General features: G+C 74.8%; 56 protein-coding genes and 1 pseudogene (2 of these 57 cut by a window edge). 32 read left to right on the plus strand and 25 right to left on the minus strand.

All coding sequences use genetic code 11. From position 1 onward, the window contains the following. Positions 1-397, minus strand: partial view of a TetR/AcrR family transcriptional regulator gene (locus NMK34_RS17365; protein ID WP_318334295.1) — the 5' portion only. The gene continues 263 nt to the left of window position 1, outside the view; 397 of the gene's 660 nt are visible here — the first part of the coding sequence; it begins with the start codon at positions 395-397; its stop codon lies beyond the left edge, outside the window. A gap of 107 nt (positions 398-504) precedes the next feature. Between NMK34_RS17365 and NMK34_RS17370 the strand changes: the two genes are divergently transcribed. The 4 genes from NMK34_RS17370 to NMK34_RS17385 all read left to right on the plus strand — a co-directional run bounded on the left by NMK34_RS17370 (position 505) and on the right by NMK34_RS17385 (position 2,586). Further along, complete coding sequence (locus tag NMK34_RS17370) at positions 505-633, plus strand: hypothetical protein (RefSeq protein WP_318334296.1); 129 nt, start codon at positions 505-507, stop codon at positions 631-633. A gap of 48 nt (positions 634-681) precedes the next feature. Further along, positions 682-1,632 (plus strand): RNA polymerase sigma factor RpoD/SigA, encoded by a 951-nt coding sequence (locus NMK34_RS17375; RefSeq protein ID WP_318334297.1) that lies wholly within the window; start codon positions 682-684, stop codon positions 1,630-1,632. A 47-nt stretch (positions 1,633-1,679) separates the two neighbouring features. Further along, positions 1,680-2,336, plus strand: coding sequence for a CatB-related O-acetyltransferase (locus tag NMK34_RS17380; protein WP_318334298.1), 657 nt, complete (start codon positions 1,680-1,682; stop codon positions 2,334-2,336). 121 nt (positions 2,337-2,457) lie between these two features. After that, on the plus strand, positions 2,458-2,586 hold the full coding sequence (locus NMK34_RS17385) for a hypothetical protein (protein WP_318334299.1): 129 nt from the start codon (positions 2,458-2,460) through the stop codon (positions 2,584-2,586). Between the two features lie 10 nt (positions 2,587-2,596). Here NMK34_RS17385 and NMK34_RS17390 read toward each other — a convergent pair whose 3' ends face one another. From NMK34_RS17390 to NMK34_RS17425, 8 genes and pseudogenes are all read right to left on the minus strand, one after another. Continuing rightward, on the minus strand, positions 2,597-3,844 hold the full coding sequence (locus NMK34_RS17390) for a beta-ketoacyl synthase N-terminal-like domain-containing protein (protein ID WP_318334300.1): 1,248 nt from the start codon (positions 3,842-3,844) through the stop codon (positions 2,597-2,599). Continuing rightward, positions 3,841-5,112, minus strand: a complete 1,272-nt coding sequence (locus NMK34_RS17395; RefSeq protein WP_318334301.1) for a beta-ketoacyl-[acyl-carrier-protein] synthase family protein — start codon at positions 5,110-5,112, stop codon at positions 3,841-3,843. The genes NMK34_RS17390 and NMK34_RS17395 overlap by 4 nt, the downstream gene beginning before the upstream one ends. Then, complete coding sequence (locus NMK34_RS17400) at positions 5,109-5,519, minus strand: cupin domain-containing protein (protein ID WP_013286648.1); 411 nt, start codon at positions 5,517-5,519, stop codon at positions 5,109-5,111. The genes NMK34_RS17395 and NMK34_RS17400 overlap by 4 nt, the downstream gene beginning before the upstream one ends. Further along, on the minus strand, positions 5,516-6,223 hold the full coding sequence (locus NMK34_RS17405) for an SRPBCC family protein (protein WP_318334302.1): 708 nt from the start codon (positions 6,221-6,223) through the stop codon (positions 5,516-5,518). The genes NMK34_RS17400 and NMK34_RS17405 overlap by 4 nt, the downstream gene beginning before the upstream one ends. Further along, positions 6,220-7,737: an acetyl-CoA carboxylase biotin carboxylase subunit gene (locus tag NMK34_RS17410; RefSeq protein WP_318334303.1), complete on the minus strand. Its 1,518-nt coding sequence runs from the start codon at positions 7,735-7,737 to the stop codon at positions 6,220-6,222. Before NMK34_RS17410 ends, NMK34_RS17405 begins: the two co-directional genes overlap by 4 nt. Further along, positions 7,737-8,228 (minus strand): annotated as a pseudogene (gene accB / locus NMK34_RS17415) (acetyl-CoA carboxylase biotin carboxyl carrier protein); the annotation flags it as partial. The pseudogene accB and the gene NMK34_RS17410, both read right to left, overlap by 1 nt. Further along, complete coding sequence (locus NMK34_RS17420; protein ID WP_318334304.1) at positions 8,222-9,943, minus strand: acetyl-CoA carboxylase carboxyltransferase subunit alpha; 1,722 nt, start codon at positions 9,941-9,943, stop codon at positions 8,222-8,224. The gene NMK34_RS17420 and the pseudogene accB, both read right to left, overlap by 7 nt. Then, positions 9,940-10,293 (minus strand): TcmI family type II polyketide cyclase, encoded by a 354-nt coding sequence (locus NMK34_RS17425; protein ID WP_318334305.1) that lies wholly within the window; start codon positions 10,291-10,293, stop codon positions 9,940-9,942. Before NMK34_RS17425 ends, NMK34_RS17420 begins: the two co-directional genes overlap by 4 nt. Before the next feature lie 429 nt (positions 10,294-10,722). Here NMK34_RS17425 and NMK34_RS17430 point away from each other — a divergent pair, with 429 nt between their 5' ends. The 6 genes from NMK34_RS17430 (at position 10,723) to NMK34_RS17455 (ending at position 16,143) form a co-directional block, all read left to right on the plus strand. Further along, entirely contained in the window at positions 10,723-11,547 is an 825-nt protein-coding gene (locus tag NMK34_RS17430) for a BTAD domain-containing putative transcriptional regulator (RefSeq protein WP_396882588.1), read from the plus strand. 62 nt (positions 11,548-11,609) lie between these two features. Beyond that, on the plus strand, positions 11,610-11,957 hold the full coding sequence (locus NMK34_RS17435; protein WP_318334307.1) for a TcmI family type II polyketide cyclase: 348 nt from the start codon (positions 11,610-11,612) through the stop codon (positions 11,955-11,957). A 251-nt stretch (positions 11,958-12,208) separates the two neighbouring features. After that, positions 12,209-13,306 (plus strand): helix-hairpin-helix domain-containing protein, encoded by a 1,098-nt coding sequence (locus NMK34_RS17440; protein ID WP_318334308.1) that lies wholly within the window; start codon positions 12,209-12,211, stop codon positions 13,304-13,306. A gap of 183 nt (positions 13,307-13,489) precedes the next feature. After that, the gene (locus NMK34_RS17445; protein WP_318334309.1) at positions 13,490-14,692 is read left to right on the plus strand and encodes a low temperature requirement protein A; all 1,203 of its coding nucleotides are present in this window, start codon (positions 13,490-13,492) and stop codon (positions 14,690-14,692) included. A gap of 108 nt (positions 14,693-14,800) precedes the next feature. Further along, positions 14,801-15,007 carry a hypothetical protein gene (locus NMK34_RS17450; RefSeq protein WP_013286658.1) on the plus strand — a complete coding sequence of 69 codons (207 nt, stop codon included), beginning with the start codon at positions 14,801-14,803 and terminating at the stop codon, positions 15,005-15,007. A 176-nt stretch (positions 15,008-15,183) separates the two neighbouring features. Beyond that, positions 15,184-16,143, plus strand: a complete 960-nt coding sequence (locus tag NMK34_RS17455; protein ID WP_318334310.1) for a TIGR03557 family F420-dependent LLM class oxidoreductase — start codon at positions 15,184-15,186, stop codon at positions 16,141-16,143. A 28-nt stretch (positions 16,144-16,171) separates the two neighbouring features. Here the strand turns inward: NMK34_RS17455 and NMK34_RS17460 are convergent, their stop codons facing one another. The 4 genes from NMK34_RS17460 to NMK34_RS17475 form a co-directional block, all read right to left on the minus strand. Continuing rightward, on the minus strand, positions 16,172-18,268 hold the full coding sequence (locus NMK34_RS17460; protein ID WP_318334311.1) for an amino acid transporter: 2,097 nt from the start codon (positions 18,266-18,268) through the stop codon (positions 16,172-16,174). Positions 18,269-18,331: 63 nt separating this feature from the next. Then, positions 18,332-18,769 (minus strand): hypothetical protein, encoded by a 438-nt coding sequence (locus NMK34_RS17465; RefSeq protein ID WP_318334312.1) that lies wholly within the window; start codon positions 18,767-18,769, stop codon positions 18,332-18,334. A 95-nt stretch (positions 18,770-18,864) separates the two neighbouring features. Then, positions 18,865-19,635: a DUF5995 family protein gene (locus tag NMK34_RS17470; protein ID WP_135240450.1), complete on the minus strand. Its 771-nt coding sequence runs from the start codon at positions 19,633-19,635 to the stop codon at positions 18,865-18,867. Positions 19,636-19,752: 117 nt separating this feature from the next. Next, positions 19,753-22,692 (minus strand): helix-turn-helix transcriptional regulator, encoded by a 2,940-nt coding sequence (locus tag NMK34_RS17475; protein ID WP_318334313.1) that lies wholly within the window; start codon positions 22,690-22,692, stop codon positions 19,753-19,755. Positions 22,693-22,960: 268 nt separating this feature from the next. Here NMK34_RS17475 and NMK34_RS17480 point away from each other — a divergent pair, with 268 nt between their 5' ends. Beyond that, a complete protein-coding gene (locus tag NMK34_RS17480; protein ID WP_318334314.1) occupies positions 22,961-25,042 on the plus strand; it encodes an AAA family ATPase in 2,082 nt (693 codons plus the stop codon). Positions 25,043-25,129: 87 nt separating this feature from the next. Here NMK34_RS17480 and paaI read toward each other — a convergent pair whose 3' ends face one another. Both paaI and paaK read right to left on the minus strand, forming a co-directional pair. Next, the gene (paaI, locus tag NMK34_RS17485; protein ID WP_318334315.1) at positions 25,130-25,573 is read right to left on the minus strand and encodes a hydroxyphenylacetyl-CoA thioesterase PaaI; all 444 of its coding nucleotides are present in this window, start codon (positions 25,571-25,573) and stop codon (positions 25,130-25,132) included. Then, the gene (paaK, locus tag NMK34_RS17490) at positions 25,563-26,882 is read right to left on the minus strand and encodes a phenylacetate--CoA ligase PaaK (RefSeq protein WP_318336367.1); all 1,320 of its coding nucleotides are present in this window, start codon (positions 26,880-26,882) and stop codon (positions 25,563-25,565) included. Before paaK ends, paaI begins: the two co-directional genes overlap by 11 nt. Positions 26,883-27,105: 223 nt before the next feature. Here paaK and NMK34_RS17495 point away from each other — a divergent pair, with 223 nt between their 5' ends. Both NMK34_RS17495 and NMK34_RS17500 read left to right on the plus strand, forming a co-directional pair. Then, positions 27,106-27,588 (plus strand): CrcB family protein, encoded by a 483-nt coding sequence (locus NMK34_RS17495; protein ID WP_318336368.1) that lies wholly within the window; start codon positions 27,106-27,108, stop codon positions 27,586-27,588. A gap of 22 nt (positions 27,589-27,610) precedes the next feature. After that, positions 27,611-27,973 (plus strand): CrcB family protein, encoded by a 363-nt coding sequence (locus NMK34_RS17500; protein WP_318334316.1) that lies wholly within the window; start codon positions 27,611-27,613, stop codon positions 27,971-27,973. A gap of 17 nt (positions 27,974-27,990) precedes the next feature. On the opposite strand, the gene NMK34_RS17505 is transcribed toward NMK34_RS17500, so the two are convergent. Next, a complete protein-coding gene (locus tag NMK34_RS17505; protein ID WP_318334317.1) occupies positions 27,991-28,323 on the minus strand; it encodes a hypothetical protein in 333 nt (110 codons plus the stop codon). 88 nt (positions 28,324-28,411) lie between these two features. Then, positions 28,412-29,671, minus strand: coding sequence for an MFS transporter (locus tag NMK34_RS17510; protein WP_318334318.1), 1,260 nt, complete (start codon positions 29,669-29,671; stop codon positions 28,412-28,414). Positions 29,672-29,789: 118 nt separating this feature from the next. On the opposite strand from NMK34_RS17510, the gene NMK34_RS17515 reads away from it, so the two are divergent. The 17 genes from NMK34_RS17515 to NMK34_RS17595 all read left to right on the plus strand — a co-directional run bounded on the left by NMK34_RS17515 (position 29,790) and on the right by NMK34_RS17595 (position 46,197). Beyond that, positions 29,790-30,779, plus strand: a complete 990-nt coding sequence (locus NMK34_RS17515; protein WP_318334319.1) for a LacI family DNA-binding transcriptional regulator — start codon at positions 29,790-29,792, stop codon at positions 30,777-30,779. A gap of 249 nt (positions 30,780-31,028) precedes the next feature. Continuing rightward, a complete protein-coding gene (locus NMK34_RS17520; protein ID WP_262011768.1) occupies positions 31,029-31,493 on the plus strand; it encodes a nitroreductase family deazaflavin-dependent oxidoreductase in 465 nt (154 codons plus the stop codon). A gap of 145 nt (positions 31,494-31,638) precedes the next feature. Beyond that, complete coding sequence (locus tag NMK34_RS17525; RefSeq protein WP_318334320.1) at positions 31,639-32,466, plus strand: LppM family (lipo)protein; 828 nt, start codon at positions 31,639-31,641, stop codon at positions 32,464-32,466. A gap of 138 nt (positions 32,467-32,604) precedes the next feature. Beyond that, complete coding sequence (locus NMK34_RS17530) at positions 32,605-32,949, plus strand: hypothetical protein (protein WP_013286675.1); 345 nt, start codon at positions 32,605-32,607, stop codon at positions 32,947-32,949. 13 nt (positions 32,950-32,962) lie between these two features. Further along, complete coding sequence (locus NMK34_RS17535; RefSeq protein WP_318334321.1) at positions 32,963-33,571, plus strand: glycine zipper family protein; 609 nt, start codon at positions 32,963-32,965, stop codon at positions 33,569-33,571. Continuing rightward, positions 33,568-34,248 carry a carboxypeptidase-like regulatory domain-containing protein gene (locus tag NMK34_RS17540; RefSeq protein WP_318334322.1) on the plus strand — a complete coding sequence of 227 codons (681 nt, stop codon included), beginning with the start codon at positions 33,568-33,570 and terminating at the stop codon, positions 34,246-34,248. Before NMK34_RS17535 ends, NMK34_RS17540 begins: the two co-directional genes overlap by 4 nt. Before the next feature lie 16 nt (positions 34,249-34,264). After that, positions 34,265-35,512, plus strand: a complete 1,248-nt coding sequence (locus NMK34_RS17545) for a phage tail sheath family protein (protein WP_318334323.1) — start codon at positions 34,265-34,267, stop codon at positions 35,510-35,512. Position 35,513: 1 nt separating this feature from the next. Further along, positions 35,514-35,996 (plus strand): phage tail protein, encoded by a 483-nt coding sequence (locus tag NMK34_RS17550; RefSeq protein WP_013286679.1) that lies wholly within the window; start codon positions 35,514-35,516, stop codon positions 35,994-35,996. Between the two features lie 1,623 nt (positions 35,997-37,619). After that, positions 37,620-38,378, plus strand: a complete 759-nt coding sequence (locus tag NMK34_RS17555; RefSeq protein WP_030499327.1) for a hypothetical protein — start codon at positions 37,620-37,622, stop codon at positions 38,376-38,378. Next, positions 38,375-39,946 carry a phage baseplate assembly protein V gene (locus tag NMK34_RS17560; protein ID WP_318334324.1) on the plus strand — a complete coding sequence of 524 codons (1,572 nt, stop codon included), beginning with the start codon at positions 38,375-38,377 and terminating at the stop codon, positions 39,944-39,946. Before NMK34_RS17555 ends, NMK34_RS17560 begins: the two co-directional genes overlap by 4 nt. Continuing rightward, complete coding sequence (locus NMK34_RS17565) at positions 39,946-40,284, plus strand: hypothetical protein (RefSeq protein WP_318334325.1); 339 nt, start codon at positions 39,946-39,948, stop codon at positions 40,282-40,284. Before NMK34_RS17560 ends, NMK34_RS17565 begins: the two co-directional genes overlap by 1 nt. Then, on the plus strand, positions 40,281-40,745 hold the full coding sequence (locus tag NMK34_RS17570) for a GPW/gp25 family protein (RefSeq protein ID WP_318334326.1): 465 nt from the start codon (positions 40,281-40,283) through the stop codon (positions 40,743-40,745). Before NMK34_RS17565 ends, NMK34_RS17570 begins: the two co-directional genes overlap by 4 nt. Further along, positions 40,742-43,366 carry a putative baseplate assembly protein gene (locus tag NMK34_RS17575; RefSeq protein ID WP_318334327.1) on the plus strand — a complete coding sequence of 875 codons (2,625 nt, stop codon included), beginning with the start codon at positions 40,742-40,744 and terminating at the stop codon, positions 43,364-43,366. The genes NMK34_RS17570 and NMK34_RS17575 overlap by 4 nt, the downstream gene beginning before the upstream one ends. After that, positions 43,347-44,024, plus strand: coding sequence for a phage tail protein (locus NMK34_RS17580; protein WP_318334328.1), 678 nt, complete (start codon positions 43,347-43,349; stop codon positions 44,022-44,024). Before NMK34_RS17575 ends, NMK34_RS17580 begins: the two co-directional genes overlap by 20 nt. Continuing rightward, positions 44,021-44,941: a hypothetical protein gene (locus NMK34_RS17585; RefSeq protein ID WP_318334329.1), complete on the plus strand. Its 921-nt coding sequence runs from the start codon at positions 44,021-44,023 to the stop codon at positions 44,939-44,941. Before NMK34_RS17580 ends, NMK34_RS17585 begins: the two co-directional genes overlap by 4 nt. Next, complete coding sequence (locus NMK34_RS17590) at positions 44,938-45,414, plus strand: hypothetical protein (RefSeq protein ID WP_318334330.1); 477 nt, start codon at positions 44,938-44,940, stop codon at positions 45,412-45,414. Before NMK34_RS17585 ends, NMK34_RS17590 begins: the two co-directional genes overlap by 4 nt. Before the next feature lie 18 nt (positions 45,415-45,432). Further along, on the plus strand, positions 45,433-46,197 hold the full coding sequence (locus tag NMK34_RS17595) for a hypothetical protein (RefSeq protein ID WP_318334331.1): 765 nt from the start codon (positions 45,433-45,435) through the stop codon (positions 46,195-46,197). On the opposite strand, the gene NMK34_RS17600 is transcribed toward NMK34_RS17595, so the two are convergent. The 8 genes from NMK34_RS17600 to NMK34_RS17635 form a co-directional block, all read right to left on the minus strand. Continuing rightward, positions 46,190-46,804, minus strand: coding sequence for a bifunctional 4-hydroxy-2-oxoglutarate aldolase/2-dehydro-3-deoxy-phosphogluconate aldolase (locus NMK34_RS17600; RefSeq protein ID WP_318334332.1), 615 nt, complete (start codon positions 46,802-46,804; stop codon positions 46,190-46,192). The genes NMK34_RS17595 and NMK34_RS17600 overlap by 8 nt on opposite strands. Continuing rightward, entirely contained in the window at positions 46,801-47,763 is a 963-nt protein-coding gene (locus NMK34_RS17605; RefSeq protein WP_318334333.1) for a sugar kinase, read from the minus strand. The genes NMK34_RS17600 and NMK34_RS17605 overlap by 4 nt, the downstream gene beginning before the upstream one ends. A gap of 65 nt (positions 47,764-47,828) precedes the next feature. Continuing rightward, the gene (locus NMK34_RS17610) at positions 47,829-48,725 is read right to left on the minus strand and encodes a PmoA family protein (protein WP_318334334.1); all 897 of its coding nucleotides are present in this window, start codon (positions 48,723-48,725) and stop codon (positions 47,829-47,831) included. After that, positions 48,722-49,360: a hypothetical protein gene (locus NMK34_RS17615; protein WP_318334335.1), complete on the minus strand. Its 639-nt coding sequence runs from the start codon at positions 49,358-49,360 to the stop codon at positions 48,722-48,724. The genes NMK34_RS17610 and NMK34_RS17615 overlap by 4 nt, the downstream gene beginning before the upstream one ends. A gap of 5 nt (positions 49,361-49,365) precedes the next feature. Continuing rightward, entirely contained in the window at positions 49,366-50,235 is an 870-nt protein-coding gene (locus tag NMK34_RS17620; RefSeq protein ID WP_318334336.1) for a carbohydrate ABC transporter permease, read from the minus strand. Continuing rightward, entirely contained in the window at positions 50,232-51,212 is a 981-nt protein-coding gene (locus NMK34_RS17625; protein ID WP_318334337.1) for a sugar ABC transporter permease, read from the minus strand. The genes NMK34_RS17620 and NMK34_RS17625 overlap by 4 nt, the downstream gene beginning before the upstream one ends. 21 nt (positions 51,213-51,233) lie before the next feature. After that, positions 51,234-52,577, minus strand: a complete 1,344-nt coding sequence (locus NMK34_RS17630; RefSeq protein WP_318334338.1) for an ABC transporter substrate-binding protein — start codon at positions 52,575-52,577, stop codon at positions 51,234-51,236. Positions 52,578-52,674: 97 nt separating this feature from the next. Then, positions 52,675-53,721, minus strand: coding sequence for a LacI family DNA-binding transcriptional regulator (locus NMK34_RS17635; protein ID WP_318334339.1), 1,047 nt, complete (start codon positions 53,719-53,721; stop codon positions 52,675-52,677). Positions 53,722-53,962: 241 nt separating this feature from the next. Between NMK34_RS17635 and NMK34_RS17640 the strand changes: the two genes are divergently transcribed. Together NMK34_RS17640 and uxaC are read left to right on the plus strand one after the other, a co-directional pair. Next, positions 53,963-55,291, plus strand: a complete 1,329-nt coding sequence (locus NMK34_RS17640; RefSeq protein ID WP_318334340.1) for a Gfo/Idh/MocA family oxidoreductase — start codon at positions 53,963-53,965, stop codon at positions 55,289-55,291. Positions 55,292-55,307: 16 nt separating this feature from the next. Continuing rightward, positions 55,308-56,038, plus strand: the 5' portion of a protein-coding gene (gene uxaC, locus NMK34_RS17645; RefSeq protein WP_318334341.1) for a glucuronate isomerase. 703 nt of this gene lie beyond the right edge of the window; the window shows 731 of its 1,434 coding nt (coding positions 1-731); it begins with the start codon at positions 55,308-55,310; its stop codon lies beyond the right edge, outside the window.

The raw sequence follows: 56,038 nt of genomic DNA on the forward strand, positions 1-56,038 counted from the left end.
CGTCGTGGAACTCGCGGAGGCGGGCCACCAGCGCCGGGCTGGCGGCGATCATCCGGGCGAACGTAGGACCGGAGAACCCGATGACCGGGTCGTGCGCGGCCACCGCAGCGAGGTAGGCGCGGCGCAGCGCCGCCAGCGCCGACTCGCCGGGCTCGCGCTCCCGGACGACGGTGGCCAACTGCCGCACGAACTCGTCGTGCATGTCCAGCGCCAGATCCTCCTTCCGAGGGAAGTAGTTGGTGACGGTCATCTTGGACACCTGCGCGGCGGCGGCCACCTCGGCGATCGTCACGTTGTCGAAGCCGCGCTCGAGGAACAGGCGGGTGGCCTGGCTCGAGATGTTCTCCCTGGTCTGGCGCTTCTTCAAGGCCCTGAGGCCGGTGCTCTGCGCGGTCATGCATCCACCATACCTGGTACCGACCGAGAATTATCCTTGACATATTCTTAGGTCGGTTCTAATTTTATGTCGTGCCGGCGAGACGCCGACACGGAAGGGAGCCTGACATGCCCGCCCACACCCGCGACATCGCCGCCGGCACGCCCCGCCGCCCGCACCTCGCTCCGGCGCGCCGGCCGCACGTCCCCGTGGTCGCCCCCCGGCGTCAGCCCCGCCGGATCCCCGGCCGCCGCTGACCCGCCACCCGTCCCGAGCCCCGCACCGTCCCGGAAGGAGCACGTTTCTTGCTCACCACCACCCACCCCGCAGCCACCGGCCTCACCACGGACGCGGTGGCCGACTACCTCCGGACGGTCGGACGCACGCCGCTGCTCACGGCCGAGCAGGAGACGTGCCTCGGCGCCCGCGTCGAGGCCGGCGGCCTGGCGCAGCGGCGCTTGGACGACGACGGCGGCGACCGGGTCGGCGCGGCCGAGCGGGACCGGCTGCGGCGGCTCGTCGCCGACGGGCGGCGCGCCCGGCACCACATGATCGAAGCCAACCTGCGGCTGGTCGTCTCAGTCGCGAAACGGTACGCGCTCGCCGGCCGGCTGCCACTGCTCGACCTGATCCAGGAGGGCACCATCGGCCTGATGAGGGCGGTCGAGAAGTTCGACCACCGGCGTGGACTGAAGTTCTCGACGTACGCGACCTGGTGGATCAAGCAGGCGATCGGCCGGGCCCTCACCGACCAGAGCCGCACGATCCGCCTGCCGGCGCACCTGGTCGAGGTGCTCAACCGGGTGAACCGGACCCGCCGCACGCTGGCGGGCGAACTCGACCGGGAGCCGACGCCCGCCGAGGTCGCCGCCCGGCTCGAGGTGCCCGTCGAAAAGGTGGAACTGCTGCTGCGGCACGACCGCGAGTCGGTCTCCCTGCACACGCCGGTCGCCGGGGCTGCCGGCACGACCGAGCTGGGCGACCTCGTCCCCGACGAGGCGCCCGACCCGGCCGGCGTCGTGGTGTCGTCCTGGCGGCGCCGCTACCTGGACGAGGTGCTCGGCACCCTGTCGGAGCGCGAGGCGGCCGTCATCTGCCAGCGGTACGGCCTCGACGACGACCGGCCGAGCACGCTCGACGAGATCGGCACGAGGATCGGGCTGACCCGGGAGCGGGTCCGCCAGATCGAGAGCCAGGCGCTGCGGAAGCTGCGCCACCCCACCCGCGCCCGGGTCCTGGCCGACCTGCACGCCTGAGCCAGCGCCAGAACCGCACACCGACCGTCCCACCAGGAGGCCGACCGATGACACCCGACCCCCGCACCGTCCACCCGCTGCCCGCCTTCGACCGCGTGGTGTTCCTCAAGCCACTGGTGACGTCACCGAAGATCGTCGTGGGTGACTACACCTACTACGACGATCCTGACGACGCGACCGGCTTCGAGCACCGCAACGTCCTGTACGCCTACGGACCGGAACGGCTGGTCATCGGGAAGTACTGCGCGATCGCCTCCGGCACCCGGTTCCTGATGGCCGGGGCGGCCCATCCCAGCATGGGCGTGTCCACGTACCCGTTCACCATGTTCGGCGGCGAGTGGGCCGAACGGACCCTCGACATCGTCACCGCCATGCCGAGCCGCGGCGACACCGTCGTCGGGAACGACGTCTGGTTCGGCTTCGGATCCGTGGTCATGGCGGGCGTGCGGATCGGCGACGGCGCCGTCATCGCAACCGGCGCGGTGGTCACCGCCGACGTGCCGCCCTACACGATCGTCGGCGGCAATCCCGCCCGGCCGATCCGGCAACGCTTCGACGACGCCGACATCGTGCGGCTCCGCCGCGCCGCCTGGTGGGACTGGCCCATCGACCTCGTCACCGCGCACGCCCGCACGATCATGGCCGGCACGCCCGCCGAGATTGCCCGGATCGCCGCCGAGCACGGCGTGGAACAGCCCGGGTGAGACCGCCGGGCGACGACGCGCACCCTCGGACGGCCGGGCCGCAGGGAACGATTCGCCGGCGCCGGCACCGGACACAGAGATGCCAGCGGACACCGGTCCGCCCCGAACGAGCGGAGGCGTCATGCGCTGGCTCTACCTGGTCCTGCTCCTCGTGCTGATCCTGGTCCTCGTCGGGTTGCGGGTGTGGCTCCCCCGGCGCGCCCTCCGGGCCGGCCGCTCCCTCCGGCAGCGCGTCGACCGACGCGACTGACCGGGCTTCGTCAGCCCTCCCCGGCCGGCGGGGGTGCGGCGCCGCGCAGCACCAGCGCGCTGTTGAACCCGTCGAAGCCGCGCGCGCCGACCAGCGCGATGCGGCTGCGCGGCGGGCGGGGCTGCCGCAGGAACGTCAGCTCGCAGCCGGGCGCCGGCTCGTCCGGGCCGGCGGAGGCGGGCAGCATCCCGCGGCGGAACGCCAGCAGCGCGGTTGCCGCGTCCAGCGCGGACCCGCCCTGGTGCGCCCGGCCGGTCAGCGGCTTCTGCGTGGTCACCGGCGGGGTCCGGTCGCCGAACACGGCACGCAGCGCCGCCGCCTCGGCCCGGTCGTACGCGGGCACGCCGAGCGCGTCCGGCCAGATCACGTCCACGTCGTGCGGGCGTACCCCGGCGCGCTCCAGCGCCAGCCGCAGCGCCCGGGCGTAGTGGGCCGGGTCGGGGCCGGTGGCCGGGTCGGTGGGCGCGGCGTCGTGGGTGGCGGCCCAGCCGGTGACCTCCCCGTAGACGCGGGCGCCCCGGGCCAGCGCGTGGCCGAGTTCCTCCACCACGAAGACCGCACCGCCCTCGGCCGGCACGTACCCGGAGGCCGCGACGTCGAACGGCCGGTACGCCCGCTCCGGGTCGGACACGTCGCTGAGCAGGCCGGAGCGGAGCTGGCAGGCCAGCGCGTACGGGCTCAGCGGGCACTCGGTCGCCCCGGCGATCACCACGGGGGTGCCCCGGCGGATGGTGCGCACCGCGTGTGCCAGGCTGTCCAGCCCGCCGGCCGACTCGGACACGGTCACCCCGGACGGCCCCTTGAACTGGTGGCGGATCGACAGCTGCCCGACGCTCGCGGCGTAGAACCAGGCGATCGACTGGTACGCCCCGACGGTGCGGCTCGGCCCGCCCCAGAGCCGTTGCAGTTCCCGCTGCCCGAACAGGTTGCCGCCCGACGAGCTGGCGAGCGTGACCGCCCACTGGTACGGGTCGGGCGACACCTCGGGCAGCGCGGCGTCGGCGAGCGCCAGCTTGGTGGCGGCGAAGCCCAGGTGTGTCCACCTGTCGGTCTGCACCCGCTGCCGGGTGTCGCTGAACCCGGCCGGGTCGAAGCCGGCCACCTCCCCGGCGACCCGGGTCGGGTAGCGCTCCGGGTCGAACAGCGTGATCGGCCCGGTGCGCCGGGTGCCGGCGAGCACGGTGTTCCAGTGCGCCTCGGCGCCGACGCCGCTGGGCGCGACCACGCCGATGCCGGTCACCACGGCCCGCGCGGTCATGTCGGCACCGCCGCCAGCCGGCGGAACACCATCGCCGACTGGAAGCCGCCGAACCCGCTGCCCACCGACAACGCCACGTCCACCGGCACCTCCCGGGCCTCGTTCGGCACGTAGTCCAGATCGCACTCCGGGTCGCGGGTGGTCCAGTTCGCCGTGGGTGGCACCACGCCGTACTCGATGGCGAGCGCGCAGGCGGCCATCTCGATCGAGCCGATGGCGCCGAGCGAATGGCCGACCATCGACTTGATCGAGCTGATCGGCACCCGGTACGCCGTCTCCCCCAGCGCCCGCTTGAACGCCGCCGTCTCGTGCCTGTCGTTCTGCCGGGTGCCGGAGCCGTGCGCGCTGACGTACGACACGGCCGTCGGGGCGAGCCGGGCCTGCCGCAACGCGTCGCTGATCGCCACCGCCATCTCCGCGCCGTCGGGGCGCAGCCCGGTCATGTGGAAGCCGTTGCTGCGGCTGGCGTACCCGGCCACCTCGCAGTAGACGTGCGCGCCCCGGCGGCGGGCGTGCTCGGCCTCCTCCAGCACCAGCACCGCGGCGCCCTCGGCGAGGACGAACCCGTGCCGGTCGGCGTCGAACGGCCGCGAGGCGTGCTCCGGGTCGTCGTTGTCCGGGCTGGTCGCGCCGATCGCGTCGAACGAGGCGACGGTGACCGGGGAGATCGGCGAGTCGGCGGCGCCGGCCAGCACCACGTCGGCCTCGCCGTCGGCGACGAGCTGGTGGGCGTACCCGATGGCGTCGATGCCGGAGGTGCAGCCGGTGGAGATCACCTGCGCCGGGCCGTGCAGGCCGTGCCGGCAGGCCACGTCGGCGGCCAGGCTGCTGGGCACCAGCGCCTGGTAGAGGTACGGCCCGCCGAGTGCGTGGTCGACCAGCCAGTGCCGGCCGGAGTCGCTGACCCGCACGTACTCCTGCTCCAGCGCCATGGTCCCGCCGACGGCGGTGCCGAGCACCACCCCGGCGCGTTCCCGCTGCGCGTCGGTGAGGGTGAGGCCGCTGTCCGCGAGCGCCTCGGCGGAGCAGGCGAGCGCGAACTGCACGTACCTGTCGGCGCGCTGCCGTTCGGCGAGCGTGATCCCGGCGGCGTCCGGGTCGAAGTCGCACTCGGCGGCGATCTGCGACCGGAACGGCGACGGGTCGAAGAAGCTGATCCGCCGCGTCGCGGTGCGCCCCTCGGTGATCATCTTCCAGAACCGGTCCCGGGTGGCGCCGCCGGGTGCGACGACGCCGATGCCGGTGACCACGGTACGGCGGCCGGTCACGACGGCTCCCGTGGCGGCGGTGCCGCGCTCTCGGTGTCGACGTGGCCGAGTTCCGGGCGCGGGGCGAGCGGTCCGAGGTGGAACACCACCTCGGCGGGCTCGTCGCCGGTGTTGCGCAGCCGGTGCCGCACGTCCTTCGGCACGTAGAGCGCCTCCCCGGCGGCCACCGGCACCGGCGTGTCGTCCAGGTCGACGGTGATCGCGCCGCGGGCGACGTAGAGGAACTCCTCGCTGTACGGGTGGTAGTGCTCGGCGATCCGCTCCCCCGGTGCGAGCGTGGCGACGCCCATGAATCCGGAGGTGCTGCCGACCGTCTTCGGGCCGAGCAGCACCCGCAGTTCCCCGCCGCGGCGGCGGTCGGCCGGTACGTCGTGGACGGAGACCCGGGCGGTGGTGGTGTCGGTCATCGCGTGCCTCCCGCGTGCGCCCGCTCGATCTTCTCCTTGATCACGGCGAGCTGGATCGCGCTGTTGGTGTTGATCCGGTCGGTCATGCCGGCGTTGTCGACCGGCGCGTCGGGCTTCATCGCGAAGTCCTGCGTCCAGGTCATCCGGGTGCCGCCGGGCGTCTCGTCGTAGCGCCAGTGGATGCGCATGTACTCGAACGGGCCGGTCTCGACGCGCCGGGCGTGCACCTCGCGGGTGGCCGGGTCGGCGGTGCGTTCGCTGACCCAGCTCCACGCCACGCCGTTCTCGTCCGGGTGCATGGTGAGCCGGAAGCGCACGGTGTCGCCGTCGCGGTGCAGGATCTCCGCGGTCGCGTACTCGGTGAACAGGTCCGGCCACCGGGCCACGTCGTTGGTGATCTCCCAGACCAGCGGCAGCGGCGCGGCGATCTCCACCGCGTTCTCGGTGTGCCCGGGCGGGTCCGCCTTGCGGGCCACCAGATCGGCGACGCCGGCGATACTGAGCTGCCCGGCCTGTTCGGGGATCTTCACCCGCCACCTGTCGGCCACCACCGCCGACAGTTCGAGCAGCGCCAGCGAATCCATGCCCAGTTCCTCCAGGCTCGCGGCGGGCGCGCCGGCGGCGGCGTCCGGGTCCAGGCCGCAGTGCGTGACCAGGATGTCGGTGATCTCGCGGGCGAGCGGGCGGTCGGGGGCGACGGTCATCGGTTCCTCCAGGTGGTCGGGCCGGCGGCGGGCACGGCGCTGACGGGGGTACGGCCGCCCGGCTCGGCTGCGCCGCGCGGGTCGGGCACGACTGCCCGCGCCGCCTCGGCCGGTGGGCCGTCCCCGGCGGGCAGGGCGTCGCCGGTCGGCGGGGTGTCGCCGGCCGGTGGGGCGAGCAGGCGTTCCACCAGGGCGGTGGTGTGCCGGGCGGCGCGGAAGGCGGGATCGCGCAGCACCCGCCGGGCGAACGGGATGGTGGTACGCACACCGGGACCGGCCACGTCGAACTCGGCCAGCGCCCGGTCGAGCCGGTCCAGCGCGGCGTCCCGGTCCGGTGCCCACACCGCCACCTTCGCCAGCAGCGAGTCGTAGTGCGGGCTGACCAGGTAGCCGACGTGCCCGTGGGTGTCGACCCGGGTGAACGGGCCCCCCGGCGGCCGGAACCGGTCCAGCCGGCCGGGTGCGGGCGCGAAGTCGCGGTCCGGGTCCTCCACGTTGACCCGGCACTCGATCGCCACGCCGTCCAGGCGTACGTCGGACTGGCGCAGCCGCAGCGGCGTGCCGTACGCCACGTGCAGCTGTTCCCGCACCAGGTCGATGCCGCTGACCATCTCGGTGACCGGGTGTTCCACCTGGATCCGGCAGTTGATCTCCAGGAAGTGGCAGCGTTCGGCCTCGTCGACCAGGAACTCCACGGTGCCGGCGCCGGTGAAGCCGACCGACAGCGCGCCGCGCAGCGCCACCTCGGCGACGGTGTCCAGGGTGGCCTGCCGCAGCGCGGGCGCGGGCGCCTCCTCGATCAGCTTCTGGTGGCGGCGCTGCACCGAGCAGTCGCGGGTGCCCAGGTGCACGCCGTTGCCGTGGCCGTCGCAGAGCACCTGCACCTCGACGTGGCGGGCGTCGGCGAGGTACCGCTCGACGTACACCCGGTCGTCGCCGAACGCGACCTGCGCGGCGGCGCGGGTGCGGGCGTACGCGCGGGGCAGCTCGGCCGCCGAGCGCACCACAGTCATGCCGCGCCCGCCCCCGCCCGCCGCGGCCTTCACGATCACCGGGTAGCCCACCTCGGCGGCCACCTCCTGCGCCTCGCCGACGGTGGGCAGCGTCCGGACGCTTCCCGGCGGCAACGGCAGCCCGGCGTTGCTCATCAGCGCGCGGGCCGTCGACTTGTCCGCGAGCGCGGCCATCACCTGCGGCGGCGGGCCGACGAAGACCAGGCCGTTCTCGGCGCAGATCTCGGCGAAGTCGGCGTCCTCGGACAGGAAGCCGTAGCCGGGGTGTACCGCCTGCGCGCCGGTCTGCCGGGCCGCCTCCACGATCGCGGCGGCGTTGAGGTAGCTGCGGCGGCTGGCCGCCGGGCCGATCCGTACCGCCTCGTCGGCGAGCCGCACCGGCAGCGAGTCGGCGTCGGCGCTGGAGTGCACCACCACCGTACGCACGCCGAGTTCCCGGCAGGCGCGCAGCACCCGCAGCGCGATCTCGCCCCGGTTGGCGATCAGCACCTTGTCGAACATCAGGAGTCCTGTCCGGTGACCGGTTCCAGGGCGATCAGCGGCTGGTCGTACTCGACGGGCTTGCCGTCGTCGACCAGCACCTCGACCACCCGTCCGGCCTGGCCGGCGGTCACCTCGTTCATCAGCTTCATGGCCTCGACGATGCCGACCACCTGGCCCGGGCGGACCATGTCGCCGACCGCGACGAACGGCATCGCGCCGGGTTCGGGGGCGCGGTAGAACGTGCCGACCACCGGTGAGCGCACGGCCGGCCGGTCGGTCGCCGGCGCCGCTCGCGCGGCGGGTTCGGCGGCCCGCGCCGGCAGCGCCTCGGCCGGGTCGGCGGTGCGCTGCGCCGGCGCCGCCGGGTCGTGCCACTCGACCTCCAGCACCGACTCGCCGCTGCGCAGCCGCACCCGGCGCACCGGCCCGGCCAGGTCCGCGACGAGCTTGCGGGCCTGCCGGCGCAGCCCGTCGAGCACCTGCTCGGACTCGGCGTCGGCCATCACGCCACCTCCGCCCGGTCACCCGGCGGCGAGGCCGGGGACGGGCCGGCGGCCGAGCGGGCCGCGCCGAAGCGGCGGAACCGCTGCCGGCGGCGGCGGACCAGCGTGGCCGGAGGGACGGTGAGCAGCGGCGCGAGGTTCGCCGCGACCGCCCGGCGCAGCAGCTCGGCCGCACCGCCCGGGTCGGCGTGCGCGGCCGGGCGCGGCTCCGGCACCAGCTCGTCGACCACGCCGAGGCGGCACAGGTCGGCGCCGGTGAGCCGCAGCGCGCGGGCCGCCTGCGGGGCGGCCGAGCTGTCCGGCCAGAGGATCGCCGCGCAGCCCTCCGGGCTGATCACCGAGTAGACGGCGTGTTCCAGCATGAGCACCCGGTCGGCGACCGCGAGCGCGAGCGCGCCGCCGCTGCCGCCCTCCCCGGTGACCACCGCCACCACCGGCGTGGGCAGCACGGTGAGCGCGAGGATGTTCTCCGCGATCGCCGCCGCCTGACCCTGCTGCTCGGCGCTCACCCCCGGGTCCGCGCCGGGCGTGTCCACGAGCGTCACCACCGGCAGCCGCAGCCGCGCCGCGAGACGCATCAGCCGCAGCGCCTTGCGGTGCCCGGCCGGGCTGGCCATGCCGAAGTTGCGGGTCACCAGTTCGGCGGTGGTGTGCCCCTTCTGGTGACCGATCACCATCACCGGGCGGCCGTCGAGGCGGGCGATGCCGCCGACGACAGCCGGGCAGTCCGCGCCGAGCCGGTCGCCGTGCAGCTCGACGAAGCCGTCGAACGCCGTCTCGAGGTAGTCCAGTGTGGTCGGGCGGCCCGGGTGCCGCGCCGTGCGTACCGTCTCCCAGGGGTCGCGGTCCGGCCGCGCGGGCGCGGTCGGCGCGGTGGCCGGCGGGCGCGGGGCGGGCGTGGTCTCCGGCGGGCGGCGGCCCGCCTCGGCGGCGGCGAGCAGCGCGGCGAGCCGGCCCCGCAAGGCGTGCCGGGGCACCACCATGTCCACCTGGCCGTGCCGCAGCAGGTACTCCGCGGTCTGGAAGCCCTCCGGCAGCTTCGCACCGGTGACCTGACGGATCACCCGGGGCCCGGCGAAGCCCAGCCGGGCGCCGCTCTCGGCCAGCACCAGGTCGGTGTTCGTGGCGAAGGAGGCGGCGACACCGCCGTACGTGGGATCGGTGACCACGCTCACCGTCAGCAGGCCCGCCTCCCGCATCCCCGCGAGCGCCTGGCTGACGGTGGCCATCTGCATCAGCGACAGCGCGCCCTCCTGCATCCGCGCCCCGCCGGACGCGGTCACCAGCACCAGCGGGATGCCGTCGGCGAGTGCCCGCTCGGCGGTCCGGGTGATCAGCTCACCGACCGCGCAGCCGAGGCTGCCGCCGAGGAAGCGGAAGTCCATCACCGCCAGCGCGACCGGGTGCCCGCCCAGCCGGGCGGTGCCGCACAGCACCGCCTCGTCCAGGCCGGTCGCCGCGCGGGCCGCGCCGAGCCGGTGCGGGTACGGCAGCTCGTCGACGAACTCGATCGGGTCGACGCGTACCGCCCGGTCCGGCAGCGGGACGAACGAGTCCGGGTCGGCCAGCTGCGCCACCCGGTCCGGCGCGTCCAGCCGTGCGTGTGAGCCGCACTCCGGGCAGACGTCCAGGTTGCGGCGCAGCCGCTTGCGGTAGAGCAGCGACGCGCATCCGTCGCACCTCGACCAGAGCTGCTCGTCGCGCGGGGCGGTCGTGGTCACTGTGGCCGCCCCGCGGTGTCGTACCGGTGGGCCGGCGCGTCGTAGCGGTAGAAGCAGTGTGCCATCGCGTCGCGCGGCGACCGCCAGGTCGGCAGGTACGGCGAGATGTACGGCCGCAGCCGCTCACTGATCCGGATGAACTCCGGATGCCCGCGGTTGTCCTCCACCGCGCCCTGCGCGGGCGTCTCCGTCTCGATCAGATGGACGTAGAGGTCGTGCAGCCGGTACAGCGAGCGGTGCCGGACCCCGACCAGGCCGGGCAGCTCGGTCGCGTCGGACTCGGCGAAGATCTCAGCCACCCGGTCCTCGGCCGTCGGCACCACCTTGGCGACGATGAGCGAACGGTCCATTCGCGCCTCCTGCACGTCCCGGTGCGCGGCGAACCGGTCGCGCCGCACGGATTGCCACACGGTCGCGCCGGCGGCGTCTACCGGGCGTCAACCGGGCCCCATCACGGCACAAACATGGTGACGCTGCGTTGACGCAAGCTGTGCACGAGCTATGGGAAGATCGCTTTCCGGTTTCCGGGTGACGACACTTCTTCGCAGATCACAGGCGTATTACCGAGCCCACTACGGACAGTCAGGTGACCGACCGGCCGTTGACTGAGAGTAACAGGCGTTGATATTCTTCGTCTCGGTCAGCCCGGCCACGGTGGAGCTTCCGGCCGTGGCGGAGGCGTTCCGACACCGGCGTCGCGGGCGGCGGTCCGGGCAACGCGAAACGGTCGGGACGAGGGTTCCGGTGCTGGGGGGTGCGCCGTGTCGGGTGGATCGAGAATGCCGACGGCGGGCGAACCCGCCCCACGGGTGTCACTGCACCTGCTGGGCGGCTTCCAGCTGCTGCACGACGACACGCCGGTGGTCGTACCCCGGGGGTTGCAGCGCGTCATCGCCCTGATCGGCCTGCGCCCGGCCGCGACCCGCAGCCACCTCGCCGGGCTGCTGTGGCCCGAGACGCCGGAGGAGCGGGCGCTGTCGTCGCTGCGGACCGCGCTGTGGCGGCTGCGGCAGGATCCGTGCTGCCCGCTGCGCACCGACGGCGACACCGTCCGCCTCGGACCGACGGTCCGCCTCGACGTGGACGACCTGGTGGAGACCGCGGCGCTGGTCCGCGAGGGCGCCGTCCCGCGCGGCGCCGCCGGCGCCGGACGTCACGACCTGCTCCCCGGCTGGTACGACGACTGGGTGCTGCTGGAACGCGAACGGCTGCGCCAGCTGCGCCTGCACATGCTGGAGGAGCTCGCCGGCAACCACCTCACCGCCGGGCGGCACGGCGAGGCGCTGGAGGCGGCGCTGGAGGCGATGGCCGCCGAACCGCTGCGGGAGACCCCGCACCGCCTGGTGGTCCGCATCCACCTGGCCGAGGGCAACGCGTTCGAGGCGGTCCACTCCTTCTACGTCTACCGCGATCTGCTGCTGCGCGAACTGCGCCTGGAACCGTCCCCGGCGATGACCGCGCTGCTCGACGACACCCTCGCGCCGATCCGCCGGGCCAGCCGCCCGGAGCCGCCACCGCGCCGCACGGACCGGACCGCCAAACCGGCGCCGCGCGCCCCCACCTCACCGTCCCCACCACCATCAATGCCCCGGGGTACGCGGTGACGGCGAGGTGACAGCGCGACCGGCACCGTGAAGCCAGCACCGCGGCGGCGAGAGGGGTCACGATGAGTCGACTGTTGGTGGTCAGCCGGATCGTGCCGGGCGCACAGGGACGGGTGGCGCAGATCTTCGCCGAGGCCGACGCCACCGAACTCCCCCACCTCACCGGCGTCCGGCACCGGTCGCTGTACTACCTGCACGACCTGTGCGTCCATCTGATGGAGACCGTCGACGTCGCCCCCGGCCTCACCGCGGAACTGCGCGACAACCCGCTCTACGAACAGGTGAACAAGCGGCTGTCCGCGCACACCTCCCCGTACCTGCCGACCTGGCACTCGCCCCGCGACGCCGTGGCCGGCTGCTTCTACAGCTGGGACTGTGCCGGCACCCCTGCGCCCGACCGGATCCACTGACCGGCCACGGGCGACGGACGGGACGCCCCGGAACCACGCACGGCACCCAGGTTCCGGGGCGTCTCCCTGCTCAGGGAGCGGCTCGGCCCGGGCTTCCGGCACACGCTCGGTCATCCTCCGGCCACCGGCCGACACCGCCGGTCCCACCGTCGTGCCCCGGCCCCGGGCTGCCTGTCGTGCGCCGCGCGCGTGTGCGAAGCTGCCCCGAGTCTTTCGCCACCGTCGTGCACGTACATAGAAGGAGGTTGGCCATGCCGTCGAGCTTCGGGCAGTGGCTGTTCGTGATACTGGCCCTGCTCATCGGATTCGGCGTCGGCTGGTTCTTCGTCGGCCGCCGCCGGTCCGGCACTCCGGCGACGCCCACGGTGGAGACCACCCCCGCGGTGACCGCCACCGTCGACGAGCCGCGCCCGGTCGCTGTGGTCGACGAGCCCCCGGCCGCAGCCACGGTGTCCGAGCAGCCCGCGCCCACCGAGACGGCGGCCGCCGAGCCGGCCGTCGCCACCGCCGCCCGCGCCGCCGACGAGTCGGAGACGTCGCCGGTCGTCGCCGAGCCGGTGTCCTCGCCGGCCGCGTCCGAGCCGGCCGCCGCCGAGCCGGTGTCGTCCCCCGCCGAGCCGGTCGCGGCGCCGGTGGCCGAGGTCGAGCCGGCCGCCGTGGACCGTCCGGTGGCCGAGCCGGTGCCGGCCTCCACGTCCGCCGGTACGGACGAGCCCGCCGGCACCCCGGCCTCCACCGATGTGGACGAGCCGGCCGCCTCTCCGGCGCTCGTCGCCGAGTCGGAGCCCTTCGCGGCGGAGCCGGAGCGCGCCCCCGTCGCCGTCCCGGCGCAGCCGACGCCCACCGACGAGCCGCAGGTGCCGGCGACGGCGTCGTCTGCTGATTCGGCCGCCGCGGAGGCGGCGCCCTCGCCGGTCGAGGCCGCCGAGCCGGTCGAGTCGTCCGAGCCCGCCAAGACGGTCGAGCCGGTCGCGGCCGCTACGACGGCCCCGACCGCAGAGACGGTGGAGACCACCGAGCCGGTCGAGGCCGTCGCCGCCGCGCCGGCCGTGGTGCCCGCGCCGCGGGCCTCGGTCGAGAACGACGTGGCTGCGGACGCGCCCGGGGACGCGGCGGACGACTTCCGGCGGATCCAGGGCATCGGGCCGAAGCTGGCCGCCGCCCTCCAGGACGCCGGGATCCGCACCTACCGGCAGCTCGCCGAGCTGGACGAGGCCGCGCTGCGGCAGACCGTGAAGGCCGCCGGCCTGCGCGCCGCACCCGGGCTGGCCACCTGGCCGCAGCAGGCCAAGGTGCTGGCGGGTGCCCCCGCCGACGCCGACCGGGTGCTGCCGGCGAGCGCCGAGTAGTCCGCATCCACATTCCGGGCCGGTGGTGACGATGGTCGCCACCGGCCCGGTGCCTTTCCCCACCCCGTCACCCCCGCCCGGGCCGGTATGCCGGAAAAGTGACCGCGGGCGGGCGGGCATGACTACGGTCGGTGAAGGGCCGGGACGGCCCGCCGCGCGTACCGCCACCCGCAGGAGCATCTCGTGCCCACCGCAGCGCCGGAGCCCGCCGGCCGGCGACCGCCGGTCCGCGATCCGGAGGCGCCGCGCCGGGTCACGCTGCTCGAACTCTTCTTCGACCTGGTCTACGTGGTCGCGCTCGCGTTGATCTCGCGCAACCTGATCAGCTCCTTGTCCTGGGAACGGGCCGCCGAGTCCCTGGTCATGCTGATGGCGCTCTGGTGGACCTGGGCGATCACCACGCTGGTCACCGACCTCTACGACCCGCAGCGCACCGAGATCAAGCTGCTGATCGTGGCGGTGATGTTCGGCGCGCTGCTGATGACCACCGCCATCCCGGAGGCGTTCGGCACCCGGGGGCTGGTGTTCGCCGGCACGTACGTGGCGATCCATCTCGGACGCGGCCTGTTCCTCATGCCCGCCGTACGGCGGCACCCGCAGAGCAACCGCCGGGCCCTGCGCATCTTCGCCTGGTTCGCCGTGTCGGCGGTGCCCTGGCTGGTCGGCGCGCTGGCCGCGCACGGCACCGCCCGGTTGTGGTTCTGGGCCGGCGCCCTGGCCATCGACTATCTGGGGTTCCGGCTGGCGTACCCGGTGCCCGGGCTGGGCGCGGTGCCCGACGCCCAGCGCAACGTGACCGCCGAGCACCTGTCCGAGCGGTACCAGCAGTTCTTCATCATCGCGCTCGGCGACGCCGTGCTGGTCGCGGGCACCGTGTTCAGCACGCACCACTCCGAGGCGGAGAACCTGGCCGCCTTCGCCACCGCGTTCGCCACCACGCTGCTGCTCTGGCGCATCTACGTGCACAAGTCCGGTGAGCTGCTGCCGCACGCCATCGCCCGGGCGGCCCAGCCGAGCCGGTTCCTCAACACCGCGCCGTACACCCATCTGCTGATGGTGGCCGGCGTGGTGACCACCGCGGCGGGCTTCGACCTGGTCCTGCTCGAACCGACCGGCCACACGCCGCCGGCCTGGCTGGCGGTGATCCTCGGCGGGCCGACGCTGTTCCTGATCGGCCGGGGCGCGTTCGAGTACGAGGTGTTCAGCCGGGTGTCGGCGTCCCGGCCCGGCGGGATACTGGCGCTGCTCACGATCGCCCCGGCCGGGTTGTTCCTCGCGCCGGTCTACGCCTTGGCCGGAGCGATGCTGGTGCTGGTCGGGGTGGCGTGCGCCGACTACCGCCGCAGCCGGGGCCGGCCGCCCGAGGAGCCGATGCCACCGCACTGAGGTAATCGGAATCGGCCGTGCCGGCACCGGTGCGCCGTTTGGCGGATCACCCGCACGGGGTACAAGGCCTCCACCTCGAATCCACCACAACCCCAGTGGAGGCAACTGATGCGCGGCACCTCGATAGTCGGCGTCCTGGTCGTCATCTGGCTCATCATCGGCGCCATCGCCGCCGGTCAGCGCGGCTACTACGGCAACGACGAAACCAACTGTGCGGAGGCGGGCACGATCCTGGTCACCATCGTGGCCGGCCCGCTGAACTACATCGGCGCCAACCCGAAGGTGGACTGCAAGCTTCCCGAGCCGTCGAAGTAGGCCACCACCCCGTACTCCCGGCCCGCGCCCGCTCGGCGAGCGCGGGCCGTTCCGTGTCCGCAGCGTGGACCGTCACCATCCCTACGGCGTCCTAGGAGGCTGGGTTTCGCCTGGTTTGCCGCCGGAACCGGTGGGAACGGCAGCGGTTCCGGCGACGACGGAACGGAGAACCGGGCATGCGCATCGGCTACAAGCTCGCCTCGGAGGCGTTCGGGCCCCAGGAACTCATCCGGCAGGCGGTCCGTGCGGAGGAGGCCGGCTTCGACTTCGTCGAGATGAGCGACCACTACCACCCCTGGCTGGAGGTGCAGGGGCACTCCTGCTTCACGTGGAGCGCGCTCGGTGCGATCGCCGCCCGCACCACCACCCTCGGCCTCGCCACCGGCGTCACCTGTCCGTCGGTCCGCTACCACCCGGCGATCGTCGCGCAGGCCGCCGCCACCATGGCGCTGATCTCCGACGGGCGGTTCACGCTCGGCGTGGGCGCCGGCGAACGGCTCAACGAACACGTCGTCGGGCAGGGGTTCCCCAGCGTCCGGGGGCGGCACGAGCGGCTGCGCGAGGCGCTGGAGATCATCCGGCTGCTCTGGCAGGGCGGCTACCGCTCGTACGGCGGCCGGCACCTGCAACTGGAGGACGCCCGCATCTGGGACCTGCCCGAGCAGCCGCCGGTGATCGCCGTGGCGGCGAGCGGCCGGGAGTCGGCAGGTCTCGCGGCCGAACTGGGCACCGGCCTGTTCGCCACCGAGCCGAAGTCGTCGATCGTCGACCAGTACCGCAACGCCGGTGGCCAGGGCCCCCGCTACGCCGAGGTGCCGATGGCCTGGGCCACCGACGAGGAGACGGCGGTCCGCGCGGCCCGGGAGACCAGCCGCTGGGCGATCACCGGCTGGAAGGTGATGAGCGAGCTGCCCAACCCGGTGAACTTCGACGCCGCCACCGCCTGGGTCGAGGACCACCACATCCGGCAGCAGTTCTCCGTCGGCCCGGACGCGGCGCCACATGTGGAGAAGGCGCGGACGTACGTCGAGGCCGGCTTCGACCACATCGTGCTGCAGAACGCCGGACCGGACCCGGACGGCTTCCTGGACTTCTGCGCCCGCGACCTGCTCGCCCGGGTCCGCGCGCTCGGCTAGTCCCGCTGCTCGGCCGGTCACTCGCGCGTCAGCCGCCGACGTGGATGCCGGGGCGGCGGGCCGGGTCCGGCTCGGACTTGCGGATGATCTCCCGCACCACCGGCGGGGTGTCGCCCCGGCCGAGGATGAGGTAGCGCAGCAGGTGCGCGATCGGGTTCCCCTCCGACCACTCGAAGTGGCAGTGCGGGCGCACCCCCGTCGCGTCCCGCAACGCCAGCAGGATCGCGGCTATCGCGTTCGGCGCGGCCGGGCTGCTCGCGCGCAGGATCCGGTAGCCACCGGACTCCACCCCGTGCACCCGCAGCACCTGGCTGAACTGGGACGGGTCGCTCACGTCGATCTCCAGGAACAGCACGTCGGCGGCGCCCGGGACCGGGTTCATCGACCGCTGCGCCCGTTCCTTGACCCGGTACTCCTTGACCGACCCGCGCTGCCGTTTGTTGGCGATCAGGTGCAGCCGCCCGTCCCGGGCCACCGACTCGTCGACGAAACGCCGGGCCGCCTCGTCGAACTCGATCCGCTCGGCGCGCAGCTCGGTGGTCCGGGTGACCCGGGAGATCAGCGACACCGCGACGATCCCGGCGATGAAGAACCCGGAGATGGTGATGCCGTCGGGCTTCGCCACCACATTCTCCACCAGCGCGTACAGCAGCACGGCGGTGAGCAGCGCGAAGCCGGCCGCGGCGGCGCGGCTGCGGGCGCGCACCGCCGCGATGGTCACCGCTATCGCGCCGGAGACCATCATCGCGAGGATGCCGGTGGCGTACGCGCCGGCCTGGGCGTTCACGTCGGCGGAGAAGGCGATCGTGATGGCGATGCTGATCGCGGTGTAGACCAGCACCACCGGGCGCACCGCCCGCCCCCACTCCGGCGCCATGCCGTACGACGGCAGGTAGCGGGGCACGATGTTGATCAGCCCGGCCATGGCGGAGGCACCGGCGAACCAGAGGATGAGCACGCTGCTGATGTCGTAGACGGTGCCGAACGCCTCGCCGAGGTGCTCGTGGGCGAGGAACGCCAGCGCCCGGCCGTTCGCCGGCCCGCCGGGGTCGAACGCCTCGGGCGGGATCAGCACGGTGGTCACGAACGTGGTGGCGATCAGGTAGACCGACATGATCAGCGCGGCGGCGGTGAGCAGGCGGCGGGTGTTGCGGATCCGGGCGTCCAGCCGCCGCTGTGCGTCCTCGCCCTCGCCGCGCACCAGCGGCATCATGCTCACCCCGGTCTCGAACCCGGACAGGCCGAGCACCAGCAGCGGGAACGCGAGCACGCTGGTGACCAGGACGTCGCCGGGCCCGCCGGCGTCGGTCAGCCGGCCGGTCCAGTCACCGAGCAGGCTCGGATCGGCGACGACCTCGGCCACCCCGGCGACCACCACCACCGCGTTCAACGCCAGGAACACCGCGACCAGCGGGATGGCGACCTGCACGGCCTCGCTGAACCCGAGCAGGAACACACCGCCGAGCACGAGCAGCAGCGCCACGGTGACCAGCACCGCCGCGGTGCCGCCGTGCGGGAACGACCCGGGCAGCACCGGGTTCTCCAGCAGGTGCACGCTGGCGTCGGCGGCGGACAGCGTGATCGTGATGATCCACGAGGTGGCGACGAAGCCGAGCAGCACCAGCACGAAGATCTTGCCGCGCCAGAACGGCAGCAGCCGCTCCAGCATCGCCACCGAACCCTGCCCGTGCGGGCTCTCCCGGGCCACCCGGCGGTACATCGGCAGCATCCCGAGCAGCGTCAGCGCCACGATCAGCAGCGTGGCCAGCGGGCTGAGCGCGCCGGCCGCCACGGCGGCGATGCCGGGCAGGTAGGACAGCGTGGAGAAGTAGTCGACGCCGGTCAGGCACATCACCTGCCACCACGGGTGGGACCGGGTCTGGTGCTCGCGGATCTCCGGGCCGACCGGCTCGACCCGGTGCGCGAACAACCACCGGTGCAGGCGGCCCGCCGGTGCCGCCGGCCGCGTCGGGGCCGCCACCCGTTCCGGCAACTCCGGCACGGTACGGCCGGCCCGCTCGGCGTGGTCGCCGTGCCGCCCGGCCCGGGCTGCCGCGGCCGCGTGCGCCTCCCGGCGCCGCTCCCGCGTACGCCGGGGCTGTTCCGGCTCCCCCGCCTGCCCCATCTGCTCCCCTTCGTCCCTATGAAGACGGTAGGGGTTGTCCCGGGCGCGGCCCGGCCGAACCGGTCAAAGATCCGGTCCTCGGGTCAGCGCGTCGCGCACCGCCGCCGGGTCGGCCACCGTCACGGTGACCGCCGGGTGCCGCAGCCAGGGGCCGGGGGCCAGCGCCGGCACCGGCTCGGCGAAGCGCAGGCAGAGCCCGCCGGCCACACTGGCGCCGAAGGTCACCCCGCCGTCGGCCGCCGACAGGTGCGGGCCGATCGCCCGCCACCAGCGGTACGGCCCGCTCACCTCGGCCCCGGTCACGTTGCCCGGTGTGGTGCGCAGCAGCCACGGGCCGAACCGGACGACGAGCGCGTCCGGGCCCCAGTCGAGCCAGGCCGTGGCGGGCCGGACGCCGAGCAGCGCCAGCGGCAGCCGGAACGCCGGGTCGAAGCGGAACGGGAAGCGGCGGACCGGGCCCGGCGGGAACGCCCCGGGGCCGGCCGGTTCGTCTGGTGGCACGGCGGCCACGTACCCGGTGCGGCGGGCCCGACACCCGCGGGCGGCGTTCCCGCGTCCCGCGCCCGGACGGCGGGACGCGGGAACCCCCGTCCCGGCTACTGCAGGAACGCCCCGAGGGGCGACAGCAGCAGCCGGCCGAGCAGCGCGGCGTTGTCGTCCAGCCGCGTCCGCTCACACTCGCGGGCGTCCGGGTCGTGCCGGCAGCGCCAGATCTTCTGCGCGTTGCGCCAGGCCACGTTCCGGGTGTACTCCACCAGTTCGCCCTGGTACCAGTCGTCGATCTCGCCGTTCACCATGTCGATCATGAGCTGCCAGTTGTCCAGGTAGCCACGGCGCAGGTCCGGGATCCGCTCGGCGAAGATCTTGTTGATCTCCAGGTAGTCGCGGTGCTGGTCACTGCCGTCGATCGGCTCGGACTCCAGGCTGTCGAACGTGGTCACCAGCGCGAACGGCAGGTCGTAGTTGATGTGCGCGTTGACGCCCGCGGCGGCCGACGGAAGCGGCCGGGCGTCCGGCCCGCGCATCCGCTTGAACAGGCACGACCACGCCTTCGGGGTGCTCGGGCTGGAGTCGGTCCAGAACCGCAGCGCCTCGAAGTAGCGGGCCGCGAACTCGACGTCCAGCCGCGCCAGGAACACCGGGTCGCAGAACCGGTCGTCGTACAGGCCGTCGAGGACGGTGCTGGTGATGACCAGGTAGAGCTTGTTGAAGTCGGCGAGCGGGCAGCTCTCCTCCAGCGGCGGCAGCCGGACCAGCAGATCCTGCAGCTTGGTCAGATGGTCCACGACCGCCGGCACGTCGGCGGGGTGGTCGGCGAGCAACCCGACGATGTCCTGGTGCACAGGACCCCAGACCGGTTCGGTCATCTCTCCTCCACCGCGCCCCCGGCGCCCCCACGACGCCACCACCCCTGTTCCGCGGGACAGCCTGCCAGGCGCCGTCCACCCGGCGGATCCGTCGAACGACGTATTGGCGACGTACGCCTACTCCGCGCCGTTGCGCAGGAAGATGGCGCTGGCCTGCACCCGCGTGCGTACCTGGAGCTTGTCGAAGATGTGCGAGACGTGGACGCCGATGGTCCGCTCGCTGATGAACAGCCGCTGGCCGATCTCCCGGTTGGTCAGCCCCTCGGCCACCGCGGCGAGCACCTCCCGCTCCCGCGCGGTGAGCGTCGCCAGCTCGTCCACCGCCGGTCCGGCGGGCGCCGCCGCCCGCTGCCGGGGCACCGGTGCGGGATCCGGCGCGGCGTCCAGGGGCACCCGGGCCCGCGAGGCGATGGTACGGATCTCCGCGGTCAGCGGCACCGCGCCGAGCGACTGGGCCATCGCGTACGCCCGGTGCAGCAGCTTGCCGGCGGTGGCCACCCGGCTGCGGCGGGCCAGCAGCGCCTCGGCCTGCCGCAACCGCGAGTACGCCGCCGGGTAGGGGTGGTTGCGCCGGTCCCACTCGAGCGCGGAACGCTCCCACAGCGCCGGGTCGCCACGGCCGTCGTCGAGCCGGCTCAGCTCGGCGTCGCAGAGCGCGAGGAACCCCTCGGCGACGTACCGCACCGGCGCGCCCGCCTTGGCGCTCTTGCCGGTCACCCGGTCGACCACCTCGCGCAGCCGGCGTACCGCGTTGGGGTCCACCTCGATCGTCCGGCCGGCCGCCGCCTCGGCCTCCGCGCGCAGCCCGTGCCAGGCCAGCGTGGCCAGCACGATCACGTCGTCGGAGCGGCTCTCGGTCAGACCCCGCTGCACCGCCTGCCGGGCCAGGTCGTGCCGGCCCTGCCACATGGCCAGGCCGGCGCGCAGGATGAGCATCGGCAGTACGTGCCGGGCTCCGCCGCCGGCCAGCACCGTCGCCACCGCCTCCAGGTCGCGGTCGGACGCCTCGACGTCGCCGTACCCGACGGAGAGCCGGCACCGGGCCAGCAGCAACTCGACCGCGTCGGCCCCGGAGGGACGGTGCCGCAGCGCGGCGGCGACCACCTTCTCCGCCTCGGCCCACTGCCCCACCCGGAACAGCCCGTTCGTCGCCACCGCCAGCAGCCGGGTCTCCCAGGTGCGGCCGAGCCCCAGCTCGGCGACCCGGTCGGCGCCCCGGCGGGCCACCACCACCCCCTCCTCGAGGATGTTCAGCGGCCCGGTGAGCAGCTCGGCCAGGTGCAGGTACGCGCAGGCCACGTCCTCCGGCCGGCCGGACCGTTCGGCGGTGTCCAGCGCCCGGCGCATCACCGCCAGCCCGGCGGCCGGATCCTCCAGGAACGCCTCGCTGAACCCGAGCGCGGCGCTGGCCATCACCACCTCGGAGGTGGTGCCGGGCACCTCGGCGGCGAGCGCGAGGGCCTCCCGGGCCTGGTCACCGGCCTCGGCGTAGCGGCCCAGGTGCAGCAGCAGCTCGGCCAGCCGGGCGGCGGCCGTGCACCGCTCCCGCGGCGTGCAGTCGGGCGAGTCCAGCACCTGCCGGTACTCCTGCTCGGCGGGGGCGGACCGGCCGGCCGCGGCCAGATAACGGGCCCGGCGGATGCGCAGCGCGCAGACCGGCGGGCCGGACGGGTCGTCGGCCAGCTCCTCCAGCAGCGTCAGGGCGCGGGCGTGCTCACCGCTGTGGTGCGCGGCCTCGGCGGCGTGGCTGAGCAGCTCGGCCCGGTCCACCTCGACCGGCTCGGGCCGTGCCCCGTCGGGCGGGACGGCGGCCGGCTCGGTGGCCAGGGTCAGCGCCGCGGACCAGTGGCGGTGCGCCTCGGCGTACCCGTGCAGCCGTTCCGCCTCGCGGGCCGCGGCCATCGCGGCGGGCAGCGCCCGGCCCGGCTCCCCGGCGTGCCGCCAGTGGTGGGCCAGCCGGGCCTGGTGCAGCTCGGCCGGTACGGCGGTGAGCGCCTCGGCGTAGCGGCGGTGCAGCGCGGCCCGCTCAGCGGGCAGCAGTTCGTGGGCCAGGACCTCGGCGACCAGCCGGTGCCGCAGCCGGTAGCCGTCGTCGGCGCCGACCAGCAGCCGGTGCGCGACCGCCTCCCGGACCGCGTCCAGCAGCTCGTCCTCGGGCAGCCGCACCACCTGGGCCAGCAGCCAGTGCTCGACCGGTTCGACGCCGACCGCCACCGCGTGCACCACCGCGTGCGCCGGCTGCGGCAGCGCGTCGACCCGGTCGAGGAACACCTCGCGCAGCGTGTCGGAGAGACCGTCGCGGCCGTCGCGCCGGTCGCGGGCCAGTTCCTCCACCACGAACGGGTTGCCCCCGCTGCGCTGCCAGAGCTGGTCGGCGGCCTCCGGCGGAAGCGGCGCACCGACCACGGCGGCGGCCAGCTCGTCGGTGGCGGACCGGTCCAGCGGCAGCAGGTCGATCACCCGTACCGAGCGCAGCCGGCGCAGCTCGGTGAGCACCCGGCGCAGCGGGTGCGCGCCGCGCAGCGACTCGGCCCGGATCGCCGCCAGCACGGAGAGCTGGAGGTCGCCGAGACCGGCCAGCAGGTAGAGCAGGAGCTGGCGGGTGCTGCGGTCGACCCACTGCAGATCGTCGAGGACGAGCACCAGCGGCCGTCCGCCGGCCACCACGTGCAGGCCCTGGGCGACGCGTTCCAGCAGCGCGCCGGCGCCGTCCGGGCCGGGGGTCTCCTCGTCGAAGACCTGCAACACACCGCGGATCGCCGAGGTGGTGCGCGCCTCGGACTGCTCGGCCTCGAGCCGGCGCAGCGCCTGCCGTACCGGGTGCAACGGCGAGGCGTCTCCGATGTCGAGGCAGGTGCCGGTGAGCACCAGCGCGCCGGTCTGCCGCAGCTGCTCGCCGACCTCGGTCAGCAGGCGGGTCTTGCCCACTCCGCTCTCTCCGGTGAGGAACACCGCGCCGGTCTGCCCGGGCCGAAGGTCGTCGTAGAGCGCCGACCGCAGCGTCGCCATGGTCCCGGTACGGCCGACGAGCGGTGCAGTGTCCACGTCGCTGGCCATGGAACGCAGCCTAGTCACAGGTTCCCGCACCGTTCTACGGCCTCCGGGCCGGACTCGTACCTCTCGCGTCGACTACACGACTAATGGTTGCGGGTGCCCGACATACGTCGTCCTACAGATCCCCCGAGAACCCGGTGGTGAAAGTCTGCGGAGGTCGTCGGGCACCGCTATCGGGGAAAGGGTGGGTGCGATGTTGATCACCACGCCCGTGGGGAGTCGGGAAGCCGTCATCGCGGCGTGCCGGCCGGTGCCCGAGGAACGACGGATCGTGACCGTCCTCTTCGTCGACATCGTCGGCTCGACCCGGCTGGTCGAGCGGCTCGACCCGGAGGACGTCCGCGCCCTGCAGCGCGCCTACTTCGGCACCGTCGCCTCGGTGCTGCGCCGCTGGCGGGGGGTGGTGGAGAAGTACGTCGGCGACGCGGTGATGGCGCTGTTCGGCGCGTCCGGTTCGGACGGTCTCGACGCGTACCGGGCGGTGCGGGCCGGGCTGGACATCCAGGCCGCGCTGGCGCGGCGGCGCCCGGCCGGCGTCCGGCTGAGCGTGCGGGTCGGCGTGGCGACCGGCGAGGTGCTGCTGGACCTGGCCGGGGTCCGCGACGGCGGCCACGGCGCGGCGAGCGGCGCGGTGATCACCACGGCGGCCCGTCTCCAGGAGCACGCGCCGCCCGGCGGGGTCGTGGTCTGCCCGGTCACCCGGGACGCGGTGGCCGGCCTGGTCGAGCAGCGTCCACTCGCCACCCTGACGCTCGCCGGCAAGACGCTTCCGCTGGACGTGTGGCGGGTGACCGGGCCCGCCGGGAGCCGGCCGGCCCGGCACCGCGTCCCGCTCGTGGGCCGCCGCCGGGAGCTGGCGAGCGCAGCCGACGAGGTGACCCGGGCGCTGCGTGAGCGGCGTCCCCGCTGGATCTCGCTGGTCGGCCCGCCGGGCAGTGGCCGCAGCCGGCTGCTGCACGAGGTGACCCGCGCCGTGTCGAGCGTGGACGGCGTGCCGGTGCGCCGGCGGGTGACGGCCTGCCCGCCGTACCCGTGCGGGGAGCTGGCGCCCCTGGCCGACCTGGTACGGCCCCGGCCGGACGCGGCGGGTGTGGACGGCCCGGGTGGCGTGCTGGCGGCGTTCCTCGCCGCGCCGGACGACGACACGCTGGCGGCCCGCGCCGTGGTCGCCTGCCGCGAGGCGCTGCTCAGCCTGGCCGCCGAGGCGCCGGTGGTGGTCGCGGTGGACGACCTGGACCGGGCCGCCCCGGCGCTGCGCCGGTTCCTGCACCAGCTCCACGTGGCGGCGGGTGAGCGGGGACTGCCGCTGGCGGTGGTCACCACCTGCGGATCCGGCTCGGCCGACCCGCTACCCGCGCCGGCGCGACGGATCCCGCTGGAACCGCTCGGCCCGCTGGACACCGGGCGGCTGCTGCGGCACCTGCTCGACCGGGCCGGGCGGCCGGCCGCGCTCGCCGCGCGGCTGGTGGCGCTCGTCGGCGGCAACCCGGCGGTCGCGACGGCGTACGCGGGCGCGGAACCGTCCGGCGTACCCGCCGCCGCGCGCCGCCTGGTGGACGCCCGGCTGGACCGGCTCGACGGTACGCACCGGGCGGCGCTGCTGGCCGCTGCCGCCTCCGGCGGTCCGGCCGGGGCCGCCGAGGTGGAGACGATGCTCGGCTGGCCCGCCGGCCGGGCCGAGCCGGTGCTGCGGGCGCTGGGCGCGGCGGGGCTGGTGTGCCCGGTCGCGGCGGGCGGCTGGGCGGTCGACGCGCTGGTGGCGCGGGTGGCCGCGCTGCGGCTGTCCCGTGCGGTACGGGCGGACTTCGCCCGCCGCCTGCGCGCCGCGAAGGACACCGCTGCCGGCCGTGTGCCGGGAGCGGAGACCGGCGTCCCGTCCCGGGGCGCCGGCGAGCGGGAGGTCTGCCCGCTCGGGGCGGGACGGTCGCGCCGGTCGGGTGGAGGGGCCCGACCGGCGCCCGTCCCGCCGGACCGGACCGATCCCCGCGACACGGTGCCCGGGCAGCCCGGCGCGCTTCGGGCGGTGCCCGGGCGGCCGGGGCAGCCGGTGCGTGCCGGACCGGCGCCCGCCGCGACACGGATCGTCCCGGGTGTCACGGCGTGGCCCGAGCAGCCGGGCGGCAGGTCGTCCGTCGTCGCGGCCTGGCCCCGGCAGCGGACCGGCGGCTCGTCGTCCGCAGACGCGGCATGGGCCGGAGAGCGGAGCGGTCCGTCGTCCGCAGTCGCGGCGTGGACCGATCCGTCACCAGTGGTCACGGGGTGGCAGGAACGGCGGACCGGTCCGCCCGGGCGGGTGGGCCGGAACCGGCGAAGAACCGAGCCCGGCGGACACGCGCTCGGGCTGGCGGCATGACGTCCGGGTCGGAGCGGGCACGGGGCCACTCCGGCCCGGACGTCACCGGACGCGCGTGTCAGCGGGCCGGCCGGCTGGTCGCGCTCGTCAGCGGCCCGGCTCGCCGGCCTGCGTGCCCGCCGGCTGGTCACGGACGATGGTGCGGCTGCGGCCCCGAAACTCGGCCACCACCTCGTCGCCGCGCCGCACCGTCACGTCGTAGATGCCGCTGCGGCCCTGCCGGACCCGTTCGGTGGCGTACGCCTCCAGCAGGTCGCCCTCGCGTACCGGGCGCAGGAAGCTGATCTCGCCGCCGGCCGCCACCGTCGCCGGGCCGTGGCTGTTGCACGCCAGCGCGAACGCGGTGTCGGCGAGCAGGAACACGAAGCCGCCGTGCCCGATCGCGTGCCCGTTGAGCATCGACGGGGTGACCCGCATCCGGGCCACCGCCGCGCCGTCACGGGCCGACACCAGCTCGATGCCCAGCCCTTTGGACGCCACGTCGGCGTCGAACATGTCGTGCGCCGCGGTGCGGCCGCCGTCACCACTCATCTCGGGACTCCCGCCGCTGGTCGACGATGCGGCGCATCTTGCCCATCGAGCGTTCCACCCCGTCCGGCTCGATGACCCGTACCGCCACCGAGACGCCGATGGTGTTCTTGACCTGCTCGACCAGCGTGGCGCCGGCCCGCTCGGCCTCGTCGGCGGCGGCGCCCGCGCGCCGCTCCACGTGCACGGTGAGCGTGTCGAGCCGGCCCCGCCGGTCGAGCACGCACTGGAAGTGCGGCGACAGGGCCGGGGTACGCAGGATCAGCTCCTCGATCTGCGTCGGGAAGACGTTCACCCCCCGCACGATCATCATGTCGTCGGTCCGCCCGGTGATCTTCTCGATCCGCCGCATCGGGCGGGCGGTACCGGGCAGCAGCCGGGTCAGGTCGCGGGTGCGGTAGCGGACCACCGGCATGGCCTCCTTGGTCAGCGAGGTCAGCACCAGCTCGCCCCGCTCCCCGTCGGGCAGCACCTCCTCGGTGACCGGATCGATGATCTCCGGGTAGAAGTGGTCCTCCCACAGGTGCAGGCCGTCCTTGGTCTCCACGCACTCGACCGCCACCCCCGGACCCATCACCTCGGACAGGCCGTAGATGTCCAGCGCGTGCATGTCGAGGCGCTGCTCCAGCTCGCGGCGCATGTCCTCGGTCCACGGCTCGGCGCCGAAGACGCCGACCCGCAGCGAGGTGGCACGCGGGTCGACGCCCTGGCGTTCCATCTCGTCCACGATGGCGAGCATGTAGCTCGGGGTCACCATGACGACCTCCGGTTCGAGGTCGCGGATCAGCATGACCTGACGCTCGGTCATGCCGCCGGAGACCGGGACGACGGTGCAGCCCAACTCCTCGGCGCCGTAGTGCGCGCCGAGCCCGCCGGTGAACAGCCCGTAGCCGTACGCGACGTGCACCCGGTCGCCGCGGCGGCCCCCGGCGGCGCGGATCGAGCGGGCCATGAGCTTCGCCCAGGTGTCGAGGTCGGCGCGGGTGTAGCCGACCACTGTGGGACGGCCGGTGGTGCCGGAGGAGGCGTGCAGCCGGGCGACCCGCTCGCGGGGCACCGCGAACATGCCGAACGGGTAGTTCTCCCGCAGCTCCGCCTTCGTGGTGAACGGGAAGCGCGCCAGGTCGGCCGGCTCACGCAGGTCGTCGGGGTGCGCGCCGAGGGCGTCGAACGCGTGCCGGTAGTGGGGCACGTCGTCGTACGCGTGCCGCAGCGAGTGCCGCAGCCGGTCCAGTTGCAGCGCGCGCAGCTCGTCGACGCCGATCCGCTCGACGGGATCCAGCTCGTCCGGACGGGGCGTGCGCTCCTCCACGGTGACCTCCTGGCACGACGGGCCCCGGACGCCGCGCGCCGGGCGCTGCGCCCACCGTACGCCCGCCACCCCCTCTCCCTTCCCCACCCCCCGCCCCCGCCCCCTCCCCCGCGATCTTGCACTTGCCGCCCCTCGGGTGTCCGCTTCGCGCGCTGTGCCGGGGCCGAAACCGCAAGATCGCCGAGAGCGGGGGGTGGGGGTGGGGTTATGCTCTCGGGTGCTGGTGGGAGGTGTCGTGTCGGATCCCCGGGTCGATCCGGATGTCGACCTGCGCGTACCGGCGGACCGGTCGGAACTGTCCGCGCACCCGGCGGCCGTGCTCGGCGTGATCGCCGCCGGTGGCGTGCTCGGCGCGCTGGCCCGGGCCGGCGCCCAGGCGGCGGTGCCGCACCAGCCCGGCGCGTTCCCGTGGGCCACGTTCGCCGTCAACGTCGTCGGGTGCCTGCTCATCGGCGTGCTGATGGCGGTGCTCGCCGTCCGCCCGGCCCACCCGCTGGCCCGCCCGTTCCTCGGGGTCGGCGTGCTCGGCGGGTTCACCACGTTCTCCGCGTACGCGGTCGACGCGCAGCGGCTGCTGACCGACGGCGCGGCCGGTACGGCGGGCGTCTACCTGGCCGCGACGGTGCTCGGCGCGCTGGCGGCGGTCGCCACCGGGGACACGGTGACCGCCCGGCTGCTGCCCGCCCGGGACGGGAGCCGACGGTGACCGCCCGGGACGGGAGGCGACGGTGACCGTTCTGCTGATCGCGCTCGGCGCCGCGATCGGCGCGCCGCTGCGCTACCTGACCGACCGGGCGGTCCAGGCCCGGCACGGCTCGCCGTTCCCCTGGGGGACGCTGACCGTCAACGTGGCCGGGTCGCTGCTGCTCGGCGGCCTGCTCGCGGCACCCGTCGACCCGGGCGTGACAGCGCTGGCCGGCACCGGCTTCTGCGGCGCGCTGACCACCTGGTCCACGCTGAGCTACGAGACGCTGCGCCTGGCCCGCACCGGGAAGCGTCGCCTCGCGTACGCGAATGCGGCGCTCAGTGTCGTAGCGGGCCTGGGCGCGGCGTTCCTGGGCTACGCCTGCGTCACCGCGCTGACCGCCTGACCGCGCCGGTCAGACGGTCAGCGGGCCCGGCGTTCCGGGTGGGCCCGGTTCCACGCGCGCATCCGCTCCGGGTAGCCGGTGCGGGCCGCCTCGTACAGCGGCACCGCGTGCTTCTGGGCGATCCGCCCGGCGACGCGGGGCGAGCCGGTACGGCGGCGGATCCACTCGCCGTCGTGCGCGATGGCGACGACTGTGGTGTCGGTGGCTGTGGTCTCCGGTTCCAGGTAGAACTCGACCCCGCGCCGGCTGGTGACGAACGCCTCCAGCTGCGCCAGGTCCTCCTTGGTCGCCTCGCGGTCGAGTTTCGTGGGCGTCGTCGGGTCGGCGGCCCGGCGGCTGAACCAGTCCATGCCCGCCTCCTCTCCTCGGCGTTCGCTCCAGTGCAGCACGCCCGCCTGGCAGGCGGCTGGGAGCGCGGTGGGAGTCGGCTGGACCTGCTCAGCCGACCTTCGCCGCCGGGGCGCCGGCCTGCGCGTCGGGCGCGGCGGGACGCTCCCGCAGCACCGGCACCAGCGCGAGCGTGGGCAGCAGGAGCAGCGGCACCACGCCGAGCGCGGACAGCACGCCGAAGTGGTCGCCGAGGAAGCCGAGCAGCGGCGGCCCGGCCAGGAAGGCGGTGTAGCCGATCACGGCGACCACGCTCACCCGGGCCGGGGCCTTGTCCTCGTCGTCGGCGGCGGCGCTCATCCCGACCGGGAAGCCGAGTGAGGCGCCGAGTCCCCACAGCGCGACGCCGGCCACGGCGAGCGGGCCGGAACCGGCCAGCACGGCGACTGCGGCGCCGGCGGACGCCGTCGCGATGGTCGCGTACAGCACCGGCACCCGCCCCCACCTGTCGATGGCGACGGTGCCGACGGTGCGGCCGAGCGTCATGCCCACCACGAACACGCCGAACACGGCGGCGCCCACGGCCTCGTCGACCCCGTACCCGTCCACGAACGCCACCGCGAGCCAGTCGTTGGCGCTGCCCTCGGTGAGCGCCATGACCAGCACGAGCAGCCCGACCAGCAGCGTGCGGGGCTCACGCCAGGCGGCCAGCAGCGCCCGCCGCCGGGCCGCCGGCTCCCCGTCGCCGGCCGCCTCGGCCGGCGCGGCGAGGAACGCCCGGGCGCCGAGCAGCGTGCCGGCCAGGACCAGCACGGACAGGACCGGCAGGTGCACCCCGACGGGTACGCCGAGCCGGGCGGCGCCGGCGCCCAGCCCGGCCCCGGCCACCGAGCCGAGACTCCAGGCGGCGTGGAACCGGGGCAGGATGGTGTAGCCGAGGCGCTTCTCCACCGCGGCGCCCTCGACGTTCATCGCCACGTCGCACATGCCGGAGCCGAAACCGAACGCGGCGAGCCCGAACCCGACGCCGACCACCGATCCGGCCAGGCCGGCGGCGAGACCGGCCCCGGTCAGGCCGAGCGTGACGAGCACCACCGACACGGCGACCGTGCGCGCGGGCCCGAGGCGCTGGGTGACCAGGCCGGCGGTCGGCATGGCCAGCAGCGAGCCAGCCGACACGCAGAGCAGCAGCAGCCCGAGCCGGCTCGGGCTGAGGTCGAGCGCCTCGCGGGCGGCCGGAACCCGGGAGAACCAGCTCGCCACCGCGAGCCCGTTGAGGGCGAAGACGACGGCGACGCCGTTGCGGGCGGTCAGCACCGCCCGGGGCGCCGGTGGCCGCTTCCCGGCCGGTGCGTCGATGGTCCTGCTCACGGTGCGGTGGTCCCTTCCCCGGTCTGGTTCCCGACGACAATCGCACACCTGAGAGCGCTACCACCACAAGCGCCGCCACCCCTTACCCCATCCCGGGCCGGAGGGGCATGATGCGGACATGGGAACGCCGACCGCACGCCCCGCCACGCTCGACGACGTGGCCCGCGACGCCGGGGTGTCCCGGGCCACCGCCTCCCGGGTGCTCGGCGGCTACGGGTTCACCTCGGCGGACGCCCGCGCCCGGGTGCACGCCGCCGCCGAGCGCCTCGGCTACGTACCGGACCTGGCGGCCCGGTCGCTGGTGCGCGGAGCAGGCGTACGCCTGGTGGTGGCGGTGGTGGGCCGCGACGACACGGTGCTGGACGACCCGTACGTGCACCGGGTGGTGGGCGCGTCGTCGCGGGTGGGCGCGCCGCACGGCATCGGGGTGGCGCTGGAGTGGCTGCCGCTGGCCGACCCGTCGGGGCTGACCCGGCTCGGCGCGGACCGGGGCGTGTGCGGGGTCATCCTGGTCAACACGACCCAGGCCGCGCTGGACGCGGTGCCGCCGAGGCTGCGCGGCCGCGTCGTCTCGATCGGTCAGGGCTCGCCGGCGGTGCCCTCGTTCGACGTCGACAACGCCGGCGGCGCGGGCGAGGTGCTGCGCCACCTGTACGCCACCGGCCGCCGCCGCATCGTCATGGTCACCGGGCCACGCTGGCTGAGCTGCGCCGAGCGCTCGGTGACCACGTACCGGGAGCTGATGCGGGAGTCGGGGTCGCCGGAGCGCCTGGTCACCGGCGACTTCACCGCCGCGCGGGGCGGCCGGGCGGCGCTGGAGGCGCTGCGCCGGTGGCCGGACGCCGACGCGGTCTACGCGGCCAGCGACGCCACCGCGTTCGGGGTGATCGCCGCGCTGCGCGGGCGCGGTGTGCGGGTGCCGCACGACGTGGCGGTGGCCGGGTTCGACGACCTGCCGTACGCCGCGATCAGCAGCCCGCCGCTGACCACCGCCACCCACCCGGTGGACCGGATCGCGGCCGCCGCGGCCACTGCCGTGCTGACGCGCGCGCCGGTCGCCCCGAGCACCGCGTTCCCGTCGACGCTTGTCGCCCGGGAGAGCGCCTGAGCGCCCGTCAGTGCCCGGCGGCGGCGAGCGCGTCGCCCGCCGCCGCCTGCCGGAGCGCCGTCGCGGCCCGGCTCGCGGTGGCTGTCATCGCTTCCCTTCCGGTCTGCGTACCTCATCCTGCGGCCCGCCGGGCCGCTCGGTGGCCGGGCACGCGGCGGTTCACGCTGCGATGGTCGCGTTCGGGCCGGTCGGCCCTGGCCGCCGCCGGGCGGACGTCCGTCAATGGGTACCGGGAGAGGGAGGGGTCCGATGGGCGGGGTCATGACGTGGATGTACCGGGGCGGCCGGCCGAACCGGCTGGCCCGGATGATGAACGCGCTGTCGGCGTGGCAGTACGGTGCCGGCCTGGCGCCGCGGCACTGGGTGACGATGGAGGTGCCGGGCCGTCGTACCGGCCGGACCGTTTCGGTGCCGATAGTGGTCGCCGACCTCGACGGCGAGCGGTACGTGGTGTCGATGCTGGGCGCGGGTGCCAACTGGGTGGCGAACGTGCGCGCCGCGGACGGCAGGGTGGTGCTGCGGCGCCGCCGCCGCGAGCCGGTGCGGCTGGTCGAGGTGCCGGTGGCGCAGCGGCCGGCGATCCTGCGGCGGCACCTGGCGCTCGCCCCCGGTGCCCGGGCGCACGTGCCGGTGGACCGGCACGCCCCGCTCGCCGAGTTCGCCCGGGTCGCCGCGGGCATCCCGGTGTTCCGGGTCGTGGCGGGCACCGGATGAGAACACTCGGACACAAAATTCCAGAATATCGAGCGCGACGGTTTCCCGGGGTCGGCCGAATGGGAGAGACGGCCGGTAAGATCGGCGACACGAAGGCGGCTGATCGCTGACTGTCGCGCCCGCGGCGGGCGCTCACACTTGCCGCATGAATACGAGACTCCGCCGCAGCCGGGCATTCGGACTCGCGGTGTGTCTCGCCCTCGTGGCGATATTGAGCGGCTGCATGCAGCTCAACCTCGGGCTGACCGTGAACGACGACGACACGGTCTCCGGTCAGCTCCTGCTCACCGCGCCGAAGTCCGTGCTCAAGCAGCGGAACCCGGACCCGGCGGTGGCGTTCGCCGAACTGCGGCCGAACATTCCCTCACTTCCGCCCGGGGCGGAGACCCGGTACGAGGACGCCACCTCGTACGGCATTCAGATCACGTACCGGAAAACGCCGCTGGCGCAATTCACGAGCGAAAGCGTGAATCTTGTCCGGGACGAGGATCTCATTCGCTTCTCGCTCCCGCTGGACCCGAAGAAATACGGCGGCAAGTTCGGGCAGCAGGATCCACGCCAGCAACAGGCGTTCATGACCTTGATGGAGTTCGAGATCTCGGTGACGTTCCCCGGCCGGGTGCTCGACACCAACGGCACCATCACCGGACGCTCGGTGAGCTGGAAGGTGGTCGCCAACCAGCCCAAGCCGGCCGAGTTGCGCGCCGTCGCCCAGGCGCCCCCGCCGCCCGCCACCAGCCCGGCGGCAGTGGTGACCGGTGACGGTTCCTTCCCCTGGCTGCCGGTCGTCGCCGGCGCGGTCGTCCTGTTGCTCGTCGTCGCCGTGGTGGTGGTGCTCCTGCTGCGGCGCCGACGCTCCCGCGGCGGCCCGGACGCGACGGCCACCACCGACCCGGGCGTCACCGCCGGCCCGGCACCTGCCGCCACCACAGGCCCGGCCGCACCGGCGCCACCCGCAGGTCCGCCCGCCTGAGACCCGCCGACCACCGACGGCGCCCGCGCCGGCGGCCCACCAGCACACCGGGCGGAATCCGGGTCCAGTGAACCCGGACGCCGCCGCACCACTCCACCCCGACCGCACCACCGCACCATCGAAAAGAGGGGGATCGCCGTGAACGATCTCTTCACCTGGGCCGCCCTGGGCAGCCTCACCGGTGCCAGCGCCGCCACCCTGCTCGCCACGAACGTCATCGGCGGGCTGATCGGACCGAGCGGCGACAAGGCGCGCAAGTGGATCGCGCTGGGCGTCGCGCTCCTGCTGTCCTACCTGACCGCCGCGTTCGCCGACGACGCCGGCCCGGAAAAGTGGATCATCGCGTTCTTCAACGGCCTGGTGATCTTCTCGGCCGCGCTCGGCGTCAACCAGCTCCCCCCTGGCAACCGGCAGGCGACGCAGGCGTCGCCGACCCAGCTCGCACAGGGGCAGGAGCCCCGCTTCGTCCGCTCCTGGGTCTGAGAGAGGTGACCCCATGATCTTCGGCATCCTCAGCGCGGCCGTCCAGGTCGTCTTCGGCGCCCTGCTCGGGCAGCTCGCCGCCGGCACCGTCGGCCTGCTCGTCGGCGCGGTCGTCGGCCTGCTCGTCGGCGCACCGTTCGGCTGGGCGTCCGCGTCCGCCGGCACGTACGGCGCCGGCCCGAAGGGGATCTTCCTCTTCGTGGTCGACCACACCTGGAGCCTGCTCAACACCTTCGCCGGGGCGCTCTACCTGGCGCTGCACCTGGTCTTCGGCCACCAGCTCGACCGGGTCGTCTCGGCCGGCAGCGGCCGGGTCAACGTCGTCGAAGGCGTCTCCCCCCGGTACGCCACCACGATCGGCACGGTCTGCGCCGGGTCCAGCCCGGGCATCCAGCGGCACGAGGACGTGCACGTGTTCCAGGCCCGGCTGCTCGGCCCGTTCTACCTGCCGCTGGTGGCGCTCAACTACGTGCTGTTCACCGTCGCGCCGGTGTGGCTGCTCTGGCACGACCACACAAACGCGCCGATCAACCGGTTCACCCGCTACTTCGAGATCGGCGTCTACCCGCACGTGTGGAACGAGGCCATCGCGTACCGCATCCAGGGGACGCCACCGCGATGACCGGCGCGATCGAGGCGGCCGTCGCGGACGTCGCGAGCTGGCTGGCCGGGGCTGCGGGGGAGCCCGTACCGGTCGGTCCGCCGCGCGACGACCCCGACGGCGGTCTCACGGTCTGGCCGCTGGAGCTGCGGCCGGCCCGGCAGACCGCGACCGGCGGCGCGACGCGCGAGCCGTACCGGTTCGTGGTCCGCCTGCTGGTCTCCGGCGGCGGGCCGGCGGCGCTGCCCGCGCTGGACCGGGTGCTCGCCGCCGCCACCACGGCGGGCCGGCCGGAGCTGGTCCTGGACGCCGGCGACCCGGCGCTGTGGCGGGCGCTCGGCGTGGTGCCCCGGCCCGCGCTGCTGCTGGACGCGCCGGCCCGGGTGGAGCGGCCGGTCCCGGTCGCGCCGCCGGTACGGCAGCCGCTGCGGCTGCGGCAGCTCGGCATGCGCACCCTGCACGGGCGGGTGGTCGGGCCGCAGGACCAGCCGCTGGCAGCCGTCCGGGTGGAGCTGGTGGGCGCCGCCCAGGCCACCGAGACCGACGCCGCCGGCCGGTTCCGGCTGGCCGGCGTGCCGCACGACCCCGACGCGCCGGACGCCCCGGTGCGGATCCGGCTCACCGGCGCGGGCCGCGTCCACACCGCCGAGCTCGACCCGGCCGGCGACGGCCTGATCGTCGTCCGCGCCCCCGACTGACGTCCGAGGAGGACCGATGCCCACCTACTTCTCCCCCGGCATCTACGTCGAGGAGGTGCCCAGCGGGGCCCGCCCGATCGGGCCGGTCGGCATGAGCACCGCCGCGTTCGTCGGGGTCGCGCCCGACCGCGGCGCCCACGTCGGCGAGGCGCTGGCGGTGAACAGCTGGACCGAGTTCCTGCGGCTGTACGCCGACGGCGAGCAGCTGGAGAGCACGCCGCTGGCCCGCGCCGTGTTCGGCTTCCTGGACAACGGCGGCACCCGCTGCTGGGTCGTCAACGTCGGCGAGGGCGGCCGGCTCACCGGCACCGGCGGGCGGCGCGGCGGCCTGGAACTGCTGGAGGCGATCGACGAGATCTCCATAGTGGCCGCGCCCGGCTACCACGACCCGGTTTCGCACGAGGCACTGATCAGCATGGCCGAGCGGCTGCGCACCATGGTCGCGATCTGCGACCCGCCGCCGGAGGTCACCGACGTCTCGCGGCTCACCCGCGTCGCCACGCCGGGCAAGCCGCCCAAGCCCGCGGCGGCCGGGTCGGCCGACAAACCCGCCGAGGGTACGCCGGGCGGCGCCGACGACGAACCGCCCGGCACCGGCGGCGACCGGCCCCGGCAGTCGGACTACGCCACCTTCTACTTCCCGTGGATCCGGGTCCGCGACCCGCTCAGCGGCGACCTCGTGCTCACCCCGCCGAGCGGGCACGTCGCCGGCATCTGGGCCCGCACCGACGCGCTGCGCGGCGTGCACAAGGCGCCGGCCAACGAGCCGGTACGCGGGGCCGTCGACCTCGCGTACCGGGTGACCCGGCCGGAGCACGACGTGCTCAACCCCAAGGGCGTCAACGTGATCCGCTTCTTCGCCGGGGAGGGCATCCGGCTGTGGGGCGCCCGTACGCTCGCCGCCGAGGCGAGCGAGTGGCGCTACCTGAACGTACGGCGGCTGTCGATCTCCATCGAGCAGGCCATCGCGGGCGGCACCCGGTGGATGGTGTTCGAGCCGAACGACTTCACGCTGTGGCGCTCGATCCGCCGCGACATCGGGGCGTTCCTCACCCGGGTGTGGCGCGACGGCGCGCTGCTCGGCCGTACGCCCGAGGAGGCGTTCTTCGTCAAGTGCGACGAGGAGACCAACCCGGCCGACGTCCGCGACGCCGGGATGGTGGTGGCCCACATCGGCATCGCTGTGGTCAAGCCCGCGGAGTTCGTGGTGTTCAAGCTGAGCCAGTGGGCCGGCGGCACCGAGACCGAGACGATCGGAGGCTGACATGCCCACCACTGCGACGCCGCAGCCGGGCGCACCCGTCGACCCGTACCGGGCGTACCACTTCAAGCTGCTGATCAACGGCATCACCAACGGGCACTTCACCGAGGTCAGCGGCTTCGAGGTGGCGATTCCGGCGCTGTCGTACCGGGAGGCGGGCAACGAGCGCATCCGGGCCGTGCCGGGTCAGGTCGAGTACGCCCCGGTCACTCTCCACTTCGGCCTGACCAGCTCGCGGGAGCTGTGGGACTGGGTGAACGCGGCGGCGAAGGGCACCGTCAACCGGCGCAACGTGTCGGTGGTGCTGCTGGACCCGGCCGGCACCGCCGAGGTGCTGCGCTGGAACATGATCAACGCGTGGCCGACGCGATGGCGGGGCGCGCACCTGAACACGCTGTCGCAGGAGATCGCCATCGAGGCGCTGACCCTGGCGTACGAGGGCCTGGAGCTGGAGGCCGGCGGTGCCGCCGCCCCGGCGACCGCGTGACCGGCTGGCCCGCGCCCTGCGGGCCACCGCCGACCGCCTCTCCGGACCGGCTTCACCGGACGCACCGTCCTCACCGGGCTTCCCGGGCTCCCCGGACTCACCGGGCTCCGAGGGTTCCCCGGGCTCGCCCCACGTCCCGGGCGCACCGGACGATGTGCGGCGACCGACCGGCCAGCCGCCGGAGCACTGGCGACGGCTGGTGGCGGCGCATGCCCCCGGCCTCCTGCGCGACCTTCCCCCGCCCCCGTCCCCCGTCGAGCACGGACCTCTCACCGACCCGTCCGTGCACGACGGTCCGGACCGGACGACGACGCGACGGAATGGAACGAGCCGGCGCGGGATGGGCCGGTGGTGGCGAGGATGGCAGGCGCGGTTCGCCGACCGCTTCGGCACAACCCGCTCCCGGACGCGCTCCCGCCACGAGGCGGATGCCGGTTCGTCGTCGAGATCTTGGTACGAAACGGCCCCCATAGGGGCCATTTCCTACCAAGATCTTCAGGGCGTCCCGATGGGCGGGACAGCGGTTCCGGGAGTTGGGAGCCGGGGGCAGGCGGGGGCCGGCGGCGGGCCGCCGGGATCGGCAGGGCCGGGCGCAGCAGCGAACCGCGCCGACGCAGGGCCGGCCCGGGCGGCATCTCCATGGACCGGTTGGGGAAGCGGATCGGACTGGCCGGGGAGCGAGCCGGCCGGTGCGGGGAGCGGAACGGGGCGGGCGGGGGCGAGAAGCGGATCGGCCGGGGCCAGGTCTTCCGCACCGGCGGCCACTGCCGGGTTCCGCACCCGTGACGACGCAGGGCTCGGCGCTGCCTCGGCGCCTGCCCTCCCGCCGGTATGCCGGTGCGGGACGGGATCGCGCGGTCCGGCGGGATCGTCTGGCGAGCGGACGACGGCAGGCGACGCGGACGCATCCGGATCCGCGGGCACGCCGGGAGAGGCACGAACGCCGGCCGCAGCGGGCGGGTCGGACACGGCCGGATCGACGAATGCAGCCGGATCGACGATCGCAGCAGGGCCGGCGTGCACAGCGGGCATCAACGGCGGCACGGACACGGCTGGATCATTCGGCGAACCGGCGTCCGGCGGAACGGACCGGCAGTCGCCCCCCACGCGGTGGCCCGGCGCCGACGCGGATCGGGCGGACGCCCTCGTCGGGCTCGCTCGGGCCGGCCGGAGCCGGGAGCGGCACCGGCCGGACGCCACCGGGACGGAACCGTCGCCCGCTCGGGAGGACGTACTCCCGCTCCTGGTCGCGGCCGCCTCACCGCACGGGCGGCAGGGACCGGCCGGACACGGCGGGACCGGGGACGGACCCGTCGGCCACCACCCGGGGCGGGCCGCCGGCTCGCCGTACCCGGACGGACACGACCCGGCCCCCGGCGGCGAGTTCCGGACGCGACAGTGGCAGCGACCCGCGCGGCCCGCGACCGACGGCCCGTGGCCGGCCCTGCCGGACGACGGCGGCCCGGCCCGGACGACGAGCCCGGCCGGCGCGGCCCGGGCGACCGGCGGCGGAGCACACGCGGACCCGTGGCCGGTGCTCCCGGCCGAACCGGCGTGGCTCCCGGCACGGACCACGCCGTGGGGTGACACGGCCCGGCTGGATCGGGAACAGGCGGGTGACTGATGGAACGCGTCGCCTTCCTCGTGGACGAGTCCGGCACCCGTGTCGACTGCCTGCTGAATCCGGAGACCGTGCAGGTGACCCGGCTGGCCGGGGTACGCCCGCGCGGCGGGCCGGACGGGCCGCTCACCGGCGCCGGGCTGGCCGACGACCCGCTCGTCTTCACCGGCGGCGGGCGTACCGAACTGGTCCTGGACCTGCTCTTCGACGTCGACTTCGTGGAGTCCCCGGCCCGGCCGGAGGACGTCCGGGCGCTGACCCGGCCGTTGTGGATGCTGGCCGAGAACTCGGCTGTCGAGCACGGCTGGCTGCGCCCGCCGCTGGTCCGCCTGGTCTGGGGCAAGACCTGGAACGTCCCCGGCGTGATCACGGCGATCGCGGAACGGTTCGACGCGTTCACCCTCACCGGTACGCCCCGGCGGTCCTGGCTGCGGTTGAAGCTGGTCCGCGTCGCGGAGGGCGCGGAGGCGGCACGCGCCGGATTCGAGGAGGAACTGGCCGCCGCGAGCACGCCCGCCGTCGCGCCCGGGTCGGCGGTGGTCGCCGCCGCGGACGGCGCGGCCGAGCCGGGCTGGTCCGGGGTGCGCTTCGACCTGCTCGCCCACGACGCGCTGGGTTCGCCGCTGCGCTGGCGGCTGCTCGCCGAGCACAACCGGATCACCGACCCGCTCACCGTGCCCGCCGGCACCGCGCTCGCCGTCCCGCCGGTCGGCGCCGCCACCGTCCCGCCGGATGCCGTCACCACAGGAGGCACGCCGTGAGCCGGGCCGCCCTGGTGAGCGTCGACGGCCGGCCGCTGGCCGACCCGGCCCGGCTGCGCGGCATCCGCGTCGCCGCCCGGCTGGACCGGCCCGCGCAGTGCGAGCTGACGCTCACCGCCGCCCCCGGGGCGGGCCCGCTCGACCCGCCGGTACGCCCCGGCGCCACAGTCGACGTCCGCCTCGACGGGCACGCGGAGGCGCTGTTCACCGGCGAGGTGACAGCAGTCGAGCGGGAGTACGCAGGTGACGGCGCCGCGCTGGCCCGGATCCGGGCGTACGACCCGCTGCACCGGCTGCGCAAACGGCAGGAGCTGCGGGTGTTCGAGTCGGTGACGGCCGCCGAGCTGGCCGGTGAGCTGTGCGCCGGGCTGGGGTTGAGCGTGACGGCCGAGGAGGACGGGCCGCGCCTGGACCGGCTGCTCCAGCACCGGCACACCGACCTGGACCTGCTCTGCGAGGTGGCCGGCCGGGCCGGGCTGCACCTGGGCGTGGACGGGGACCGGTTGCGGCTGTTCACGCTGGACGGCTACGGGGAGCCGCTGCCGTTGACGCTCGGCGAGACGGTGCACGCGTTGCGGGTCACCGAGAACCTGGACCGGGCCGGTGCGGAGTGCGCCGTCCTCGGCTGGCATCCGCAGCGCGCCGAGGCGCTGAGCCAGCGGGCGGACGAGGCGCGTAGCGGACGGCGCATCCCGCTGCGCCCGGACCCGGGCGACGTCGGCGCGGACGGTGTGCGTACCGCCGTCGACCAGCCCGGCCGCAGCGACGACGAGCTGGCCGCGCTGGCCCAGGCCGGGCTGGACACCCGGGTGGCGGCGCTGGTCACCGCCGAGGGCACCGCCGAGGGCGACCCGGCGCTGCGGCCCGGCCGGCGGATCACCCTCGCCGGCGTCCCGGAGCCGCTGGCCGGTGTGTACGTGCTCACCGAGGTGGTGCACACGGTGGACGCGGACGGGCACCTGAGCCGGTTCTCCACGGCGCCGCCCGGCCCGCCGCCGTCGGCCACGCCCCCGGCGGCCACTGTCACGCTCGGCACCGTCACCGACGTCGACGACCCGGACGGGCTGGGCCGGGTCCGGGTGCTGCTCCCGGCGTACGGCGATCTGGACGCCGGCTGGCTCGCGGTGCTGTGCCCGGGCGCGGGCCGGGGCAAGGGCATCGTGGCGCTGCCCGACCCGGACGACACCGTGCTGGTGGCGCTGCCCGGCGGTGAACCCGCCTCGGGCGTGGTGCTCGGTTCGCTGTTCGGCGCGGTCGAGCCGTACGACACGGGGATCGTCTCCGGGCGGTCGCGCCGCTGGTCGATGCGGACCGGCACCGGCCAGTCGATCGTGATCGACGACGACGGGCGCACGCTGCGGCTGGCCACCGACGCGGGCAGCTTCGTCGAGCTGCGGCCCGAGCTGACCACCGTGCACGCCGCCGGTGACCTGGTGCTCTCCGCGCCCGGCCGGGCCGTCGTGGTGCGCGGCCGCACCGTCGACTTCCTGCACGCCCCGGCGGCCGAGGACGCCGAGACCGCCGCCGCCCAGGCCCGTACGCTCGCCCGCTCCGCCGGAGGTGGCTGATGCGCTGGATCCACCGCGACTCGCTGATCACCTGCGGGCACGACGGGCGGGTGCGCAACCGCCCGTCCCAGGACTGGGTGACGGTCCAGGCCGTGCCGGTGCTGGTGCGGCCCGACCCGGAGGGACGCGACATCACCGCCTGCCCCAACTACGGCCCGACGATCAAACCGTGCCTGCACACCCTGACCGTGACTGTGGGTTACAGCACGTGGGTGCGGGTGGACCGGCAGCCGGTGGTGCTGTCGCACCTCGACGGGCTCACCGACGGCACCCCGCCGGGCACCGTGCACCACCAGGTCCGCGACGTGCGGCAGCGCTTCCTGGGGGCGGACGCATGAGGGCCTTCCGCTTCGTCGGCGCCGGCTTCGACGCCGGCCGCGCCGGTGGCCTCGCGCTCACCGCCGCCGGCGGACTCGCCATGACCGACGGCGACGAGACGGTACGCCAGGCGCTGTACCTGCTGCTGTCCACCACACCCGGGGAGCGGCTGATGCGTCCCGGGTACGGGTCGCGGCTGCACCGCCTCGTCTTCGCGCCCAACGACGACACCACCGCCGGGCTGGCGATCCACTACGTGCGCCAGGCGATCCGGCGCTGGGAGCCCCGGGTCGAGGTGCTGGACGTGGACGCCGGTGGAGACCCGGACGACCCGTGGCGCCTGGTGATCCGGCTGGACTACCGGGTCCGGGCCAGCCTCTCCCCCGGCCACCTGGTGTTCTCCGTCGACCTGCTCCCCGCCGACGACGAACCCGCCGGTACCGAACCCGGCGACACCCCCGACGAGGAGGGCACGTCATGACGCTGCCGGTGCCGCACCTGGACGACCGCGCCTTCCTCGACCTGGTCACCGAGGCGCGGGAACGCATCGCCCGGTCCTGCCCGGACTGGACGGACCTGTCCGCGCACGACCCGGGCATGGCGCTGGTGGAGGCGTTCGCCTACCTGACCGAGGTGATGATCTACCGGCTGAACCAGTTGCCGGAGAAGGCGTACGTCGCGTTCCTGAACCTGCTCGGCGTCACCCGGCACCCACCGGCGGCGGCCTGGGCGGACGTGCGCCTGACCCGTACCGGCCCGGACCGCGGCCCGGTGCGGGTGCCGGCCGGCACCCGCGTCGCGGCGGCCCGCGGCGCCGACCCCCGGCCGGTCGTCTTCGTGACCACCGAACCGGCGGCGCTGCCCGCCGGGGAGACCACGACGACGGTACGCGTGCACCACTGCGAGCCGGTCGAGGCGGAACTGCTCGGCACCGGCACCGGGCAACCCGGTCAGGTGTTCCGGGCCGCCCGCGCGCCGCTGACCCGCACCACCGAGGCGCTGGACCTGCTGCTCGGCGTGGAGGTGCCGGCGGGTTCGGTGGAGCTGGGCGCCGCCGCCCGCGAGCACGAGGGACGCACGTACGAGATCTGGCGGCCGGTGGACAGTTTCGCCGGTGTCGGGCCGCAGGCGAAGGTCTACCTGGTGGACCGGGCCTCCGGGGTGGTCACGTTCGCCCCGGCGCTGGACCTGCGCCCGGACACCGGAGCCGCCCCGGCCGTCGAGGGGGCGGCCGGGGCGACCACGGTGGCGGCGGTGCCGCCGGCCGGGCGGCAGGTGCGGCTCTGGTACCGCTGCGGCGGCGGGCCCGCCGGGAACGTGGCCGCGGGCGTGCTCACCAGCCTGCGCGACCCGCTGCCCGGGGTGACCGTGGACAACCCGGAGCCGGCCACCGGCGGGCGGGACCTGGAGTCGCTGGAGTCGGTGCTGGCGCGCGGGCCGTACGAGTTCTTCGCCCAGCAGCGCGCGGTGACCGCCCGGGACTTCGAGATCCTCGCCACCGGCTCCGGGGCGGTGGCGCGGGCGCGGGCGTTCACCAGGGCCGCCGTCTACAGCTTCGCCCGGCCCGGCGAGGTAGAGGTGGTGCTGGTGCCGTACGTGCCGGAGGCGGCCCGCCCCGGCGGACGGCTGCCGGTGGCGGTGCTGCGGGAGCACGAGGTGGAGGAGGCCCGGCGCCGCGTCGAGGCCGACCTGGAACGCCGTCGTGCCCTCGGTACGGCGGTGCGGGCGGGCTGGGCCCGGTACAAGGCGGTGTCCATCCAGGCGCGGGTGGTGGTGCGCCGCGAGGAGGACGTGGAGGCGGTGCGCCGCCGCATCCACGACCGGCTGCACCAGACGCTCAGCCCGCTGCCGACGCCGCTGAACCCGGCCGGCTGGGCGTTCGGCGAGCCGCTGCGCGCCTCCAACGTGTACCGGATGCTGGAGCACGCCGAGCCGGGTGTGCGCTACGTCGAGTCGGTGCGGTTCGTGGTCGACGAGGCGCCCGACGCGCGGGTGCGGACCGTGGCGGTGGACCAGTACCAGGCGGACACCTGGTACGCCGGCGGCGGCCCGGTGCTGTTCCGCTCCACGAACGCCGGTGCCGGCTGGGAGCCGGCGGGCCGGTTCGACGACGAGACGGTGGTGCGGGTGGTGCCCGCGCCCGCCCCGGTCCGCCCCGGCGTCGTCCCCCGCGCCGGTTCGGTGGCGGTGGTGACCACCCGCGACGCCGGTGGCTCCCGGGTCCGGCTGAGCACCGACCTGGGTGAGACGTGGACGCTGCTGACCGACCTCGACTCCGGCGTCCGCGACCTGGCCTGGATCGACCGGGACGGCACCGGCGCGTTGCTGCTGGCCACCGACACCGGCCTGTACGAGGTGCCGCTGCTGCCAGGCGCGGTGCCGTTGCAGATCCTGGTCGACCCGGCCGACGCCGACCGGGGCTTCTACGCGGTGCGCGCGTTCGTCTCCGAGCGCGGCGCACCCGGGGTGGCTGTCGCCGCGCAGGCCGGATTCGGCGTCTACCTGTCCACAGCGGCCGGGCGGCCGGGCACGTTCGCCCACGTCGGCCTCGCCAACGTGGACAACCGGGTGCTCGCCGTGCAGTACGACGGCCCGGCCACGCTGCTGTGGTGCGGCGCGGGCGAACCGGACCCGAAGAAGCCCGGCCAGGGCTGCCACCGCACCCGGCTGTTCGAGTCGGACGTGAAGTGGCAGTCGATGGCGTCCGGCTGGATCGGCGGCACCTGCCGGGATCTGGCGTTCAGCGGCCCGCTCGCGCTCGCCGCGACGCAGAGCGGCGGCGTGGTCCGGCTCGACACGCTCGCCGGGCAGCCCCAGTGGTCGCCGGTGATGGTCAACTGCGGCCTGCCACTGCGGGACCGGACCCGGTTCGTCCCGGTCGACGCCATCGCCGCCACCGCGCCCACCGGCACGTCCGGCGCCGGGCGGCTGGTGCTGGCCGGTGGTGAGCGCGGCGTGTTCCGCAGCGACGACGGCGAGGACTGGACGGCCAGCGCCAACCAGGCCACCGCCGACGTGGTCACCGTCCCCGGCACCTGGCTGCTCTGCTCCGGCGAGCACGACATCGAGGTGGTGCGGCAGGATGCGCCGAGCGGCGATTGAGCGGCTGCTGCCCGCCGCGTACCAGCGGGCCGCCGGCCCGGGCAGTGTGCTGGGCGCGCTGCTGGACGTGATGGAGGCACTGCACGCCCCGGACGAGGCGGTGCTCGCCGACGTCGACGCGCTGTTCGGGCCGTACCGGACGCCGGACGGGTTCGTGGCGTACCTGACCCGCTGGGTGGCGATGGACCACGTGGTCGCCGCGCCCCGCGCCGACGCACCGCTGCCGTTGCCGGTGGGCCGGCTGCGGGACCTGGTCGCGCACGGCGCGTTGCTGGCCCGCTGGCGCGGCACCCCGTACGGGATGCGGACCGCGCTGGAACTGGCCACCGGCGTGACCGGGTTCGTGCTGGACGAGCCGCCCGAGCGGCCGTTCCACCTGGTGGTGCGGGTGCCGCCGGCCGCCGCCGACCGGCTCGCGCTCATCACCCGCATCGTCGAGGCGGAGAAACCGGCCGCGGTCACCGTCGAGGTCGTCGCGTCCCCGGCCGACCCGGAACCCGCCGACCCGGGACCGGCGGATCCGAGCTCGCCCCCCGACTCCGGGCCGTCCGAGCCGGACGATCCCGGGCCCGCCGCCGGGGTCGCGACGGTGCGCGCGGTCGGCCGGGCGCACGTACCCGCACCCCCGCCCCACGATCCGCCCGAGGAGCCGTCATGACCACCGAATGGACAGTCGTCGCCGCCGCCGAACAGTTCACGCTTGATGCCCGCAACGCCGGTGAGCTGACGTTCACCGTGTCGAACCCGGGTACCGCGCCGGACACCGTCGTCTTCGACGTGGCGCCCGGCGAGGGCAGCCAGCGGGCCTGGTTCACGGTGGCCGAGCCGCAGCGGGTGGTACCCGGACAGGGCTCGGTGTCGTTCCTGGTCCGGCTCGCCGTGCCGCCCGGCACGCCGCCCCGGCGCTACGACATGACCGGGTTCGCGTACTCGGCCAACACCGCACCGGAGGAGAGTTCCCGATCCAGCGGCCGGGTCACGTACGACGTGCGCGCCGTCGTACCCCCGAAGCGCGCGCCGTGGCCGTGGATCGCCGCCGCCGCGGCGCTGGTGCTGGTCGTGGCCGGGGTGGTGGCCTGGCTGGTGACCCGCGGCCCGGACACCCCGGCCCCGCCACGCGCCGACGCGGTGACGGTGGAGGCGGAGACGCTGGTCGCCGGCGCCGCGGTGCAGTCCACCACCGGCGCGAAGGCGGAGGTGGTGGCGCAGGAGAACTGCTGCGACGTGGTGTGGTCCGGCGACGCGCAACTCTTCTTCCTGGGCCGGGGCGTCGGCGACCGGGTGACGGTGCAGGTGGACGTGCCCGCCGACGGCACGTGGCGGTTCTCCACCGTCCGCACCACCTCGTTCGACTACGCGAACACGATCTGGCTGGTCGACGGCCGGCAGGTCGGCGACACGTTCTTCGGGTTCAGCCCGACGGTGGTCCGCACCGACGAGGTGGACGTGGGCACGGTGGAGCTGACCCGCGGGCCGCACAAGCTGACGCTCGTGGCGGTGAGCAAGACCCAGGGCACCGACAGGTACTTCGCGGGCGTGGACGAGATCCGCTTCACGCCCGTCGTCCGGCCATGAGTACCAAGCAGAAGGTGCTGCTGGTGGCGCTGGCCGTGCTGCTGGTGGCGCTGTACGTGGTGGCGGTGGCCGGGCGCCGCGACGACAGGGGCGACCCGTCGGCCGGGCCGGGCGTGCTGGCCCGGCTGGGACGCGGGTCCGGGACGGTGGACCCGGCGACGGTGGCCGTGACGTGCCTGCCGCCGGCCGCCGAACCGGCCACCACCGCCGACGGGGTGACGCTCACCTTCGGCACGGTGTGCCGGCTGCGGGTGGCCGACCCGGGCGCGCTGCGCACGCTGGTGCTGCGCGGGACGACGCCGTTCGAGGTGACAGCCCGCGCACCCGGCGACGCGGACGTCACAGTCACCGACGAGGTCGCCCCCGACGCGGACGGCCCGGCGGTGGCGAAGGTGGCGGTGGACCGGGAGACCGAGGTGCTCCTGCGCTGTCCGGGAGGTGGCGGATGTTCGGTCACGCTGGCCCGGTCCTGACCGGGACGGAGACGCGGCATGGGTGAGTTGCGCAAGCCGTTCCTGCTGCTGGCCCTGCTCGCGGTGGCGCTGGTGGTCGGCGTGGAACTGGGCGCGGCGGCACTGACCGGCGGCGGCGACGCGAGCGGCGCGCTGCGGGACAGCGCCGGCCGGCTCGGCGTCGAGCTGGGCGACGTCGGCGCGGTGTCCGAACCGTCCGGCCGGGGCATCGGCTACCTGGCGCTGATCGACGTGGTGGCGCTCTGGACGACCGGGCTGTTCTGCCTGAGCCTGGTGCTGCCGGACCGGATGCAGGGCCGGGTGCAGGGCGTGGCCACGCTCGTCTTCTCGATCGTGCTGCTGCTGGTGTCGCTGGTCCTGCTGATCGTCGCGTTCGTCGAGCTGACGGTGATGGTCTCGCTGTTCCTGGCCCCGCCGTTCGGCACGCTGGCGTACCTCGCGGTCTGGGGGTTCTTCCCGGTCGACGACGCGGCGGTGCTGCTCGGGCTGGCGCTGCTGCTCAAACTGGTCTGGGCCGGGCTGCTGCTCGCCGCCCAGCCCCGGTTCCTACGCAACAAGGGTCTCGTCGCGCTGGCGCTGACCACGCTGCTGTGCACAGTGGTGCTGCAGTTCCTGCACGGCCTGGTGCCGGTGATCCTGGTCAGCATCCTCGACGACCTGGGCGCCGTGGTGTTCGCCGTGGTGGCGCTGATCTGGGCGCTGGTGCTGCTGATCGGGTCGATCCCGGCGATCGTGAAGGCGATCCGGACCACCGCCACCACGTCCGGCCGTACCGTCACCTGACCGCGCCGCCGGCGGCGAGCGTGGCCAGGCGTGGCAGCTGCTCGGGGTCGGTGAGTGCCGACCCGACGGCCACCACGCGCGCCCCGGCGGCGAGGAAGTCACCCGCGTTGCCGGCGTCGACGCCGCCGGTGGCCACGAAGCGGGCCTCCGGCAGCGGCCCGGCCACCGCCCGGAACCACGCCGGGCCGAGGCTGACCGCCGGGAACGCCTTGAGCCACACCAGGCCGTGGTCGAGCGCCCGCTGCGCCTCGGTCGGCGTGGCCACGCCGGGCAGGTGCGGCACGCCGAGACCGGCCGCCGCGTCGGCCACCGCCAGGTCCAGGCCGGGCGCCACGGTGAACGCCGCCCCGGCGGCCACCGCGTCGTGGACCTGCGCCGGGGTACGCACCGTGCCCGCGCCCACGATCCGGTCCCGCCGCCGCCCGGCCGTCACGGCGGCGCGCAGCGCCGGCACCGCCTCCGGGGTACGGATGGGCACCTCCACCACGTCGATGCCGAGATCCCAGGCCAGTTCCGCCAGCCGGACCGTCTCGTCGGCCGGCAGATCGCGCAGGATCACCATCACCCGCGCGTCGCCGAACAGTGCCTCGAAGTCGTGCCCGCTCATCTCCCGCTCCCTCCCCTGACCCGCGCTCGCGCATCCTCGGGCCACGCCTCGTCCGGCAGCGCCAGCGCCCGCGCGATCGTCTCCGCGTCCGGTGGCGGCGCGGTGTCGCCCGGCACGGCCAGCACCGGCGCGGCGGTCAGGTGCCCCAGCCGCAGGCAGGCTCGCAGGTCGAGGCCGCGCAGCAGCCCGGAGAGGAACCCGGCGGCGAACGCGTCCCCCGCGCCGACCGGTTCCACCACGTCCACCGGCAGCGCCGGCACGACCACCGCCGGCCCGGTACGCGGCAGCGCCGTCGCGCCGACCGGCCCGTCCTTGACCACCACCAGCTCCGGGCCCGGCAACAGCGCACGGACCGCGGCCGGATCGCCGGCCGACCAGAGCACTGCCGCCTCGTCCAGCCCGACCAGCACCACGTCGGCGCGGTCGGCCAGGTCGCGCAGGACCGGTCCGGCCCGGTCGGCGGGCCAGAGCGCCGGGCGGTGGTTCACGTCGAAGCTGACCCGCGCGCCCGGCAGCGCGCGCCCGTCCAGCGCTGACACGAGCAGGTCACGGCAGGTGCCGGAGAGCGCGGCGGTGATCCCGGACAGGTGCAGCAGCCGCGCCCCGGCCAGGCCCGGCCGCCCGAGGTCCGGCGCGCCGAGGCGGCTCGCCGCCGACCCGGCCCGGTGGTAGTGCACGCGGGTGCGGTCCGGCCCCGGATCCTTCAGGTAGAGCCCGGTCGGCGCGTCCCTGTCGACGGCGACCAGCGAGACGTCCACGCCCGCGGCGGCGACCTCGGCCACCACCCGCCGCCCGAACGGGTCGTCGCCGACCCGGCTGACCCACGCCGTGCGGTGCCCGAGCCGGGCCAGTCCAGCCGCCACGTTGGACTCGGCGCCGCCGACGCCGACAGTCAGCCGCGCGGCATGTTCGAGCCGGCCGCCGTCGTCAGGGGCGAGCACCACCATGGTCTCGCCCACGCACACCACCTCCGGCCCGCTCCCGGCGCCGCCTCCGTCCGTGACCGCGGCACCAACCGGCCCGCTCACCGGGTGGCCGCCGCGTCCAGCCGGGCCGCGATGCCGGCCGGGCCGAGGTGGCCGTCGGCGACGAGCATGCGGTGCCGGTTGTGCCGGGGCCGCCCGGCCGCGACCACCGCCGGGCTGTCGAAGGCGTACGCGACGCAGACGCCCGGGTACATGGCGGTACGCACGAACCACCTGTCACCAGGCCCCAGACCGGTGAACACCAGCGTGTACGCGCCACCTCCGGGCGCGGTGGCGGACAGCGCCAGCCAGGGCGCGGCCGACCCGTTCACCGCCTCCTCGCCTTCCGCCTCGGCGGTGCGGACGCGCGGTTCGCCGTCGGCCACGGCCCGCCAGAAGAATCCGCCGTACCCGGCGCCGCCCGGGCGGCCGTTCGTGGCCGGGCTGCCCAGGTGCACGTCGGCGCCGGTGGCCGAGGTGAGCGTGGCGGACAGGTCCAGCCACCAGGCGTCCTCGCCGGCCGGCGCGGCGGTGATCCGCCGGTGCTCGCGCAGCAGCACCCGGCCGTGCCGGTCCCGCCACTCCAGGTCGTGGTCGAGCCGGTCGGCGGCCCGCTCCCGCCAGCGGGTGTGCGCGATGACGCCGTGGTCGTCGCGCCAGGTGTAGCCGGTGCCGCGCACGTACGTCCGGCCGCCCCACAGGTTGACGCCGTCCACGTCCTGCACGGCAAGCGATGCGCCGAGGTGCCAGACGTGGTCGGCCGGCAGCGCGTCGGTCACCGGGGAGCCGGCCCGGGTCCGCACCGGATGCAGGTACGGCCGAGGGCCGTGGCGCGGGTCCAGGTCCGGCCGGACCAGGTACCGGGCCACCTCGGCACCGTCCACGACGAGCCGGGCTTCGGCATCGGTCCCGGCGGGGCGCGTGTCGGCAGCCGCGGAACGGGATTCGGCGGTCACGACGGCTCCGGCGCGGGGACCGGATGGCGGGCGTCCAGCGCGTGCAGCGCCGCGAGGGTGTACCCGCCGAGGATCGGCACCGCCACCGGCGTGACCAGCACACCCAGCACCACGGCGAGCGCGCAGACGCCGGAGGCGGCGGCCCACGCACCGGGACGCTCCGGGCAGGAACGCGCCACCCGGCGGGCTGCCACCCGCCAGCCCCGGCCGCCGGTGCGCCCGACCGCCACGGCGACGAGGCCCGCGTACCCGAGCAGGACCGCCACCACGACGGCGGTGAGCGCGAGCGCGGGCCCGCCGCCTGGCACCCGGCCGGTGGTGAGCGCGAGCAGGTCGGCGGCGAGCAGCGCGACGGCGGCCAGCGCGGCGGCGCTCACCGCCGACCCGGCGGGCAACGCGCGGCCGAACCGGCTGAGGCTGGTCCGCGCGTCGGGCCAGGCGCCGGTGACCGACCTGTCGTGCAGCGCGACGCTGGCGGTGGCGACCGCCGGGGCGAGCGTGAGCACCGGCAGCGCGGCGAGCGCCACGGCGAAGCCGAGCAGCGCCAGGTCGGTCGCCTCGCGCAGCGTGTCCCGCCAGTCGGCACGGGCCGGCGCGGTGTCGGGGTGAGCGGGTACGTCGGTGGAGCCGGACACGGCGGTCATCCCTTCAGCCCGCTGGTGTTGATGCCCTCGACGAGCATCCGCTGGAACGCCAGGAAGAACAGGAACACCGGCAGCAGCGACAGCACCGACATGGCGAACATCGGACCGACCGAGCTCTGGCTCGTCGAGTCGATGAACAGGGTCAGCGCCACCGGGACGGTGTAGTCCTCCAGGCTGGACAGGAACACCAGCTGCCGGAAGAAGTCGTTCCAGGTCCAGATGAACGAGAAGATCGCGGTGGTGACCAGCGCCGGGCGGCTCAGCGGCAGGATGACGTGCCGGAACACGCCGTACGGGGACGCGCCGTCGATGGTTGCCGCCTCGTCCAGCTCGCGCGGGATGCCGCGCATGAACTGCACCATGAGGAAGACGAAGAACGCCTCGGTGGCCAGGAACTGCGGCACCAGCAGCGGCAGGTACGGCCAGTCGCCGCCGACCAGGCCGAGGCTGCGGAACAGGATGTACTGCGGCACGATCAGCACGTGCCCGGGCAGCAGCAGCGTCCCGATCATCACGGTGAACCACAGCTTGCGCAGCCGGAACCGCAGCCGGCCCAGGGCGTACGCGGCGAGCAGGCAGGACAGCGCGTTGCCGACGACGGTGAGCCCGCTGACCAGCGCGCTGTTGAGGAAGAACCGGCCGAAGCTGATGTCGAAGTTGGTCCAGCCGTCGAGGTAGTTGCCCGGGGTGAACTCCTCCGGCAGCAGGCCGACGTTGTTGACGATCTCGGCCTGCGACTTGACCGAGGTGCCGAGCATCCAGAACAGCGGGTAGAGCACCACCGCGACGATCGCCACGAGCACGACGAGCCGCAGGACGTTCCGGCCGCTGCCGGGCCGGCGGCGGGCCACGGTGAGCGCCGTCATGAGTCCTCTCCGTCCGAGTAGTGCACCCAGAACCGGCCGGTGCTGAAGAAGACGGCGGTGATCAGGCCGATCGCCACCAGGAACACCCACGCCATCGCCGACGCGTAGCCCATCTCCAGGTCGGTGAAGCCGGAGATGTAGAGCTTCAGCGTGTACATGAGGGTGGAGTCGACAGGGCCGCCGGTGCCGTTGCTGAGCACGAACGCGGCGGTGAAGCCCTGGAAGCCGTTGATGGTCTCCAGCACCAGGTTGAAGAAGATCACCGGGGAGAGCATGGGCAGGGTGACCGCGCGGAAGCGCCGCCACGCCCCGGCGCCGTCCACGGCCGCCGCCTCGTACAGCTCGGTGGGCACCTGCTTGAGCCCGGCCAGGAAGATCACCATCGGCGCGCCGAACTGCCAGATCGCCAGCACCATCAGCGTCTCCAGCGCCCAGTCCGGGTCGCTGACCCAGGGCAGCCCCTCGACGCCGAACAGGGCGAGGAACGAGTTGAACGCGCCGTCCCGGTTGAACATGTTGACCCAGACGATGGCCAGCGCGACGCTGCCGCCGAGCAGCGACGGCAGGTAGAACAGGCTGCGGAACAGCCCGACGCCGCGCCAGGCCCGGTTGAGCAGCAGCGCGACGCCGAGCGCGGCGGCCAGTTTCAGCGGCACCGCGATCAGCGCGAACGTCAGCGTGACGCGGACGGCGTGCCAGTACGACGGGTCGGCGGTGAACATCCGCTCGTAGTTGGCCGGCCCCACCCACCGCACCTCGGACAGCGGGGTGAGGATGTCGTAGTCGGTGAAGCTCAGCCAGAGCGACAGCAGCATCGGGATCGCCGTGACACCCATCAGTCCGATGAGCCAGGGCGAGAGGAAGACGTACCCCGCCAGGCCCTCGCCGAGCCGGGCCCGGCCGGCCCGACGCCGCGCGGGGCGAGGGCCGGCCGGTCCGGTGCGCGGGGTCCGGCCGGGCGCCGTGGTGAGAGCCACGGGACCGGTCCTTTCGTGGGGTCAGGCGATCGCGGACTTGCAGGCGGCGACGAACTGCTCCGCCGCCTGGGCCGGGGTGGCGCGGCCGTACTGGGCGTTCTCGGCGGCCTTGACCAGCTCGGACTTGACCTTGCTGTGCCCCTTGATCGGAACCTGGGGCGAGGCGCCGAACTTCTGCGCCAGGTCGGACTCGACCTGGATGGACTGCTTCATGGCCGGGTCGGTGGCGGTCTCGCTGACCTTGGCCCGTAGATCCATGTTCGACGGCAGACCGCGGTCGGTGCCGAGCAGCGCCACCGCCTCCGGGTCGTTGTTCAGGAAGTTGATCACATCGACGGCGACGTCCTTGTGCTTGCTGCCCTTGAACACCGACCAGTACATCGAGGCGCGCGCCCACTGGGCGCTCGGGTCACCCGGGTACGCGACCACGCCCAGCTCGTCCTTGGTGTTCTTCTTCAGGTCCGGCATCTGGTTGACCCAGACCCAGGAGGTGGCCGACTTGCCGGTGACCACGAGCTGCTTGGTGATGTCGCTGGAGTTGCCCTCGTGGATGACGTCCGGCGTCGGGGTGGCGCCCCGGTCCCGCGCGCCCTTCCACAGCTCGAACCACTTCGTCACGTCCTCGGCGGTGAAGCCGAGCTCCTTGCCCTTGTACAGGTCCTTGCCCTGCTGGCGCAGCCACACCCAGAGCGCCTTGTAGTCGGCGCTCGGGTCCTGGGTGCCGGGCACCTTCGTCTTCTTCGCCACCTGCTCGGCCCAGGCGATGTGCTCCTCCCAGCTCATCCCGGTGGTCGGCTCGGGCAGCCCGTTCCTGGTGAGCAGCGTCTTGTTGTAGACCAGGCCCTGGGTGTTCTCCCCGGCGGCCACCCCGGCGAGCTTGCCGTCGACCACGCCGTACTCCAGCAGGCTCTTGGGGAACTTCGACACGTCGAGCTCGCCGGAGTCGCGGTAGCTGCTCAGGTCGAGCGTGGTGCTGCGGCCGGCGTACTCGGCCAGGTAGTTGTCGTCGATCTGGAACAGGTCCGGCGGGTTGCCGCCGGCGGTCAGCGTGGCGAGCTTGTCGAAGTAGCCCTGGTTGGCCTGCCAGGTCTTCTCGAACGTCACCTCGGGGTGCTTCTTGGTGTAGAGGGCCAGGGCGTCCTCGGTGAGCTTCGCCCGGGCCTCACCGCCCCACCAGAAGACGGAGAGTTTGACCGGGCCGCCGTCGCCGCCGGCGTCGTCGTCGCCACAGCCCGCCGCGCCCAGGGCGAGGGGCACGGCGAGCGCGACGGCGGCCAGGCCGCGCACGAGTCGGCGTCGGGTCAGGGGGGTACGGTGATCCCGTCCGGCGGGTGCGCCGGCGGTGGGGGACGTTGCGGGGTGCATCTGCGCTCACTCCTCGGCTGTGGGAGGCGACGACGTCACCGGCGGCCGTCCACGGGCCGCCCGGGTCCGCAGTGCTGTGCGGGCCCGGGCCACCTGCTCAGGCTCCGGTGCCGTCCCGGCCGGGCGCGGGGACGGGCCCGGTCGAGTCGCGGACGACCAGTTCGGTCTGGAGCATTACCTGTGCGGTGGTGCGACGGTCGCCGGCCGCCGCGCCCCGGCCCCGGGCGCCACGCGGCGCGTCGGAGTCGAGTTGCAGCAGCATGTCGACGGCCGTCCGGCCGGCGGCCGCAGTCGGCGTGGCCACCGTCGTCAACTTGGGGCGGGTGAGCCGGCTCAGCGCGATGTCGTCGACGCCGACGACGCTGACGTCGTGCGGCACCCGCGCCCCGATCGCGTCCAGCCCTTCGATCAGGCCGATCGCCATCAGGTCGTTGTAGGCGAGCACGGCGGTGACGCCGCTGCGGCGTACCTGTTCGGCGAGCGCGCCGCCGCCGGTCTCGGTGGGCTGGTTGGGTCCGAGGACTGTCAGTTCCGCTCCCCCGCCCCGGGCGGCGGCGGTAGCGGCGCGGCGCATCTCCCGGGCGGTCCAGGAGCCGCGCGGGCCGCCGAGCAGCGCGATCCGGCGGTGGCCGAGCCCGAGCAGGTGCTCGATCGCGGCCCGGGCGCCCTGCCCGACGTCCATCATCACGCAGGGCAGGCCGGCGACCTGGCGGTTTATCACCACCACCGGAACCTCGCGGCTGACCTGCTCGATGAGGCTGTTGCTCATCCGGGGGCTGCACAGCAGCACGCCGTCGACCTGCTTGGCCAGGGCGTGGACCAGGTCCTCCTCGGCGACCGGGTCCTCGTTGGTGTCGGCCACGAACACGTGGTAGTCGCGGTGCCGCGCCTGCCCCTCCGCCGCCTTGATCAGCGGCGGGAAGAACGGGTTGGCGATGTCGGCCACGATCAGGCCGATGTTGTGCGTACGGCCGGTGATGAGGGCCCGGGCGGCCCGGTTGGGCCGGTAGCCGAGGTCCTCCGCGCAGGCCAGCACCCGGACCCGGGTCTCCGGGTTGACCAGGTGCGGGGCCGAGAACGTCCGGGACACGGTGGAGATGTGCACACCGGAGGCGCGGGCGACGTCCCGGATGGTGGCTGGCACGGCGGGCTCCCTCGTCCGATGTGGTGGGCGTCACGGGTGCCGCCCATTAATGCAAACGGTTGCGCCCGTGTCAACGGTCCATTGTTGCGGCTCGATTGCGCCGGCGTTCCCGCCACGTGCATGAATGCCCATCAATACGGACGGATAGGGCGGGTTGGGCGGCAACCGTTGACGGCGTATCCACAGTCATGGTTTCTTCGGCTGCAAACCTTTGCAGCCGACTGGCGGGGAGGCCGACGTCATGTCACCACCGGCCCGGGAACGGGTCCGCCACGCCCTGGTGGGTGCCGGGGCACGCGCCGAGATGTTCGTCCGTGCCCTCGCGCTCGACCACGCCGACACCGCCGAGCTGGTAGCGCTCGCCGACGTCAATAACACCCGGATGGACGCCCACAACCGCTGGCTGGCCGAGCTGGGCCACCCGCCGGTGCCCACGTACGCCGCCGCCGACGTCACCGCCATGCTCGCGAAGGAGCGGGTCGACGTGGTGCTGGTGACCAGCGTCGACGCCACCCACGACGAGTACGTGACGGCGGCGCTGCGGGCCGGCTGCGACGTGGTCGTGGAGAAACCCATGACCGTCGACGCGGACCGGTGCCGCCGCATCCTCGACGCGGTCGCCGAGACCGGCCGGCGCGTCACAGTCGCGTTCAACTACCGCTACAACCCGCTGCACGAACAGTTCCGGCGGCTGCTCGCCGACGGCGCGGTCGGCGAGATCGGGTCGGTGCACTTCGAGTGGCTGCTCGACGTACGCCACGGCGCCGACTACTTCCGCCGCTGGCACCGCGACAAATCCGTCTCCGGCGGCCTGCTCGTGCACAAGTCCGGCCACCACTTCGACCTGGTCAACTGGTGGCTGGACGCCTGCCCGGTCGAGGTGCACGCGTACGGCCGGCTGTTCTTCTACGGCGCGGACGGCCGCCGGCACGGCTACGCCCGCGACTACGACCGGGCACACGGCTCCCCCGCCGCCGACGGCGACCCGTTCGCGCTGCGCCTGGCCGACCACCCGAGGCTGCGCGAGCTGTACCTCGACGCCGAGGCCGAGGACGGTTACCACCGCGACCGCAACGTCTTCGCCCCCGGCGTGACCATCGAGGACGACCTCGCGGTGCTGGCCCGCTACGACACCGGCGCCACGATGACCTACCACCTGACCGCGTACGCCCCCTGGGAGGGCTACCGGGTGATGGTCAACGGCAGCCGGGGCCGCCTCGAACTGGAGGTGACCGAGAGCGACCACGTCAGCCCGTCCGTCGCCGGAGCGCTGAAGGGCGCGGCGCTGCACGGCGACGAGGCCGCCGTCGAGCAGGGCGCGGCCCGGCTCACGCTGCGCCCGTTCTGGGCGCCGCCGCAGGAGATCCCGGTCGAGGGCTGGACCCGGCGCGGGCACGGCGGCGCTGACGCCCGGATGACCCGGGTGCTGCTCGGCGGCGAACCCGACCCGCTCGGCCGGGCCGCCACCGCCCGCGACGGCGCGCTGGCGCTGCTCACCGGCCTGGCCGCCAACCGCTCGCTGGAGACCGGCGCGCCCGTCCGGGTCGCCGACCTGCTCACCCTGCCCTGACCGAGGAGCCCTCGCTGTGCCGATCATCCCCCGCGGCGACCTGCTGCTGCCCGCCGAGCCCGGGCTGCGCGCCCTGGCCCGCGAGCTGTACGCGCTCGCCGCCGAGCAGCCGCTCATCTCCCCGCACGGGCACGTCGACCCCGGGCTGCTGGCCGAGGACCAGCCGTTCCCCGACCCGGCCCGGCTGCTCATCGTGCCCGACCACTACCTGACCCGGATGCTGCTCAGCCAGGGCGTACCCCCGGCCGACCTGGGCGTGCCGAGCGTCGACGGCAGCCCGGTGGAGACCGACGGGCGGACCATCTGGCGGCGCTTCGCCGCGCACTGGCACCTGTTCCGCGGCACCCCGTCGCGGCTCTGGCTGGAGCAGACGTTCCGGCACGTCTTCGGCGTCGACACGCCGCTGAGCCCGGCCACCGCCGACACCGTCTACGACGCGCTCGCCGCACGCCTGGCCGAACCGGGGTTCCGTCCCCGGGCGCTGTTCGAACGCTTCGGCATCGAGGTGCTCGCCACCACCGAGTCGCCGCTGGACGACCTGGGCCGGCACGCCAAGCTCGCCGCCGACGGCTGGGGCGGGCCCGGCGGCCGGGTGGTCACCACGTTCCGCCCCGACGACGTGGTGGACATGGAGTTCGGCGACTGGGCCGCGAACGTGGACCGGCTCGCCGAGGTCTCCGGCGAGGACACCGGCACGTACACCGGTTACCTGGCCGCGCTGCGGGCACGGCGGGAGGCGTTCGCCGC

It is taken from the genome of Micromonospora sp. BRA006-A, assembly GCF_033433935.1.
Classification (GTDB): domain Bacteria; phylum Actinomycetota; class Actinomycetes; order Mycobacteriales; family Micromonosporaceae; genus Micromonospora; species Micromonospora aurantiaca.

Coding starts and splice junctions, on each gene's coding strand:
- NMK34_RS17370 (WP_318334296.1), top strand. CDS start 505: ATGCCCGCCCACACCCGCGACATCGCCGCCGGCACGCCCCGCCGCCCG.
- NMK34_RS17380 (WP_318334298.1), top strand. CDS start 1,680: ATGACACCCGACCCCCGCACCGTCCACCCGCTGCCCGCCTTCGACCGC.
- NMK34_RS17385 (WP_318334299.1), top strand. CDS start 2,458: ATGCGCTGGCTCTACCTGGTCCTGCTCCTCGTGCTGATCCTGGTCCTC.
- NMK34_RS17390 (WP_318334300.1), bottom strand. CDS start 3,844: ATGACCGCGCGGGCCGTGGTGACCGGCATCGGCGTGGTCGCGCCCAGC.
- NMK34_RS17400 (WP_013286648.1), bottom strand. CDS start 5,519: ATGACCGACACCACCACCGCCCGGGTCTCCGTCCACGACGTACCGGCC.
- NMK34_RS17405 (WP_318334302.1), bottom strand. CDS start 6,223: ATGACCGTCGCCCCCGACCGCCCGCTCGCCCGCGAGATCACCGACATC.
- NMK34_RS17410 (WP_318334303.1), bottom strand. CDS start 7,737: ATGTTCGACAAGGTGCTGATCGCCAACCGGGGCGAGATCGCGCTGCGG.
- NMK34_RS17425 (WP_318334305.1), bottom strand. CDS start 10,293: ATGGACCGTTCGCTCATCGTCGCCAAGGTGGTGCCGACGGCCGAGGAC.
- NMK34_RS17430 (WP_396882588.1), top strand. CDS start 10,723: ATGCCGACGGCGGGCGAACCCGCCCCACGGGTGTCACTGCACCTGCTG.
- NMK34_RS17435 (WP_318334307.1), top strand. CDS start 11,610: ATGAGTCGACTGTTGGTGGTCAGCCGGATCGTGCCGGGCGCACAGGGA.
- NMK34_RS17440 (WP_318334308.1), top strand. CDS start 12,209: ATGCCGTCGAGCTTCGGGCAGTGGCTGTTCGTGATACTGGCCCTGCTC.
- NMK34_RS17450 (WP_013286658.1), top strand. CDS start 14,801: ATGCGCGGCACCTCGATAGTCGGCGTCCTGGTCGTCATCTGGCTCATC.
- NMK34_RS17455 (WP_318334310.1), top strand. CDS start 15,184: ATGCGCATCGGCTACAAGCTCGCCTCGGAGGCGTTCGGGCCCCAGGAA.
- NMK34_RS17460 (WP_318334311.1), bottom strand. CDS start 18,268: ATGGGGCAGGCGGGGGAGCCGGAACAGCCCCGGCGTACGCGGGAGCGG.
- NMK34_RS17470 (WP_135240450.1), bottom strand. CDS start 19,635: ATGACCGAACCGGTCTGGGGTCCTGTGCACCAGGACATCGTCGGGTTG.
- NMK34_RS17475 (WP_318334313.1), bottom strand. CDS start 22,692: ATGGCCAGCGACGTGGACACTGCACCGCTCGTCGGCCGTACCGGGACC.
- paaI (WP_318334315.1), bottom strand. CDS start 25,573: ATGAGTGGTGACGGCGGCCGCACCGCGGCGCACGACATGTTCGACGCC.
- NMK34_RS17505 (WP_318334317.1), bottom strand. CDS start 28,323: ATGGACTGGTTCAGCCGCCGGGCCGCCGACCCGACGACGCCCACGAAA.
- NMK34_RS17515 (WP_318334319.1), top strand. CDS start 29,790: ATGGGAACGCCGACCGCACGCCCCGCCACGCTCGACGACGTGGCCCGC.
- NMK34_RS17520 (WP_262011768.1), top strand. CDS start 31,029: ATGGGCGGGGTCATGACGTGGATGTACCGGGGCGGCCGGCCGAACCGG.
- NMK34_RS17525 (WP_318334320.1), top strand. CDS start 31,639: ATGAATACGAGACTCCGCCGCAGCCGGGCATTCGGACTCGCGGTGTGT.
- NMK34_RS17535 (WP_318334321.1), top strand. CDS start 32,963: ATGATCTTCGGCATCCTCAGCGCGGCCGTCCAGGTCGTCTTCGGCGCC.
- NMK34_RS17540 (WP_318334322.1), top strand. CDS start 33,568: ATGACCGGCGCGATCGAGGCGGCCGTCGCGGACGTCGCGAGCTGGCTG.
- NMK34_RS17545 (WP_318334323.1), top strand. CDS start 34,265: ATGCCCACCTACTTCTCCCCCGGCATCTACGTCGAGGAGGTGCCCAGC.
- NMK34_RS17550 (WP_013286679.1), top strand. CDS start 35,514: ATGCCCACCACTGCGACGCCGCAGCCGGGCGCACCCGTCGACCCGTAC.
- NMK34_RS17555 (WP_030499327.1), top strand. CDS start 37,620: ATGGAACGCGTCGCCTTCCTCGTGGACGAGTCCGGCACCCGTGTCGAC.
- NMK34_RS17565 (WP_318334325.1), top strand. CDS start 39,946: ATGCGCTGGATCCACCGCGACTCGCTGATCACCTGCGGGCACGACGGG.
- NMK34_RS17570 (WP_318334326.1), top strand. CDS start 40,281: ATGAGGGCCTTCCGCTTCGTCGGCGCCGGCTTCGACGCCGGCCGCGCC.
- NMK34_RS17575 (WP_318334327.1), top strand. CDS start 40,742: ATGACGCTGCCGGTGCCGCACCTGGACGACCGCGCCTTCCTCGACCTG.
- NMK34_RS17580 (WP_318334328.1), top strand. CDS start 43,347: ATGCGCCGAGCGGCGATTGAGCGGCTGCTGCCCGCCGCGTACCAGCGG.
- NMK34_RS17585 (WP_318334329.1), top strand. CDS start 44,021: ATGACCACCGAATGGACAGTCGTCGCCGCCGCCGAACAGTTCACGCTT.
- NMK34_RS17590 (WP_318334330.1), top strand. CDS start 44,938: ATGAGTACCAAGCAGAAGGTGCTGCTGGTGGCGCTGGCCGTGCTGCTG.
- NMK34_RS17595 (WP_318334331.1), top strand. CDS start 45,433: ATGGGTGAGTTGCGCAAGCCGTTCCTGCTGCTGGCCCTGCTCGCGGTG.
- NMK34_RS17600 (WP_318334332.1), bottom strand. CDS start 46,804: ATGAGCGGGCACGACTTCGAGGCACTGTTCGGCGACGCGCGGGTGATG.
- NMK34_RS17620 (WP_318334336.1), bottom strand. CDS start 50,235: ATGACGGCGCTCACCGTGGCCCGCCGCCGGCCCGGCAGCGGCCGGAAC.
- NMK34_RS17630 (WP_318334338.1), bottom strand. CDS start 52,577: ATGCACCCCGCAACGTCCCCCACCGCCGGCGCACCCGCCGGACGGGAT.
- NMK34_RS17640 (WP_318334340.1), top strand. CDS start 53,963: ATGTCACCACCGGCCCGGGAACGGGTCCGCCACGCCCTGGTGGGTGCC.